62 protein-coding genes (2 of these 62 cut by a window edge) are annotated in these 56,626 nt (G+C 38.8%); 37 read left to right on the forward strand and 25 right to left on the reverse strand.

Annotated features, from left to right (window positions below; all coding sequences use genetic code 11):
* The 3 genes in view from AC5WOC_RS17035 to AC5WOC_RS17045 are tightly spaced (at most 19 nt apart) and all read left to right on the forward strand, a layout consistent with a single transcriptional unit that may run on beyond the window.
* Positions 1–274, forward strand: partial view of a DUF4397 domain-containing protein gene (locus tag AC5WOC_RS17035; protein WP_496056618.1) — the 3' end only. 320 nt of this gene lie to the left of the window's left edge; 274 of the gene's 594 nt are visible here — the last part of the coding sequence; the start codon falls outside the window, past its left edge; the stop codon is at positions 272–274.
* Between the two features lie 19 nt (positions 275–293).
* Positions 294–890, forward strand: coding sequence for a DUF4397 domain-containing protein (locus AC5WOC_RS17040; RefSeq protein ID WP_496056619.1), 597 nt, complete (start codon positions 294–296; stop codon positions 888–890).
* A 12-nt stretch (positions 891–902) separates the two neighbouring features.
* Positions 903–1,664, forward strand: a complete 762-nt coding sequence (locus AC5WOC_RS17045) for a DUF4397 domain-containing protein (protein ID WP_496056620.1) — start codon at positions 903–905, stop codon at positions 1,662–1,664.
* Positions 1,665–1,716: 52 nt separating this feature from the next.
* Here the strand turns inward: AC5WOC_RS17045 and AC5WOC_RS17050 are convergent, their stop codons facing one another.
* Positions 1,717–2,523 (reverse strand): sporulation protein, encoded by an 807-nt coding sequence (locus AC5WOC_RS17050; RefSeq protein WP_496056621.1) that lies wholly within the window; start codon positions 2,521–2,523, stop codon positions 1,717–1,719.
* Between the two features lie 670 nt (positions 2,524–3,193).
* On the opposite strand from AC5WOC_RS17050, the gene AC5WOC_RS17055 reads away from it, so the two are divergent.
* From AC5WOC_RS17055 to AC5WOC_RS17070, 4 genes are all read left to right on the forward strand, one after another.
* Positions 3,194–3,328: a hypothetical protein gene (locus AC5WOC_RS17055; protein WP_496056622.1), complete on the forward strand. Its 135-nt coding sequence runs from the start codon at positions 3,194–3,196 to the stop codon at positions 3,326–3,328.
* Positions 3,329–3,522: 194 nt separating this feature from the next.
* Positions 3,523–4,488, forward strand: a complete 966-nt coding sequence (locus AC5WOC_RS17060; protein WP_496056623.1) for a 4-hydroxy-3-methylbut-2-enyl diphosphate reductase — start codon at positions 3,523–3,525, stop codon at positions 4,486–4,488.
* A gap of 191 nt (positions 4,489–4,679) precedes the next feature.
* Positions 4,680–5,537 carry an Rpn family recombination-promoting nuclease/putative transposase gene (locus AC5WOC_RS17065; RefSeq protein ID WP_496056624.1) on the forward strand — a complete coding sequence of 286 codons (858 nt, stop codon included), beginning with the start codon at positions 4,680–4,682 and terminating at the stop codon, positions 5,535–5,537.
* Positions 5,538–5,661: 124 nt separating this feature from the next.
* The gene (locus tag AC5WOC_RS17070) at positions 5,662–5,859 is read left to right on the forward strand and encodes a YwbE family protein (RefSeq protein WP_496056625.1); all 198 of its coding nucleotides are present in this window, start codon (positions 5,662–5,664) and stop codon (positions 5,857–5,859) included.
* A gap of 78 nt (positions 5,860–5,937) precedes the next feature.
* Here AC5WOC_RS17070 and AC5WOC_RS17075 read toward each other — a convergent pair whose 3' ends face one another.
* Positions 5,938–6,120, reverse strand: a complete 183-nt coding sequence (locus AC5WOC_RS17075) for a hypothetical protein (protein WP_496056626.1) — start codon at positions 6,118–6,120, stop codon at positions 5,938–5,940.
* Positions 6,121–6,291: 171 nt separating this feature from the next.
* On the opposite strand from AC5WOC_RS17075, the gene AC5WOC_RS17080 reads away from it, so the two are divergent.
* Positions 6,292–6,609, forward strand: a complete 318-nt coding sequence (locus AC5WOC_RS17080) for a hypothetical protein (protein WP_496056627.1) — start codon at positions 6,292–6,294, stop codon at positions 6,607–6,609.
* Between the two features lie 148 nt (positions 6,610–6,757).
* Here AC5WOC_RS17080 and AC5WOC_RS17085 read toward each other — a convergent pair whose 3' ends face one another.
* On the reverse strand, positions 6,758–7,066 hold the full coding sequence (locus AC5WOC_RS17085) for a DUF1811 family protein (RefSeq protein WP_496056628.1): 309 nt from the start codon (positions 7,064–7,066) through the stop codon (positions 6,758–6,760).
* Between the two features lie 59 nt (positions 7,067–7,125).
* Between AC5WOC_RS17085 and AC5WOC_RS17090 the strand changes: the two genes are divergently transcribed.
* Positions 7,126–7,512: a hypothetical protein gene (locus AC5WOC_RS17090; protein WP_496056629.1), complete on the forward strand. Its 387-nt coding sequence runs from the start codon at positions 7,126–7,128 to the stop codon at positions 7,510–7,512.
* A 3-nt stretch (positions 7,513–7,515) separates the two neighbouring features.
* Here AC5WOC_RS17090 and AC5WOC_RS17095 read toward each other — a convergent pair whose 3' ends face one another.
* The gene (locus AC5WOC_RS17095; RefSeq protein ID WP_496056630.1) at positions 7,516–7,698 is read right to left on the reverse strand and encodes a hypothetical protein; all 183 of its coding nucleotides are present in this window, start codon (positions 7,696–7,698) and stop codon (positions 7,516–7,518) included.
* 348 nt (positions 7,699–8,046) lie between these two features.
* Between AC5WOC_RS17095 and speD the strand changes: the two genes are divergently transcribed.
* The 5 genes from speD (at position 8,047) to AC5WOC_RS17120 (ending at position 12,192) form a co-directional block, all read left to right on the forward strand.
* Positions 8,047–8,460, forward strand: a complete 414-nt coding sequence (gene speD, locus AC5WOC_RS17100) for an adenosylmethionine decarboxylase (RefSeq protein WP_496056631.1) — start codon at positions 8,047–8,049, stop codon at positions 8,458–8,460.
* A 147-nt stretch (positions 8,461–8,607) separates the two neighbouring features.
* On the forward strand, positions 8,608–10,125 hold the full coding sequence (locus AC5WOC_RS17105; protein ID WP_496056632.1) for a carboxypeptidase M32: 1,518 nt from the start codon (positions 8,608–8,610) through the stop codon (positions 10,123–10,125).
* 99 nt (positions 10,126–10,224) lie between these two features.
* Positions 10,225–11,025 (forward strand): hypothetical protein, encoded by an 801-nt coding sequence (locus AC5WOC_RS17110; RefSeq protein ID WP_496056633.1) that lies wholly within the window; start codon positions 10,225–10,227, stop codon positions 11,023–11,025.
* Between the two features lie 30 nt (positions 11,026–11,055).
* Positions 11,056–11,829 (forward strand): sporulation protein, encoded by a 774-nt coding sequence (locus AC5WOC_RS17115; protein ID WP_496056634.1) that lies wholly within the window; start codon positions 11,056–11,058, stop codon positions 11,827–11,829.
* 87 nt (positions 11,830–11,916) lie between these two features.
* A complete protein-coding gene (locus AC5WOC_RS17120; protein WP_496056635.1) occupies positions 11,917–12,192 on the forward strand; it encodes a hypothetical protein in 276 nt (91 codons plus the stop codon).
* Positions 12,193–12,218: 26 nt separating this feature from the next.
* Here AC5WOC_RS17120 and AC5WOC_RS17125 read toward each other — a convergent pair whose 3' ends face one another.
* Positions 12,219–13,076 carry a PIG-L family deacetylase gene (locus AC5WOC_RS17125; RefSeq protein WP_496056636.1) on the reverse strand — a complete coding sequence of 286 codons (858 nt, stop codon included), beginning with the start codon at positions 13,074–13,076 and terminating at the stop codon, positions 12,219–12,221.
* 240 nt (positions 13,077–13,316) lie between these two features.
* Here AC5WOC_RS17125 and AC5WOC_RS17130 point away from each other — a divergent pair, with 240 nt between their 5' ends.
* Genes AC5WOC_RS17130 through AC5WOC_RS17140 form a run of 3 tightly spaced genes read left to right on the forward strand, consistent with a single transcriptional unit; the run spans position 13,317 to position 18,574 of the window.
* Positions 13,317–15,644: a 3-hydroxyacyl-CoA dehydrogenase/enoyl-CoA hydratase family protein gene (locus AC5WOC_RS17130; protein ID WP_496056637.1), complete on the forward strand. Its 2,328-nt coding sequence runs from the start codon at positions 13,317–13,319 to the stop codon at positions 15,642–15,644.
* A gap of 12 nt (positions 15,645–15,656) precedes the next feature.
* Positions 15,657–16,841 (forward strand): acetyl-CoA C-acyltransferase, encoded by a 1,185-nt coding sequence (locus AC5WOC_RS17135; protein WP_496056638.1) that lies wholly within the window; start codon positions 15,657–15,659, stop codon positions 16,839–16,841.
* Positions 16,842–16,852: 11 nt separating this feature from the next.
* Complete coding sequence (locus AC5WOC_RS17140; protein ID WP_496056639.1) at positions 16,853–18,574, forward strand: acyl-CoA dehydrogenase FadE; 1,722 nt, start codon at positions 16,853–16,855, stop codon at positions 18,572–18,574.
* Positions 18,575–18,609: 35 nt separating this feature from the next.
* On the opposite strand, the gene AC5WOC_RS17145 is transcribed toward AC5WOC_RS17140, so the two are convergent.
* A complete protein-coding gene (locus AC5WOC_RS17145) occupies positions 18,610–19,740 on the reverse strand; it encodes an SMP-30/gluconolactonase/LRE family protein (RefSeq protein WP_496056640.1) in 1,131 nt (376 codons plus the stop codon).
* A gap of 477 nt (positions 19,741–20,217) precedes the next feature.
* Here AC5WOC_RS17145 and AC5WOC_RS17150 point away from each other — a divergent pair, with 477 nt between their 5' ends.
* Both AC5WOC_RS17150 and AC5WOC_RS17155 read left to right on the forward strand, forming a co-directional pair.
* Entirely contained in the window at positions 20,218–20,505 is a 288-nt protein-coding gene (locus AC5WOC_RS17150; RefSeq protein ID WP_496056641.1) for a hypothetical protein, read from the forward strand.
* Between the two features lie 100 nt (positions 20,506–20,605).
* A complete protein-coding gene (locus tag AC5WOC_RS17155; protein WP_496056642.1) occupies positions 20,606–21,619 on the forward strand; it encodes a P1 family peptidase in 1,014 nt (337 codons plus the stop codon).
* A gap of 443 nt (positions 21,620–22,062) precedes the next feature.
* Here AC5WOC_RS17155 and AC5WOC_RS17160 read toward each other — a convergent pair whose 3' ends face one another.
* A complete protein-coding gene (locus AC5WOC_RS17160; protein ID WP_496056643.1) occupies positions 22,063–23,403 on the reverse strand; it encodes a helix-turn-helix domain-containing protein in 1,341 nt (446 codons plus the stop codon).
* 174 nt (positions 23,404–23,577) lie between these two features.
* On the opposite strand from AC5WOC_RS17160, the gene AC5WOC_RS17165 reads away from it, so the two are divergent.
* From AC5WOC_RS17165 to AC5WOC_RS17205, 9 genes are all read left to right on the forward strand, one after another.
* A complete protein-coding gene (locus AC5WOC_RS17165) occupies positions 23,578–23,877 on the forward strand; it encodes a hypothetical protein (protein ID WP_496056644.1) in 300 nt (99 codons plus the stop codon).
* A 64-nt stretch (positions 23,878–23,941) separates the two neighbouring features.
* Entirely contained in the window at positions 23,942–24,493 is a 552-nt protein-coding gene (locus AC5WOC_RS17170; RefSeq protein WP_496056645.1) for a hypothetical protein, read from the forward strand.
* Between the two features lie 396 nt (positions 24,494–24,889).
* Positions 24,890–26,188 carry a phytoene desaturase family protein gene (locus tag AC5WOC_RS17175; protein WP_496056646.1) on the forward strand — a complete coding sequence of 433 codons (1,299 nt, stop codon included), beginning with the start codon at positions 24,890–24,892 and terminating at the stop codon, positions 26,186–26,188.
* A gap of 30 nt (positions 26,189–26,218) precedes the next feature.
* On the forward strand, positions 26,219–27,103 hold the full coding sequence (locus tag AC5WOC_RS17180) for an RNA polymerase sigma-70 factor (RefSeq protein WP_496056647.1): 885 nt from the start codon (positions 26,219–26,221) through the stop codon (positions 27,101–27,103).
* Positions 27,104–27,458: 355 nt separating this feature from the next.
* Complete coding sequence (locus AC5WOC_RS17185) at positions 27,459–27,584, forward strand: hypothetical protein (protein ID WP_496056648.1); 126 nt, start codon at positions 27,459–27,461, stop codon at positions 27,582–27,584.
* Positions 27,553–27,900, forward strand: coding sequence for a hypothetical protein (locus AC5WOC_RS17190; protein ID WP_496056649.1), 348 nt, complete (start codon positions 27,553–27,555; stop codon positions 27,898–27,900). The genes AC5WOC_RS17185 and AC5WOC_RS17190 overlap by 32 nt, the downstream gene beginning before the upstream one ends.
* Positions 27,901–27,982: 82 nt before the next feature.
* Positions 27,983–28,609 (forward strand): FMN-dependent NADH-azoreductase, encoded by a 627-nt coding sequence (locus AC5WOC_RS17195; protein WP_496056650.1) that lies wholly within the window; start codon positions 27,983–27,985, stop codon positions 28,607–28,609.
* A 206-nt stretch (positions 28,610–28,815) separates the two neighbouring features.
* Entirely contained in the window at positions 28,816–29,751 is a 936-nt protein-coding gene (locus tag AC5WOC_RS17200; protein WP_496056651.1) for a tyrosine-type recombinase/integrase, read from the forward strand.
* Between the two features lie 70 nt (positions 29,752–29,821).
* Positions 29,822–30,691, forward strand: a complete 870-nt coding sequence (locus tag AC5WOC_RS17205; protein WP_496056784.1) for a YitT family protein — start codon at positions 29,822–29,824, stop codon at positions 30,689–30,691.
* Positions 30,692–30,843: 152 nt separating this feature from the next.
* Here the strand turns inward: AC5WOC_RS17205 and AC5WOC_RS17210 are convergent, their stop codons facing one another.
* The gene (locus AC5WOC_RS17210) at positions 30,844–31,056 is read right to left on the reverse strand and encodes a hypothetical protein (protein ID WP_496056652.1); all 213 of its coding nucleotides are present in this window, start codon (positions 31,054–31,056) and stop codon (positions 30,844–30,846) included.
* A 177-nt stretch (positions 31,057–31,233) separates the two neighbouring features.
* On the opposite strand from AC5WOC_RS17210, the gene AC5WOC_RS17215 reads away from it, so the two are divergent.
* Positions 31,234–32,241: an asparaginase gene (locus AC5WOC_RS17215; protein ID WP_496056653.1), complete on the forward strand. Its 1,008-nt coding sequence runs from the start codon at positions 31,234–31,236 to the stop codon at positions 32,239–32,241.
* Positions 32,242–32,298: 57 nt separating this feature from the next.
* Here the strand turns inward: AC5WOC_RS17215 and AC5WOC_RS17220 are convergent, their stop codons facing one another.
* Positions 32,299–33,894, reverse strand: a complete 1,596-nt coding sequence (locus tag AC5WOC_RS17220; RefSeq protein WP_496056654.1) for an FAD-dependent monooxygenase — start codon at positions 33,892–33,894, stop codon at positions 32,299–32,301.
* Between the two features lie 90 nt (positions 33,895–33,984).
* A complete protein-coding gene (locus AC5WOC_RS17225; protein WP_496056655.1) occupies positions 33,985–34,605 on the reverse strand; it encodes a TetR/AcrR family transcriptional regulator in 621 nt (206 codons plus the stop codon).
* Between the two features lie 400 nt (positions 34,606–35,005).
* Here AC5WOC_RS17225 and AC5WOC_RS17230 point away from each other — a divergent pair, with 400 nt between their 5' ends.
* Entirely contained in the window at positions 35,006–35,269 is a 264-nt protein-coding gene (locus AC5WOC_RS17230) for a hypothetical protein (protein WP_496056656.1), read from the forward strand.
* 44 nt (positions 35,270–35,313) lie between these two features.
* Here AC5WOC_RS17230 and AC5WOC_RS17235 read toward each other — a convergent pair whose 3' ends face one another.
* Positions 35,314–36,048 (reverse strand): YheC/YheD family protein, encoded by a 735-nt coding sequence (locus AC5WOC_RS17235; RefSeq protein ID WP_496056657.1) that lies wholly within the window; start codon positions 36,046–36,048, stop codon positions 35,314–35,316.
* 126 nt (positions 36,049–36,174) lie between these two features.
* On the reverse strand, positions 36,175–36,966 hold the full coding sequence (locus AC5WOC_RS17240; RefSeq protein ID WP_496056658.1) for a hypothetical protein: 792 nt from the start codon (positions 36,964–36,966) through the stop codon (positions 36,175–36,177).
* Between the two features lie 268 nt (positions 36,967–37,234).
* On the opposite strand from AC5WOC_RS17240, the gene AC5WOC_RS17245 reads away from it, so the two are divergent.
* Positions 37,235–38,368 carry a transglutaminase domain-containing protein gene (locus AC5WOC_RS17245; RefSeq protein WP_496056659.1) on the forward strand — a complete coding sequence of 378 codons (1,134 nt, stop codon included), beginning with the start codon at positions 37,235–37,237 and terminating at the stop codon, positions 38,366–38,368.
* A gap of 374 nt (positions 38,369–38,742) precedes the next feature.
* Positions 38,743–43,065, forward strand: coding sequence for a PDDEXK-like endonuclease domain-containing protein (locus tag AC5WOC_RS17250; RefSeq protein WP_496056660.1), 4,323 nt, complete (start codon positions 38,743–38,745; stop codon positions 43,063–43,065).
* 48 nt (positions 43,066–43,113) lie between these two features.
* Here the strand turns inward: AC5WOC_RS17250 and AC5WOC_RS17255 are convergent, their stop codons facing one another.
* Positions 43,114–43,440 carry a hypothetical protein gene (locus AC5WOC_RS17255; RefSeq protein ID WP_496056661.1) on the reverse strand — a complete coding sequence of 109 codons (327 nt, stop codon included), beginning with the start codon at positions 43,438–43,440 and terminating at the stop codon, positions 43,114–43,116.
* A gap of 137 nt (positions 43,441–43,577) precedes the next feature.
* Here AC5WOC_RS17255 and AC5WOC_RS17260 point away from each other — a divergent pair, with 137 nt between their 5' ends.
* Positions 43,578–43,916 (forward strand): hypothetical protein, encoded by a 339-nt coding sequence (locus tag AC5WOC_RS17260; RefSeq protein ID WP_496056662.1) that lies wholly within the window; start codon positions 43,578–43,580, stop codon positions 43,914–43,916.
* 411 nt (positions 43,917–44,327) lie between these two features.
* Here AC5WOC_RS17260 and AC5WOC_RS17265 read toward each other — a convergent pair whose 3' ends face one another.
* From AC5WOC_RS17265 to AC5WOC_RS17285, 5 genes are all read right to left on the reverse strand, one after another.
* Complete coding sequence (locus tag AC5WOC_RS17265; RefSeq protein WP_496056663.1) at positions 44,328–44,690, reverse strand: hypothetical protein; 363 nt, start codon at positions 44,688–44,690, stop codon at positions 44,328–44,330.
* A gap of 105 nt (positions 44,691–44,795) precedes the next feature.
* The gene (locus AC5WOC_RS17270) at positions 44,796–45,152 is read right to left on the reverse strand and encodes a hypothetical protein (protein ID WP_496056664.1); all 357 of its coding nucleotides are present in this window, start codon (positions 45,150–45,152) and stop codon (positions 44,796–44,798) included.
* 72 nt (positions 45,153–45,224) lie between these two features.
* Positions 45,225–46,427 carry an aminotransferase class I/II-fold pyridoxal phosphate-dependent enzyme gene (locus AC5WOC_RS17275; RefSeq protein WP_496056665.1) on the reverse strand — a complete coding sequence of 401 codons (1,203 nt, stop codon included), beginning with the start codon at positions 46,425–46,427 and terminating at the stop codon, positions 45,225–45,227.
* A gap of 23 nt (positions 46,428–46,450) precedes the next feature.
* Entirely contained in the window at positions 46,451–46,939 is a 489-nt protein-coding gene (locus AC5WOC_RS17280; RefSeq protein ID WP_496056666.1) for an Lrp/AsnC family transcriptional regulator, read from the reverse strand.
* A gap of 465 nt (positions 46,940–47,404) precedes the next feature.
* Positions 47,405–48,328: a proline dehydrogenase family protein gene (locus tag AC5WOC_RS17285; RefSeq protein ID WP_496056667.1), complete on the reverse strand. Its 924-nt coding sequence runs from the start codon at positions 48,326–48,328 to the stop codon at positions 47,405–47,407.
* 156 nt (positions 48,329–48,484) lie between these two features.
* On the opposite strand from AC5WOC_RS17285, the gene pruA reads away from it, so the two are divergent.
* A complete protein-coding gene (gene pruA / locus AC5WOC_RS17290; protein ID WP_496056668.1) occupies positions 48,485–50,029 on the forward strand; it encodes an L-glutamate gamma-semialdehyde dehydrogenase in 1,545 nt (514 codons plus the stop codon).
* A gap of 48 nt (positions 50,030–50,077) precedes the next feature.
* Here the strand turns inward: pruA and AC5WOC_RS17295 are convergent, their stop codons facing one another.
* Positions 50,078–50,395, reverse strand: coding sequence for a hypothetical protein (locus AC5WOC_RS17295; protein ID WP_496056669.1), 318 nt, complete (start codon positions 50,393–50,395; stop codon positions 50,078–50,080).
* A 190-nt stretch (positions 50,396–50,585) separates the two neighbouring features.
* Between AC5WOC_RS17295 and AC5WOC_RS17300 the strand changes: the two genes are divergently transcribed.
* Positions 50,586–51,080 (forward strand): hypothetical protein, encoded by a 495-nt coding sequence (locus tag AC5WOC_RS17300; RefSeq protein ID WP_496056670.1) that lies wholly within the window; start codon positions 50,586–50,588, stop codon positions 51,078–51,080.
* Positions 51,081–51,407: 327 nt separating this feature from the next.
* Here AC5WOC_RS17300 and AC5WOC_RS17305 read toward each other — a convergent pair whose 3' ends face one another.
* From AC5WOC_RS17305 to AC5WOC_RS17320, 4 genes are all read right to left on the reverse strand, one after another.
* Positions 51,408–51,701, reverse strand: a complete 294-nt coding sequence (locus tag AC5WOC_RS17305; RefSeq protein ID WP_496056671.1) for a hypothetical protein — start codon at positions 51,699–51,701, stop codon at positions 51,408–51,410.
* 11 nt (positions 51,702–51,712) lie between these two features.
* Entirely contained in the window at positions 51,713–52,492 is a 780-nt protein-coding gene (locus AC5WOC_RS17310) for a hypothetical protein (protein ID WP_496056672.1), read from the reverse strand.
* A gap of 90 nt (positions 52,493–52,582) precedes the next feature.
* Positions 52,583–53,638, reverse strand: coding sequence for a sensor histidine kinase (locus tag AC5WOC_RS17315; protein ID WP_496056673.1), 1,056 nt, complete (start codon positions 53,636–53,638; stop codon positions 52,583–52,585).
* Positions 53,625–54,311 (reverse strand): response regulator transcription factor, encoded by a 687-nt coding sequence (locus AC5WOC_RS17320; protein WP_496056674.1) that lies wholly within the window; start codon positions 54,309–54,311, stop codon positions 53,625–53,627. Before AC5WOC_RS17320 ends, AC5WOC_RS17315 begins: the two co-directional genes overlap by 14 nt.
* A 193-nt stretch (positions 54,312–54,504) precedes the next feature.
* Here AC5WOC_RS17320 and uptA point away from each other — a divergent pair, with 193 nt between their 5' ends.
* Positions 54,505–55,116, forward strand: a complete 612-nt coding sequence (uptA, locus tag AC5WOC_RS17325; protein ID WP_496056675.1) for an undecaprenyl phosphate transporter UptA — start codon at positions 54,505–54,507, stop codon at positions 55,114–55,116.
* 84 nt (positions 55,117–55,200) lie between these two features.
* The gene (locus tag AC5WOC_RS17330; RefSeq protein ID WP_496056676.1) at positions 55,201–55,389 is read left to right on the forward strand and encodes a twin-arginine translocase TatA/TatE family subunit; all 189 of its coding nucleotides are present in this window, start codon (positions 55,201–55,203) and stop codon (positions 55,387–55,389) included.
* 26 nt (positions 55,390–55,415) lie between these two features.
* On the opposite strand, the gene AC5WOC_RS17335 is transcribed toward AC5WOC_RS17330, so the two are convergent.
* Together AC5WOC_RS17335 and AC5WOC_RS17340 are read right to left on the reverse strand one after the other, a co-directional pair.
* Entirely contained in the window at positions 55,416–56,036 is a 621-nt protein-coding gene (locus AC5WOC_RS17335; protein ID WP_496056677.1) for a YitT family protein, read from the reverse strand.
* A protein-coding gene (locus tag AC5WOC_RS17340; protein ID WP_496056678.1) for an aminotransferase class V-fold PLP-dependent enzyme crosses the window boundary here: on the reverse strand, positions 56,033–56,626 show its 3' portion. It continues 537 nt past the right edge of the window; only the last 594 of its 1,131 coding nucleotides appear in the window; its start codon lies beyond the right edge, outside the window — the gene reads right to left on this strand; its stop codon occupies positions 56,033–56,035. Before AC5WOC_RS17340 ends, AC5WOC_RS17335 begins: the two co-directional genes overlap by 4 nt.

Below are 56,626 nucleotides of genomic sequence, written 5' to 3' on the forward strand. Positions count from 1 at the left end.
CGGACCAAATATGGATTTGGTTAATGTTAGTGGTACATGCTTGTTTTCTAATAATGGATTTATGGGCGTGAGTAGATATCGTGCGATACCTCCACAAATAACAAATCTTTCTTTACGGGTCTCAGGTACAAAAAATATACTACTTCATACACCTTTATATCGTTTGGAATCTAGTCGTGTTTTTTCGGTCTATGTACTAGGGGAGTCAGCCTCATCTGATGTGCGTGTATTAATCGTACCTGATCGAGAAAATCCAAATTATAAAAAAGAGTAGATGGTGGTGATGAAAGGAAATGTCAGAGGAAATAAGCCAAACATTCTATTCGCCGATATCTTTGCGTGTTTTGCATGCTTCCCTTCAACTGCCAGTTGAGGTTGATATTTATATTAATAACAAAAAATGGTTTACTCGATTAAGATTTGGACAGATCACTGTTCCTTTCTCTCCAAGTAATAACGAATTACTTCTAACAATAGTTGATTCTGCTTCCCGAAAAGAAATATTGGAAACTGCGGTAAGCCCCAAGTCAAAAGGAGGGTACACACTCGCTCTGTTTGATAAAAAGAAAAAAACTGGTATTTCGCTGTTCCGTGATGATTCCACTCCTGTTAAAAATAGAGTGAAACTTCGTTTCATTCAATTAGCCTCGCCCATCCAACCTTTAAATGTTTCTAGTGTTGATTATGTATTATTTTCGAATGTAAAAGTCGGAGAGAGTCGGTTTCTAACACTACCTGAATACAAATCAGCAATTTCTCTACATATGAAAAATACAAATCCAGTGACATATCAAGTACCAAGTGTTCATTTACATGAGGGAGAAGCATATACATTTTTTGTAATTGGATCTAATTCCCGTTTTCATTTGTTAATTTTTAAAGAAAGTTAACTGGAGGTTTATATGTGGAGAGATGAGTTAGAAAAGGTTACACAATACTACTTTTTGGCACACTACTATAAAGATATTGATTCTAATCGATATCAAAAGTACATATCAGCATACCAGCATCATCTCAAAAAATACGTGAATAAATATGAAAAAAACAGTGTTGGGCATCAAACCATTCCTATTCAGGCGAGTATGTCAAAGGTTCGCTTCTTACACGCTGCAGAAGTAGCTGCTAGACAACCAATCGATGTACATATTGATGGGAAATTAATCACCACCATTACCTATGTTACTGTTAATCCACATGTTCCATTAACAACCGGAAAGCATTCAATTGCTCTTTATCCTGCAAGACAAACATCTAACCCTATTTGGAAACAAGAAATAATAGTAGACAGCGGGAAAAGGTACTTGCTGGCAGTGGCAAATAAAAGTAAGAATCCAGAAGACGGTGTCCAACTTATTTCATATGAGGAAGCAGAAACGATACCAGCAAATAAAATAAAACTCCGCTTTATCCACCTGTCATCTGCTGCTTCATCCCTGGATTTGAGAGATGAGAACCGCCATGTATCTTTTACCGATGCCAGTTATAAAGAAAATACTCCCTATACGACCACTACCTCAGGAAGAACAAATATCATGGTGCGCACAACAGGAACGCAAGATCAAATAGCTTCCATTGCGTTTGACACCACAGCACAACGTGCTTATACGCTGATTGTTGCTGGGGATGCTGGCAATCCGTATTGGTTGCTGCTTTTGGATAAATAAAAATGAGTTGTCGTTTGAATAGAAATAAAAATAAGCTACGGGAATTTGTAGCTTATTTTTTACGGCGGTCGAACTCGCGAACAAGATCATTAACAAATTTACCCATGGCACCGACAAAGGATGATCTTGGAGCTGCATCTTGTTCCTTGCCTTCCACTAGGTCGGAAAGTGTATGTTGTAAGTATGATTTTAAATCTCCCAAGTCTTCTACTAAGTCCAAAGGCAGAACAATTTCATGCTGCTTGTCTCTGCTTCCAAAAAAGGAATGAATGGTTAAATCGACCAATAATCGAATTTGATGTGGATCTAGTGCTACAATGAATGATAAACGCTCTAATTTTCCTAATAAAAATGTAGTAGGAGAAAAAATAAATTCTTGTGTAACGCCGTTGAAAAGCCGAGAATCAGAGTGTTCTTGGAATCCTAATTGTTCCAAAGCTAACAAAGTTTGTTTTAAATCAAAGGATGGTGTAACAATAATCTCGTCGCGATCAGTTGAATCAATCCCGCCTTGTATGTCTAAATGGGTAGATAAGTAATACGAAGCAGATGGACTAGAAACTAAGAGATCTTCTGGTATTGGAAGTTCAAATGGTACGACACGCTGTTGTCCAGGTTGAATGTGAAAGGATGCTTGATAGGGAATGACTGCGATAAGATGGGAGATACTTTTATCGTCTTTTGTTTTTAATTCAAAATATAATTCCACTTCGATTTTGTTAATTATTTGCTCCACTGAGCCTCCCTTGAGTACAAGTTCCCCTTTTACCTGACTGCCAAGAGGGATTTCTGCTTGGTATAAAACTAAGTCTATTTGTGCTGATCCTTTTCCTAGTATAGCCATCATTTTTTTAAACATGGTGAATCCACATCCTTGTTCGTACACTATGTATTTATTTTACCATAGAAATCAGGGGATTACCCTTGTATCAAGGGACGGGAAGCGATTTTATACTTAATTTTTTATAAGGCATTGGTTATTAATGGGTTGAAAAGGGATTTTTGTGTATAATAAGGTGAGAATTGTGCAACAGAAGTATCAAGATTTTATGACGATTTTGCAATAGATCACCATTCTTCATTAAAAAAATATTATAGTATGGAGTGAGAATAATCACCTAAGGATAAGGAGGCTATGGTCAAAAATGAATGAATCTTTTCTGGACTCATCTGCTCTACTTATATTTTCTATGGGGATTTCATTTGTGCTTGCAACATTGTATATCCGTGAGCGAATTAAAAATTCATCTAAATCATAAATAAAAACCTTGCCTGTAGGGCAAGGTTTTTAATCATTTCATGAATAAAAAAAAGGCGGGGTTCCCGCCATTTATACTAACATCCACAGCCTGGATCACGATGGTGATGAGTTGAGGAAGACTCTCGACGATAAGAAGAGGATTCACAAGGATCATAACGATGATGACGATGTCTCCATTGCTCTTTGCACCATTTCATATACATTCTGAGCATTTGTGTTTCATAACGATGACACATTTTCATGTGACGGTACATGTGATGTAACATTTTTGGATCGCATGGTACTGCACAATGATGATGATGTTTATGTGGTGGATGGTAAGGTGGTTGATATGGTGGATATGGTTGTGGTTGTGGTCTTGGAACTGGTTTCAAAGGTGGCATTGGTGGCAAAACAGGTTTAACAGGTGGTCTTTGTTCCATTTATAATCACAATCCCTTCTGTTTTGATGACACGATATCGTATGTATGACCCAAAGCAAATGTACCTGTTCAATTCGCCCAACTTTGGGTTATTGTAGGGATATCGGTATTGACGTTTATTTGCAAGCATGGTTGAATGCGATATAATGGTTTTGACATATGGGAGGTTTTACAGATGGAAGTCAAAAGAATTACTCCACGCGGTTACTGTTATGGAGTAGTTGATGCAATGGTACTCGCGCGACAAGCAGCTAGTAATCTGGATTTACCACGACCTATCTATATTTTAGGTATGATCGTTCATAATAAACATGTAGTAGATGCTTTTACAGAAGAAGAAATTATTACATTGGATGGACCGAATCGTTTAGAAATACTAGAGAAAATTGATAAAGGAACAGTTATTTTTACTGCGCATGGTGTTTCTCCGGAAGTTCGCAGGAGGGCGAGAGAACGCGGTCTAACGATAGTGGATGCAACGTGCCCAGATGTAACAAAAACGCATGATCTAATCCGAGAAAAAGTAAGTGAAGGATACCAAATTATTTATATTGGTAAACAAGGTCATCCGGAACCAGAAGGTGCACAAGGAGTAGCTCCTGACCATGTCTTTTTGGTAGAAAACAAAGAGGACATAGATAATTTATCATTTGATGAAAATGATAAACTACTAGTGACCAATCAAACCACAATGAGTCAATGGGATACCAAACATTTGATGAATATGGTTTTGGCAAAGTATCCAAAAGTAGAAATTCACAATGAAATTTGCCTTGCTACACAAGAACGCCAAGAAGCAGTTGCAGAGCAAGCAGTAGGTACAGATTTGGTAATTGTAGTAGGAGATCCAATGAGTAATAACTCAAATCGACTTGCCCAAGTGTCACAAGATATTGCAGGTGTACCAGCATATCGAATTGGAGATGTAAGTGAGATTCAATTGGAATGGTTGAAAGGAGCAAAACTTGTTGGCGTTACTGCCGGTGCTTCTACGCCAACCCCAATCACAAGAGAAGTAATACAGTATTTAGAGCAGTATGACCCTGAAGATGAGTTGACATGGGAAAGAAAACGTACTGTTAATACAAAAAAAATCTTGCCGCCTGTGCGGAAAAAGAAGACAGAAACAGCAAAAAAATAAGCCTTTATGGGCTTTTTTTCGTTTCTATTATAAGAATTTTCCTAATTTATGTATTTACAAACGTACATTCGTCGTGCTAAAATTACTGAAATTTATCCGCCTAAAAATTCCCATTCATTTCAATCGTGAAATAATAATAGGTTTGGGTTTTTTAGGTGATATAATGATCATAATAAAAGGACGATGAAAGAATGGATGTATTAGATCCGAAGGTTGATTTTGTATTTAAAAAAATTTTTGGCAGCGAAGAAAACAAGGATGTGCTTCTGTCTTTTCTAAATCATACCTTAAAAGAAACAGAACAATATCCTCTTACCCACATCACTTTGATGAACCCTCATCTTGATAAAACTTTGTTGAAGGATAAGTTGTCCATTTTAGATGTGAGAGCAGAGACAGCAGATGGGAAGCAAATCAACTTAGAAATACAACTTTTCAATAAGTACGACATACAAAAACGCACTTTATTTTATTGGTCTAAAATGTATAGTGGGCAATTGGAAAAAGGACAACAGTATGGTGATTTAAAAAAGACGATAACGATTAACATCTTAAATTTTTCGGTAATACCAAATAATCGCTACCATAGTATTTTTCATCTGCGCGAAGATCATACTCAGCATATATTAACGGAGGATATAGAGATTCATTTTTTAGAACTCCCAAAATTGGTAAAACCTTATCGTTTGACAGATCACCTTGTTCGATGGCTGACCTTTTTAAAGGGAGTAGATCATAGCAAATGGAAGGAGTTGTCAGAAGATATGCCTGAATTAAAAAAAGCAATGACTACATTGGAGTTTTTAAGTCAGGATAAAGAAGCACGCATGTTGTATGAAATGAGGATGAAAGCATTAATGGATGAACGTTCAGCCCTGGGCACAGCAGAAAAACGCGGAATGGAGAAGGGTTTAAAAGAAGGAATTGAAAAAGGAATCGAAGAGACGATTAAAAACATGTTAAAGATCGGGGTTGCTGTCTCCATATTAGCTGAAGCTACAGGAATGACAGAAGAAGAAATTCTTAAAATCAAAGCTGAAATGGAATAAATTTTTAAGAGCCATCGAATTCTATTTTCTTTTGAGAAGGAAGATGGCTTTTTTTATTGATTTAGCTGTCTTAAATTCGAAAAAAGTCATACAATAAAGGAAATGTAAACTTTGGGGGTATATTATGGACGGAAAAATAAGAAGTAACTTATCACCAGGAATGTTAGTCGATATTATTTTGAAAAAAGATCAGCGGACAGGAAATCGTACAAGAGGAATTATCAAGAATTTATTAACAAATTCTCCAACCCATCCGCATGGGATAAAAGTGAGATTGGAAGATGGACAAGTTGGCAGAGTGATTGAAATTATTGAAGAATAATATATGAAGTATAATTTTGTTACATATTACAGGATTTGAATTGTACATAACAATAGCGACCGATGGTCGCTAGAAATTTCAGTATATTTTCGATAAAGTTAATTGCTTTGGGTCGCGGTGCATAAAATCATAACATTGGTTCATTGTTCCGCGAAATTCAATACGATGATCCTTTTTCATTGGATTATACCAAGCAAAATAATTATCCTCATGAATAATAGATGGTGGTAATTTTTCCGAATCTCGAATGACATAATACATAACCGAGCACCTCCTAGTTGTATTATGATCAAAAAAAGGAATAATTAACCATATGGTTCGGACTATTATTTTTCGATTTAATAACTAAATAAATTGCAGAATAATTTGCAATAGTGTTAAGCTATGTATAGTCAAGCCGGAGACAGAATTCTTCTCATTCAGGAGATTGAAATGATACAGGATCTGGTGGTGCGCAGGAAGCAAGACCATGTGACGATCATCGGAGTCAAGGGTACGGATATCTGGTTCTGCTTCGACAACAGGTTCTACAATGTCACCATTGCCCGTGATGGGAAGCGGATGTTCGTCGAAAAGATGATGTCCGCGAAGGCTGCTGCAGAGGAGATGGATCTCCACTACGAGCTTCAGAGCAGTCAAGGATCTTATCAGGTTCGCGAGACCGGATGGCTGTGCATGGACGACGGCGATCTGTCGATCTGCTCTGAGGATGGTAAGTTGGAGAAGAAAACCAACTACACCAACCTCTAATTCCAACAAGAATACCTCATTTCTTCTATTAGAATGAGGTATAAACTCTATCTAGATGATGCTTTGTCTGGATAGAGTGAGGAAATAAGTGCTTTTAAAATAGATGATAATAAAGCCAAAGCTCTTTATAGAAGAGATTTGGCTTTATTTAGTTTGTATGTATTAACAATGAAATCGGGAAAGCTTCTTTTTTCGATTTTCCTTCAAATGTTCCCCATGCATAGATTCCATTGAGATAGTCTACTTGAAATGTATTTTTAAATCCTTGCACTTTGTACATTGCACCAATAGAAATAGTATCTGGGTCTATTTGATAAGATTTCGCAATATCTATTTTTTGTCTGATGATTGCGGCATTGCTTTCGAGTTTATTTTTTTCAGCCTCTATAAGTTGCACTTCTAGTTCTTTGATGGTTTTTTTTAGTTCCTCTGGTGACATTTGGCTGTATCGTTTCACTTGTATCTCCTCCTTCTGTATAATAGTCATCATACATTACAATAAGAAAAGGTGATAGGATGAAAGAACGATATGTTCCAAAGATACATGAAGCCGCTATTCCAGAGGATGGGGGCTGGGTGGATAGTGAAGAGAGTCCTATACTCTTACTGTCTATCCCTACATGGGAAAAATTAGAGACAAATCCAGAACATGTAAAAGCGTATACGTGGATGTATGATCGTGAACAAGATGCTTATTTATTTTGTTTTCAGCTCAAGGATGGTTCTGAAAAAGCGATTGCCTTTATATCTGATCATGCCGGATTATTATTGCGGGATGAACAAGCAAAAGGTAAGTTTTCCATGATGATAATGAATCGACCTTTGCAGGAAGTAAGTTCTTCTCAATCTGTTTTGCTCATTGAAAATATTACATTAATCCGTCATCCAGTCGCGGGATGGTAAAAATTAAAATTCGTCATGCTCGTGAAGAAGATGGACTGGTTGGGCATAATCATAATTTTTTTCGGTTTTTAAGCGGTCCAGTACCTTTTTGTATTCATCTACTCTTATGTAAGTTTGTTCTTCTTCAATTACTTTTGTCAGGGCGAGGATTACAATTGCTACTTCTTGTTCATTAAGATAGATCATAATAACCTCCTAAATGATTTGTTTCATTTATTATCTCCAAAAAGCAATAAGAATTGACATAATGAGCCGATTTTTGTAAGGTAACAAAGGAGTGTTTTTTTGGAGTGTATAATATTCTTTTCAAGAAGATTATTTTTCTAAAAGCAATTGAATTTCTCCACATAATATGATAAGGTACAGAATGTTGCAACCAAACAAAATCAAAAAAACCAACTTGAGCTATTAGGATCAGTGATTCACTCAAAGGGTTGGGACCTCATTGGACTAACCTTCCCCCATAAGTGATCCAATACGATCCTAGCGGAATTTGGCTCACACCAATTTTTTGCTAGGAAGGGGGGCCGAAAGATGGAAGAATATTCTACTTTCGGAAGGCATGTGGCTATGGATGCCTGGGGTGTGCCGTTTGACCTATTAAACAATGCAGAAGAACTAAAGAAGTATATGCTACAGGCTGCTGAGTCTTGTGGTGCATCTGTTCTGTCGGTACAGGCCCAAAAATTTGACCCTCAAGGTGTTACAGTTCTTGTTATGTTATCGGAGAGTCATCTCTCGATCCATACTTATCCTGAAAAAGGATTCGCTGCGCTGGACTGTTATACTTGTGGTCATACGGTTGACCCACAGATCGCCATTGACTATATGGTTGGATATCTTCAACCATCGCAGGCTTTTGCAAAAGTCTTAAAACGTGGCGATGGACCAATTGTTGATCTAGAACAGCCTACAATAGAGCGTACAAAAAAAGTCATTTCTTTTTAAGGGATGTATTTTTAAAGCGGTGGTTTTTCTACTATTACAGTAGAAATCGCCGCTTTTTTTTGCGATGATAGGAGAGTAAGTTTTCCAAGTAAGCAGGAAAAATAAATACGTTCATTGTATGCTATGGGTAGGAAAGGGGTCTTAGTAGTGGAAGTCTATCAATCATTTCGGAGTTATTTACAAGATTATACCAATTTACAATCGTTTATTCATCTACTCGTATGGGATCAGTCTACAGGTATGCCTTCAGCCAATGCAGATTACCGAGGTGAACAACTAGGATTTATAAGTAAACTGGTTCATGAGAAATTGATCGATCCCAAAATGGGTGAGATGCTTGACAAACTAGTGCCATGGACAGATACATTGCCTGTGGATTCTTTAGAGGCTCGTCTGATAAAAGAAGTGGCGAGGCAGTATGAAAAATCGGTTAAAGTACCTTCCTCTTTTATGGAGAAATTTTTTGCACACACTGCTCGTGTCTACCAGACTTGGGTCAAAGCAAGAGAACAGAATGATTTTGCTCTTGTTTCTCCATTACTTAGGGAATCCGTAGAGTACAGCAAAGAATATGCATCTTATTTTCCGGAATATGATCATGTTGCAGATGCACTAATTGATCGCACAGATGAAGGCATGCATGTATCAGTTTTGCAACCGCTCTTCCAAAATCTTCGTCAACAATTGGTGCCAATCATCGAGCAGATCAAAGATTCCGAACAAGTGGATCAAAAATGTTTATTTCAACATTTTCCCAAACAAAAACAGCTTCAATTCATTGAGGTTGTTTTGGATCATATTGGTATTGATCGTGCAAGAACGATCCAAAATTTCTCCCCTCATCCTTTCATGATTCGATTAGCTGGAGATGATGTCCGTTTCACTACGCGAATTAGAGAATGGGAAATGACAGATGGATTATTCAGCAGTATGCACGAATCCGGTCATGCTTTGTACGAGTTAGGAATGTCTAGAGATTTATTTGGAACCACATTGATGGAAGGTGTGTCTTCAGGTCTTCATGAAAGTCAGTCACGCCTTTGGGAAAACCTTGTTGGCAGAAGTCGCGCATTTTGGGAATATTTTTATCCGAAACTACAATCTGTATTTCCAAGTCAACTAGGGTCTGTACCAATGGAAACGTTTTATCGTGCGATGCATCATGTGTCCACTTCTGAAATAAGAACAGAAGCTGATGAAATTACTTATAATTTGCATGTGATTATTCGTTTCGATTTGGAATTGGAGTTACTTACAGGAAAATTGGATGTCAATGATCTTCCTGATGTCTGGAGACAAAGATACAAAGAAGATCTAGGGGTAGAAGTTAAAGAAGAAAAGAATGGCGTATTACAAGACGTTCATTGGTTTACTGATTTTGTTGGCGGGCAGTTCCAAGGATACAGCATTGGTAATATATTAAGTTGTCAATTTTTTGATGCGGCAAAATCTGCACATCCGTCTATTGTACACGAGATGACACAAGGTCAATTTGACACTTTACGTAACTGGCTGACAACAAATATATACCAGCATGGAAAGAAATTCACTACGAATGAAATAATCGAAAGTGCTACTGGAAAAGAACTAACCATTGATCCATACTTGAATTATCTTGTTACAAAATATCAAACCATTTATCCCAATCTACAAGCAATCAAGTAAAACTCCTATTTATAGGAGTTTTTTTGTTCCAAAAAACAGGATTATTTGCATCAATTAGAAGGACTTTCCCATCTAAAAAGAGAAGCAAGTTGATAAACGATGAAAAGAAAGAAAGGTGCAGATGTGAATCAAGAACATGAGTACGGAGTATCATCTTTTCTATCAGCTCCCTCCTCTTTTCAAGAGACTGAAATTTGTCAAAAGGTAGCTTTTCGATTGGTACATACAGTGAAACAAAAAAGGCCGTTTGCCACATCTATATTAGAAATATATGTAACAGAGCCAATGTTTTCGGATTTGCTAAAAGATATGTATCCTGATTCTGATCTTTTTCTATTAAAGATGGAAGCAGACATTTTTGTGTCATGGAATAAACAAGCAATTGTGCAAATCGTATCAAAGCATCGGTATGGTATACCTGATCAGTTTGATATAATTATCATTTCTCCGAGCTGTCAATTTCAAAAAGAAATAAAATCTCTTTTTACTTTAAGTAAGCGTTTGCTGCAAAATACAGGGTTGGCAGCATCAACTTTTTTTGGGCCAGACACTTTTTTGGAATTACATACTTGTTTAAATTGGATTGATAGCCCAAGTAATGAACATCTTGATTCTTACTTTACAGAAAAAAATTACTGGGAGATGAATCTTCAACAAGCTGGATATCATATAGAAGCTTGCCAAGAAGTACAATTTCGAAAAACATATCATAATTCCCACGCTGTTTTTCAGATGGCAGCAACACTTGGATATTTTCGATCGATGGAAAAAGCATTATCTAGTGATGGGAATCATATGTTGCATAATTGGATGAAAGCATATAATCAAGGATTTCGCACCAAAGATGGAAATGTTTATACAACCTATCATTTTATCGAACTCATTGGATCTTTTCTTTGATACAATAGTATCAAAGAGGAGGATGCCTACATGTTGAAAAAGTTTTTAGCATCGATTGGATTTGGTTCAGCGAAGGTAAATTTACAACTTGATCAAGATGTTGTGACAATGGGACAACCGATCACAGGTAAGATTTTTATCGTTGGGGGAGAAACAGAACAAGTTACCGAAGGGCTAAAAGTAACGTTTAATTTGTCCTCTCGCTATACATCAGGAGATCACCAGCATCATGTTTCCGAAAAAATCGTTACCATTCCAATTACAAATGAAAAGTTAATTGTCGGACCTGGTTCCCGCTTTGAATATCCTTTTTCTTTTGTATGTCCAGAAGGTTTGCCGATTAGTTCCGTATGGACTCATTATTATTTTGAAACTGACCTCGATATCGATCAAGGAGTAGATGCAAAAGACCGTGATTTGGTGCAGGTATTACCCTCAGGAATGCTTCGGAACTTTTTTGATGCTTTTGCTGCTCTCGGATTTCGGCAGTATGCAGAAGGATATACAGGCAAGTATAATCAGGCAATGCAGATTATTCAGTTTCATCCGACCACATGGTTACGTGGACAATATGATGAAATTGTCTTTTCCTATGCGACACAACTTGCTGAAACACAGGTAACAGGTTGGTTTGAATTAGATAAAAAGACACATGGGCTGATGGGAGCCATTGCAGATGAGTTAGATTTGGATGAGAGAAAAGGGCATTATACCTTTTATGCTACTGATCTGGCATCTGTTGAGAAAGCGATGGAAACCATTCGTACTTTTATCGTAAAACATTCTGAGGGATTAATGGGATAATAAAATAGATTTTATTTCTTATTGAATAGATCGCTTGCATCGAATAAACTTTTTTTAGCTGACTATGGTGCGAAGCGAGGGATGAAAATGGCAAAACCGATCAAAAAGGGAAAAAGTAGATTTACAAGCGGAGTTAGTGGAAAGCAAATAGCAGGATTTATTATTGGGATTCTCTTTTTTGCAGCAATTATATTTGCTGTCTACTGGCTATACCAAAGTGGTTCACTGCAATCAGATATTTCAAAAAGTAATGGTGTTTCATCCATTAAATCATTTATTGCGGAAAATGGCTTGAAGTCTACAGGAATACTAGTATTAGCTGTTGGCGGATTATTATTTGCATTTGTGTTTAATAAAAAATAACCAGAGAATTTGTTCTCTGGTTATTTTTATTTGGGCGTCAATACGGAATACTTATTTGCATCCAAAGATTGAAATTGTTCGCTTACACTGTTGTAGCCGCAAGCATACCATCCATTGTTAGGATCCCATCGATTATAAGTCATAATCGATGATTCGATGTATTTTGCATCATTTGGATTTATTAATTTGATATGTTTTCCTTTTACCTGTTTTTTGGCAAATCGAGACATATAAATAGAAGCATACGTGTTTTTCTTTTTAATCTTGCCTTCTTTGTACAGTTCATTGATGACTTTACCTGTCATGGAATGTTCCTGTAATACATCCATTTGACTCATTCCATTATGGGTTACATCATTGGATAAGCTCTCAAAATACAGGGCAATTTGTCTTATTAAGCTTTCTTTAAAGTTCTTTTTACCAGGATCATATATGTCGCGATGTTCGCTGTCGATTCCTAGTGCATCTGCTGAATATAAAAATTCTCTGACGCGGGAAACTCCAATTTCTCGCGGAGTCATCTTTTTTGGCGAAATCATTTTATTTAATTTGGTTATTATCGCTGAACCTTCACCATGGGTAAATAAGATCAGGTAAACCACTTTTCCAGCATCTAGATCGTTACGAATAGGTACTCCAAAAGTTAATACTTCATCGTCTGGGTGTGGTACATAATAAACGGAAATAGGTTTGTTTTTTAGCGATTCTTCAGAAATCCGAAGTTTGGTAAGTCCAAATGCTCGAGGATCTTTGACTTTGTGAAGTTTTCCATCTGAGACACTTGTAGCGTTTACGCTGTAACCCATTTCAAAAAAACTGTAAATAACGTAACAAGCCAGAAAAAACGACGCAAGCAGAAAAAAACGTAATGTCCACTTTCCCATCTTACATTCCCCTTAAGCATAATGATTCCATGTGTACAATATTGAATAAGAATAGGAAAAACGATTTGGAGGTGAGTGTGTGAAGCCTCCATTAAAGATTAACATTCAATAGCCGAATGTTAATAGATAACATTTAAAAAAATATTGACTATTTGCAAATGTAAAGAAATAATAAAGTGATGTAGCTATTTTTTCCTATGCCGACAAGTTCATTTCGGATAAACGGAAGGAGCTATGAAAATGCTAGAGATCAAGCAAGTCGCAGTACTTGGTGCAGGTGTGATGGGTCGTGCAATTGCTGCTCATTTTGCAAATGCAGGTTTTGTCACATATTTGCTCGATCGAGTGCCACCAAACGAGGCAAATCGAAATATTTTGGCAGAAAATGCCAAGGAATTACTTCTTCGAGACAAGCCGCTTCCCCTTTTTTCTTCTTCTTTAGCTTCGTCTATTCGCACCGGAAATTTTGAAGATGATTTTCACAGACTTACAGAAGTAGATTGGATTATTGAAGCAGTAGTTGAGGACGAATTGATTAAAACACAGCTCTTAGCAGAAGTTGAGAAAGTTTGGAATGGAGATTCTATTATAAGTTCAAATACTTCTGGTATATCCGTCCATAAAATCATATACGATCGGACTGTTTCTTTTCAACAACATTTTCTCGGAACTCACTTTTTTAATCCACCCCGATATATGAAATTACTTGAGTTAATTCCAACCAAGCATACTCTCCCTGAAATCACTGCAGAAGTACAGCAATTTGCAGAAGAAAGACTAGGAAAAGGTGTTGTCATTGGACGTGATACACCCAATTTTATTGCAAATCGAATTGGAACTTATGGTATACAGGTTATTTTTCAAGCAATGGAAAAATGGCCATTGTCAGTTGAAACAATTGATGAATTGACTGGACCATTATTAGGAAGACCAAAAAGTGCCACGTTTCGCACCCTTGATCTAGTAGGTTTAGATACGTACAGACATGTAGTGAAAAATGTCAGTGAGCATTCCCAGGATGAAGAAGAAATCAAATATTTTCACACACCAGATGTTATTCAAAGACTAATTGCTGAAGGTTCATTGGGAGAAAAAACGAAAAAGGGTTTTTATCGCAAAAATAAGAACGTTATCCAATCACTCGATCTGCAGACATGGGAGTATAAAGATAAACAAAAATCCTCTTTTCCTCAATTGGTCCAAATAAAAAGGGAGAAAAATCTAACCAAGCGTCTGCACGCCTTATTTGATTTGGATCATGATATAGGAAGATTTCTATGGTTCATTACCAAGAAAACATTATTGTACAGTGCTTCTCATGCTTTTAAAATTGCTCATAATATTGTCGATATCGATCAAGCGATGAAATGGGGTTTTAACTGGGAAGTTGGTCCGTTTGAGTTATGGGATCAATTGGGGTTAACAAAAACCGTTTCGCGCATGAAAAAAGAAGGAGAGATCATCCCAGATTGGATTGAACACCATTTGGCAGCAGGTCATACATCTTTTTACCAAGGAAACGAAGTTCTGTCGTTTCATGGAGATTTTCAGCCTCTTCACACACATCCAAAAATCGTAGCCCTTCATCTAGGGTCTAATGGAAAAATTCATGGCAATCAAGGAGCTAGCCTCGTTGATATCGGGGATGAGGTCGCTTGTTTCTTATTTCATTCTCCAAAACAGGCAATCGGCAATGATGCTTTAGAGATGCTTGATTATGCGGTTTCAAAAGTTGCAAAAGATTACAGAGGACTGGTCATCACTGGATTGGGGACTAACTTTTCCGTTGGAGCCAATCTTATGATGATGCTAATGCTCCTTGAAGAAGAAGATTATGATGCAATTGATTTAATGATTCAGCGTTTTCAAACGACGCTTGGATCATTGCGTTCCTGCCCTCGCCCAGTTGCTGCTGCTCCATTTGGTCTAACGTTAGGCGGCGGAGTGGAAATGTGTTTACCTGCTGATCATATCCAGGCTTCTGCAGAAACATATATGGGATTGGTAGAGGTTGGTGTGGGGCTCATTCCAGCTGGCGGCGGCTGCAAGGAAATTTTACTTCGTATTCATGAGCAAACAAATGGAGCGAGCGCAAGGGTTATTGAGCCTTTTGTTCATCATGCTTTTCAAATAATCGGTCAAGCAAAAGTTTCGACAAGTGGGTTGGATGCAAAAAATTATTCGTATTTGCGTCAACAAGATAAAATTACGATGAATCGGGATTTTCTTCTGCATGATGCCAAGCAAGCTGTTTTATCGATGGATCAAAACAATTACCAAACTCCAAAATCTGAGAAGATTTCTGTTTTAGGCAGTAATGGGGCGAATACGATGAAATTAGGTGCTTATCAACTATATCAATCTGGGTATATTTCCGAACACGATTATAAAATTGCTTCTAAGCTTGCATATGTATTAGCAGGCGGGGAGGTTCCAGAAGATACAAAAGTGACTCCGAGTTATTTGCTTGATTTAGAGCGAGAAGCGTTTTTAAGCCTTATTGGTGAACCAAAAACACAAGCTCGTATGGCGCATATGTTACGTACTGGAAAACCGCTTCGCAATTGAGGAGGGAGTTGCATGCGTGAGGCAGTGATTGTAGCAGCAAAACGTTCTGCGGTAGCAAAAGCAAAGAAAGGAGCCCTGCGACATACCCGTCCGGATGATTTTGGGGCGGCTGTATTAGAGGGCCTGCTGAAAGCTTATCCGCAGATTGATCCAAAAGAGATTGATGATCTTATTATTGGTTGTGCATTTCCAGAAGGCGAACAAGGAATGAACTTTGCCAGAACGATCAGTTTACGTGCCGGTTTGCCTGTAGAAATTCCTGCGATGACGATAAATCGATATTGTTCATCTGGGTTACAGTCAATCGCTTTGGCAGCAGAACGAATCATGTGTGGTTCTGCAGATCTTATCATTGCTGGCGGAGTGGAGAGTATGAGTATGGTGCCTATGGGCGGATCACGTCCTTCTCCTAATCCATACTTGATGAATCATTATCCAAAATCGTATTTAGCAATGGGTCATACAGCAGAAGAAGTAGCAAAACGGTATAAAATTTCACGAGAAATGCAAGATCAATTCGCTGTTCAAAGTCATCAAAAGGCAGCGAAAGCGTTGGAACTGCAAAAGTTTAAAGATGAAATTGTCCCATTGGAAGTAACAGAATGGATAGAAACAGAATCGGAGACAGAAAAACCACAGCCCAGCAGAAGAGTATTTGACGTGGATGAAGGCGTTAGATCTGATACATCTTTGGAAGTACTTGCAAAATTACGTCCAGCCTTTCTCAAAAATGGAACAGTGACTGCTGGTAATGCTTCGCAAACAAGTGACGGAGCAGCTGCAGTAATCGTGATGAGCCGTCAGAAAGCAGAACAATTGGGTTTGAAACCGCTTGCTATATATCGCGGTTTTACCGTTGCTGGCGTAGAACCAGAGGTTATGGGCATTGGTCCACTTCGTGCGATTCCAAAACTTCTAAAGCAGACCAATGTGACTTTAGATCAAGTGGATCGGATCGAGTTAAATGAGGCTTTTGCCTCTCAGTCCGTAGCAATCATTCGCGAATTGGAGTTAGATGAATCCAGAGTAAACGTGAATGGTGGAGCAATCGCGCTGGGTCATCCGCTGGGCTGCACAGGAACAAAATTGACGGTCTCCATTCTACACGAATGTATTCGTGAAAACAAAAAATATGGGCTAGTTACCATGTGTATTGGCGGAGGAATGGGTGCTGCTGGATTATTTGAACGTGTATAGGGGGGAGAAGGATGGTAAAAGGAGGCTCTTTTCTCATTACCGAGACGTCAGCCGATGAAGTTTTTACACCTGAAGATTTGACGGAAGAGCAACATATGGTGGCAAAAATGACGGAAGAGTTTGTCAAAGAACAGGTATGGCCTGTACTCCCCGAAATTGAAGCACACCAATTTTCCCATACGATACGGCTATTAAAAGAAGCGGGGGAACTAGGTCTGCTCGGTGCAGATGTTCCAGAAGCATACGATGGATTGGGATTAGACAAAGTAAGTTCCACCTTAATTACAGAAAAGATGGCTCTGGCTCGATCTTTTGCTCTATCACACGGGGCGCATGTTGGTATAGGTACATTGCCGATTGTCTTTTTTGGGACACCAGCACAAAAGCAAATGTATTTGCCAGATTTAGCGAGTGGAAAAAAATTGGCCGCTTATGCCTTAACAGAACCGAGTTCGGGGTCTGATGCACTTGGAGCAAAGACGACAGCAGTTTTAAATAAGGCGGGAACCCACTACATCTTAAATGGTGAAAAACAGTGGATAACGAACTCTGCTTTTGCTGATCTTTTTATTGTTTATGCAAAAGTGGATGGAGATAAATTTACAGCATTTATTGTTGAACGGGATTTTTCGGGTGTATCCACAGGGGCAGAAGAAAAGAAAATGGGTATCAAAGGTTCGTCCACTCGAACACTTATTTTGCAAGATGCGGAAGTACCGATCGAAAATGTATTAGGAGAAATCGGAAAAGGACATCGGATCGCATTTAATATATTGAACTTAGGACGTTTTAAACTGGCCGCTGGTACCCTGGGTTCAGCCAAGCGCGTTATTGAAATAGCTAAGCAGTATGCCTCTGACCGCAAACAATTTGGCGTGCCGATTGCTAGTTTTGCCCTTATTCGTGAGAAGTTAGCAAATATGCTGATTCAAACGTATGCTTTGGAAAGTATGGTTTACCGGATCGCAGGTTTGTTTGAACAAGGTTTATCGTCGATTGAGCAATCGGATGGAGCAGAAGTGGCGAAGTCCATACATGAATGGGCAATTGAATGTTCCTTAGCTAAAGTATTTGGCTCGGAGACATTGGATGAAGTTGTCGATGAAGGCGTGCAAATTCATGGTGGATATGGATTTATGCAAGAATATGAAATTGAAAACATGTATCGCGACTCTCGTATCAATCGCATCTTTGAGGGTACAAATGAGATCAATCGTTTGCTTATTCTAGGGACGTTGTTAAAGAAAGCATTATCTGGACAATTGCCTTTGATGGCTGCTGTCAGCGATCTGCATAAAGAAATTATGAATTATGTTCCGAGCCTAGAACAAGAAAACACAAGACTTGCTGTGATTGAAAAGATCGTTCACAACAGCAAAAAGATCTTTTTGCTCACTGCGGGGACGGCAGTGGATAAATACAGAGACAAAATTGATAAGGAACAAGAAATTTTACGTGATTTAGCAGATATCGTCACACTTATCTTTGCCTTGGAAAGTGCGTTTTTGCGCACCAAAAAAACACCAGATGAAAACAGGGAAGAGCTCACACTAGCATTTGCATTTTATACGAAAGATAGGATCGAATATGCAGCCAAACATGCACTTGCAGCAATCTTTTCCGGTGATGAACTCACCACACATCTATCCATATTACGCAGATACAGCCGGGTGAAGCCAATTAATGAAGTAGGACTCAAACGGAGTATTGCCAAGCGGTTATTAGAAGACTAAAGCAAAGGACAGAAGTAATCTTCTGTCCTTTGCTTTTAGTTTTTGATAAATGGCAAGAATAGAGGTTTCCCGTTTTCATGTACATCTACTTTAAATACGACATGTTTATTGGGATCTCCAGCGAAGAAATCTTGATTGGTGATTAATACATTTGTCCCTAAAAATGCCACATTAGCTGGGAGTGAATAGGGAACTTCTTGTTGTTGGTTTTCTTCTTCTGTAGCTGGTGTACGAGTTATTTCTTTACCATCTGGAGACAGTACCAACAGACGACCTGGCAGTGCTAAGGCAACATATAGTTTTCCGGAGTCGCCTATAGCGAAACCATCTGGGCCTTCTCCATCAGATTTGGCTTCCCATAGTAAGGATTTTTGTCCTGGGTTTCCATTTTTGTCAATAGGGAGCTTGTAAATACGCCCTCTGCCATTGAATATTTGTGTGGGGTCTGTTACTTTGTACAACGATACAGCCAAAATAAGCGTTTTTCCATTGTCAGCAAAGCGAATGCCGTTTGCTCCAAAGACAGAATCTAGGTCGGGATCAGTATACCAAACCTTTGCTTCACCGCCGCCATTAGGTATTTTCCAGATCAAAGATTGTTGGATATCAGTAGCATAAAGGGTACCATCAGGTGCAAATACCAAATCATCTACATATGCAGCACGATCTTCGGATTCTGCCGAGCAATCACCAGCGGCACCCCCTGCAGAACATGGTTTGACTTCATGGAAGGTAGCATAGGTTGACTGCTCTCCAGTCTTTGGGTTTAGTTTAATCACTCGTGCAGGATGGCGATCCAAAATGTAAAGATTTCCACTTTTATCTAAAGCCATGCCTAGTATGCCTTGTCCATTTGGATTTTGACCTTGAATGACATAATCACGTTTGAGATTCCCTTTTTTATCATAAGCAAATACATGAGAAGGGGTATCGGCAGGATCTGAAGCTTTTTGATGTGTTCCTACATAGATTGTATCATCAGTAGACACAGTGATGCCCTCTGGAAAACCAGGGGAAGGCACTTTGGCAAAGACTTCTGTTTTTAGGGAGAGTGCAGCTTCCGCTGGTGCTCCAACAGAAGTCAACAAGAGGACAGCAGTAGCAACAGCAGTGAAACCTTTTGTGAATACAGAAAGATACTTTTTGCGGGTCGTTCTAAGTTTCATCTGTACCATCCTTACTAAGTATTTTGTGAATTGGGCATAATTGCCATTGAGTGAATAAACAGCACACTGTAAATGTTAGGAAAATTGATTGCGTTCTTTCTATTTACTGTACTATCTCCTCACTATTTTTCAGAAAGTCATTCCACCTTCCTGACTACGTTCCTCCTTCTTTTAGAGATTGCTTCTATTATAATAAATATTAAAAGAAAATCGATAGATATATATTTATATAAATAAAAAATTAATAGATTGTGTTTTCTTCTTATAATATGGCTAGTTCTAGAAAAGGAAAGACAAATGATCATAAAATTTAATATTTTTATGTCATTTTCTATTGGATTATTCAAATGATTTTCTTTTAAATAAGTAGTTTTTGTTCTTTTTGATAAGTTTGAATTGGGCTTACTATAATGATAGGATAATTTTGCAGAAAAAAGAGAATTAGTGATCTTTAGGAGATGAAATGGGGAGTTTCTTTTGGAGAAAAAATTCCCGAATGTTACCATTAATGGTCTTCCGGATTCATATGAACGAAAGATGGATGAAGAGTCTGGATGTATGTTCCTTTTTTGGGGTGAGAGAATAGCAGATAAAGACCAGTATGAACATACTCTCCAATTGATGAAGGAAAAGGTGGTCTATCGGAATAGGAATCTGATTACTGGACGAATTGACTCTGAAGAAACATTTACACCACAACCAAAATCGGATCCATCTCCGCAGAGACGAATTAAAAATACTACTGTTACTGTAAAAGAACAGTAACAAAGCGAACCTGAATATACTAAGTATATTCAGGTTCATACGTTGAGGAAGTTATTCTTTGATAATATTATGGTCCGAATCTTAAAAAGGAGCAAAAAATATGCAAAACAATACACTCACAGCATTAGCAGGAGTAAAAGTAGGGCATGCGACACATTTGGATAAACTGACTGGCTGTACCGTCGTCGCATTTGATCGAGCATATCCGGTTGCATATACTGCTTATGGAGGTGCATCAAGTACCTTTAACACGGATACGCTGCATCAAGGAAAATCGTACTATCATCGACATGGATTATTTGTAGCAGGAGGATGTCTGCCCGGTTTGATGAGTGCTGCTGCGATCATGGAACGAATGATCGCCAAAGGAATTGGAGATCGCTGTGCAAATATTATTAATCCAAGCATCAGTGGAGCGATTGTGTATGATTTAGGGACGAGAATCGCCCAATTTGATGCTAATTTTGGAGGCGAAGCTTATGATGCGATAAGCGATGCGCCAGTAGAAAATGGCAATGTTGGTGCAGGGACCGGAACGACAGCTGGCAAATTTTATTATTTGCAAAATGGGACGAAATTCCCTGCGATGAAAGCAGGTGTCGGTTCTGCCAAGGTTGATTTGGCTGATGGTGCAATGGTTTGTGCGCTCACAGTTGCCAATCCGGTAGGAAATGTTGTGCTGCCAGCTGGTAAAGTATTAGCAGGCAATCGCGGAGAGAAGGAACCGATTCTTTCTTTTGAAGAGGTAAACGAGCTGCAAACCATAGACTCGATGAATACAACGATCTCCATCGTAGGGACAAATGTCGATTTGCAATCAAAAGAAAACTACGAACGTGTCGCCCATCTCGCCTCACATGGACATGTTCGTGCAATTTATCCGATACATACACAGATCGATGGCGATGTTATCTTTGTATTTTCCAATGAAGAAATGAAAGTCGGGCAAATGAGCGGGGCTACTTGGCCGAATATCGTCGTCGATCAGATTGGCAATGCTGCAGCAAAAGCAGTACAGGAGAGTATATATAATGCTTGTTTGGAAGCGGAAACGATCGCATTTGAAGAAGGGTATGAGGGGATTATCCCAAGTTGTAGCGATTATTCGTGGTAATGGCAAAATTAAATCTGATATACATTTTTGGTTGGATGAAAGAAAACCATCATCCAACCACATTCTTAGGTAACACACCTATTAACGCCGCTTAACAGCCTTCTTGAGCAGTTCGCCCCACTCGCTTTTTGTCTTTCATGAGGTTCCGAATTTTGAAGAAGTCAATCGGATTTCATACGCATATTACCTCTAAGAATATGTTTGACCAGAGTATTTATCTGTACTATATCTTGGTATATAAACTCGTACAAACTAAGTCTATTAAAAAGAAGAAAACTGGTTAATCACAAAAGAATCAAAGCAATGAGTTTGATGGTGAAGGCTTTGATCACAACTTCTCAAATAGAAAGGTAATAAAAAAAGCCAAAACAGTTCTATTGGCTTTTTTAGTGTTTTCTTATTTTTAATCACCAGATGGTCTACTCCCATAACAGACCATATTTTTAATCCCCCCATCTGATTTTATAATTTATTTGGAGTGCTTGTTTCTGAAATTTTTCTAAATTAATAATGTCACCGATTTTAGAATAACAATAGCCTAAATTAGTAATGAGCTCTCTTTCTTTTTTTAGATTTTTACTTGTTTTTATATATAGTTCAGCTTTCTGATAATGTTGTATTTCTTCTTTATATAACTGCCGTTCTACATAACAATCACCCAATAACATAGAGCATTCCATTACATGGATAAAAGCATTATTTTGTAAACTAATATAACTAGCCTTTTTTAGCGTTTTTTCTGCTTTTACCCAATTTGTTTGTTTTAAATATAATTTTGCAAGTTCTATATAAGCGAAAACAAAGTTATATTCATCTTTGACGTTTTTCTCTAGTTCTAAAATTGAGAGAAAACAATTCTCTGCCTCTTGGTTTTTACCAAGATTACATAGAATAATACCAAGTGTTGTACGCAACATCAACAGACTATCGAAATATTTGTTCTTTTGTGCAATTATTGCCCCTTTACTGGCATAGTCTAGTGCCTTTTTATGCATTTGTAGATCATTATAAATTAATCCATACATGTTATACATATTGATGATAATATCTACGTGCACGTTGCACAGTACATCACCGATACTTGATATTTGGTTTACTTCATGATCTAAGTCCATAACAGCCTCTAAAGCTCTCTCTGTTGCATGTATCTGTAATAAATAAATTCCTTTGTTTAATAACAAATGAAATAGGTAATGGCTTCGAGCGCCCTCTCTATTTAAATAGGTCAAACCATGGATGGTATATTGAATAGCATCCTCTAACTTATCTTCATAGTAAGCGATACGTCCAAGCTCATTCATAGATGCACTAAGTAGATTAGAATTTTCTAAATCGCTTCTTTTTGCAATCTCCACTACTTCCCAAAACAAAGTCTTTGCTTGCTTCCATTTCTTCTGCTCAAAAGCACATCTGCCTGTTAAAAAGGTGTACAAAGCAGATAGATGGCTTTGTTTTGGAAGGCTATATGCTTTTTTTATCTTCGTTAGTTTTTTCGATGAATCAAATGGATCAGTAGAGATCATGCTTTCTAAAGCCAACAATTGCTCCATTACGGCTTCTTCTTGTTTTTCGCTCTGATCGATTAAGGGTTGCAGGGTGTGCTGCAGCTCTAGTTTTTTTGCTAAATATTGATACATCGCCTCTGTAACATTGGGTAAGCCTCGTTCGGCATTGCTGATAGTAGATTTGGAGATTTGTTCGTCTGCCAAATCCATAATTGTTAATCCGAGTTCCATTCGCTTTTTTCGTAAGATCGGCCCGATTTTTTCCATTGGTAACTGCAAGATTATCACATCCTAGAATATTTCCTGTATATTCCAAGATTTCGATGGAATAGGGGCTAAATCCTTTTTGAAAACAACGTTTTCCATGGAAATGATAGAAAAATATAATTATTGAAAATATTTAGTATTCCTTTTATCATTTTAGCTAGATTCGAAGAGGAAAGGAAGATCCAGATGCTGCGTATGAGTATAGAAGGAGAGAAGGAACAGGTGGATGAGTTATGGGGGAAGATACACAAAAATTTAGACTTACATATTTGGGATAAAACCGAAATGATTAACCCGAACTCTCATGAGAAAAATATTGTCTGTTATGTGCAAATGAAAGCAGAGCAAGCAAATATTTTTCGGATTGGACTGACAACCAAAACAGGCGAAGTTATTTCCTTTGATTTGTCCAACTGCCATCATCTTGAGTTGGAAGAAGGGAAACAAATGGTGATCGGTTATCATTATGATATTTTTAGCGGCTAGGTTTCAAAACAGTATATTTTTTTTGCTATAATGACGAAAAGAAACCTTATCAAGAGGAGAAAAAGTGGTATCCATTTCGGAAGCAAAACCGCCTTCCCTCGTCGCTGGTGAGATGATGGAATGTTCACTGGAATGGTGCGGGATCAGTCCAAAAGCGTTCGCCAAAGAAATGCGTTCCATTCTTGGTGCTCAGATTCGTCAAAAGAAGCTGGATGTCATCGAGCGCGGTGAATCCGAAACCGGAATGAGCGTGGACTTCTTCGTAGCACTTCATCGAATTACTGAAATGTCGATTGAGATGCTGCTAACCGGCAAATGTGGGGAGCAGGAGACTTATTTGTGGCATGCTGTGAGCTTTCCAATCTCCACGAATTTTGTTTCTTGGCTTGTCATTCAGCGCATGATTCAGCGGATGGATGAGCTGGAATGGGAAATGGAGATACTCTCTGAGAAGCTGTCGGAGAGGGGATTGAACTGGGGTGTCAGGCACATTGCTTTCTTGGCAAAACACATGAGCAAGCCAGACCGGATCAGCAAGCTGCTGCGCATTTCCGTCGATGAACTCGTCATTTTGGCAGAGGTTTTGGAAAAGCCTTTTGCTTGGTTTTTGAAGTAGGAGATCAATATAGTGCAATTTCTTCTCTGGATAAAAAAGGACCACTGGAAAAAGCGATGCTTCTTCTAGTGGTCTGTCCCATTTTAAAAATGCATTTTGTAAATCGAAGATACAAGAGATGATTTTCTCTCGTTTTCATACATAACCGCCAATGAGATTAATCTTATTGGCGGTTTAAATATTGTTCAAATAAGTTCATCTCTTTTTCTTGTGGGGGTACTCAGATGAAGTCAAATAAAGGGACGGAATATTGTATAAACACCATCCTTTCAGAAAAGTATCGTTTTTCCTTAAGTGAACAGATATTAGAAAAAAGTTATTAAATAATGTCACAAATCCACACCTTTCTTCGTCTTAGTTTATGACAGGACTGAACAAGGAAGGGGAGTAAGGATAATGAAACGATTTGAAGTGGCAGTCATTGGTGGCGGTTTTGCAGGTTTGGTGGCAGCAATTGATTTGGCCCAAGCAGGTAAATCAGTTGTCCTGCTGGAGAAGGCAAACCAATTTGGAGGCCGGGCAATATCTGTCAAGAAAAACGGAGCTATATTCGATCTTGGATCCCACGCAATAATCAAAGGTGGGGCAGTAGATGAAATCTTTCAAGACTTAGGTATAAGAGTAGAAGGGGGATCTCCCACGACAAATGTATCGTTTCTTTGGAACAATAAGGTAACACATATGTATAAATTTTTAATCTCTCGAAACCTAAGTTGGTCAGGTAAGATGGACTTTTTTAAGTTTTATAAAAAGTTGACAACAATCGATGCGGATGCCCTGCCGGCTATCAATCTGCGAACCTGGATGGAACAAGAACTTCGTGATCCGATGGCTCGTCATATCGCTTACGCAATGTTAAGAACAAACTCATACTCACAAGCTCCGGATCATCAATTGGCTGGCCCAGCATTACGATCGGTAGCGCGCACAACAAGAAAGAATAGTATTATCTACGTGCAGGATGGCTGGCAGACCTTAGTTGATCAGCTTTACGAGAAAGCAGTTCGGTCAGGAGTTTCCATGATGACGGGGAAAAACGTAACAGAAATCGAGCATGATGGGGCTGTTCGGAAATTGAAATTTGCCGACGGGCAGGAGATGAATATCACACATGTGATTTCTGCTGCTCCACCCGCAGTGACCGCCCGGCTTTTGGGTGGTAAGGAAAGCAAGTCGGTTTTACGCTGGAAAGAGCAGGCTCGTGTCATTAAGGCGGCAAGCCTGACTCTTAGTTTGAAGCGGCTTTCCGCACCCAGTCATTTTGCGGTTTTGGGCATTGATCAACCTGTTTACTTTATCAATCAATCGAAATTTACTCGATTAAGCGAAGATGGCAATTCCGTCATGAACATTACAAAATGCAATGGCACTGGCGGAACGGATCCAAAAGCTGATGAACAATTCCTTGAGCAGACATTGGATTTGATTCAACCGGGCTGGGAAAAAGAAGTGGTTGCCAGGCAGTATCTTCCCAATATTGTCGTAGCCTACGACTTTATGCATTTAGCCAGAGAAGATCGATTTCCCGGTCCAGCTGTACCCGAAATTGCAGGGCTGTATGTGGCGGGAGAGTGGGCCACTCATGGAGAAAATTTGGCAGATGCTGCAGTGGCAAGTGGAAGACGTGCGTCGCGATGTGTGTTAAAGGATATGGAGACAGGCAGTAAGGATGATCGGAAAACCATTGTAGTGTGAGTAACATGTAGAAAGCAGGTGGCTAATATCTTGGAAAACATAAAAACAGAACAATTTTATATTTCATACAAACCACTAGTGTTCTCCCTTGCTTACCGTATGTTGGGCAGTGTCGTAGATGCAGAAGATATTGTTCAGGAAGCCTTTTTAACTTTATATAAATCAGATTCCAGCCACATTCAAAATATGAAAGCATATCTATGCAAAATTGTAACGAACCGCTGTCTTGATCTGCTTCGTTCTACAAGCAAACAGCGGGAGGAATATATTGGGACATGGCTGCCTGAACCGCTCCTGACAACAGCAACTGAGGAAACAGATCCAATGCAATCTTATTTACAGAAGGAATCAATATCAACCGCGTACTTGCTGTTGTTGCAACAATTATCCCATGTGGAGCGAGCGGTTTTCTTGCTGCGTGAGGTGATGCAGTATGACTATGAAGAAATTGCTGATGTCGTTGGCAAGAGCAGTACGAACTGTCGGCAAATATTTCATCGTGCAAAACGCAGTCTTAGTGTGAACGATGATACCAATCATTTGCTTCATTTAGACCAAGAACAAACCACTAATTTGGTGGAACAATTTCTGAAAGCTCTTACTTCTGGTGACGCGGTTCAAATCATGAAATTCCTATCGGATGACGCGATACTCATCACAGACGGAGGTGGCAGAGTAAAGGCACAGACGCAACCTCTTCATGGACATATACAAATTGCCTATTTGACGGCGAATTTTTTGAAAAGATTGGCTGGGAATTTAACTTATCGTCTCACGATGGTCAATGGCCTGCCTGGAATCGTCGTGTATATGGATGGAAAAACGTTGACCGTTCTTTCATTTAATATTTTAGGTAGCCACATTGATCATTTGTATTTCGTTATAAATCCAGATAAATTGACCCATGTGTTTTAAATGAATGAACTTATTCATTCATAAGTTGTTTACACCTATTTATATCAGTTGTTTCCGAGCTATATAGATTTTTGTAAATAGTGTCACAAAACTACACCATCCCCCGTCTTAGTTTATGAAAGACAAAACAGACGTGAAATATGGATTGAGGAGGATCCGATATATTCGATCGCCTATAACGCTTTTGAAAAAAATGTCATTATTCATTTTTAGGAGAAACTATCATGCCCAATCGAGGTGATTATCAATCATAATTTTCACGCGAAATGTTATATACGATATAATTTGAGACTTTGAAATTTGACAGTGTTATTAGAAAGAGCATTTATTTTGTGCCCCAATTGGAGGACATATCATGAAAAGCATTGTTATTGTTGGCAGTGGATTTGCTGGTACTTGGAGCGCATTGAGTGCTGCTAGACAATTGAACCGTCTATATATAAGTTCAGATGAGAGTTTTTGCTGCTGGAGATGCAGTTAAAGCTAAAACGGATGATCATCATTTTTCACTCATGTCTTGTCAGCATGCCATTCCTCAAGGCAAATTTGCCGGTCATAATGCGGTTTGTAATGTATTGGGAATAGACGAAAAAATCCCATATAGACAGGAAGCATATAATACGGAATTAGATTTAGGTTCGTGGGGGGGGGCATTGATAACTCGAGGATGGGACAGAGTACCGGTTATTCAAAAGAAAGAAGAAGCGAAACGGGTAAAAAGTGGAGTTAATCAAGCAATATATCCGCCTGGTTCTGAAAATCGAGATGAGATTTTTGCAGCAGCAAAACTAGCATAAGGAAAAATCGGATCAAAAAGAAAACGAAATTAGAAAGATAAATAAGTAGCCTTGTTTTTATCATGAATAGGAGTGGAAGCAGATGTCTAATGTACTGTTCATAAAAGTAAATGATCGCCCTGCGGAACAAGCAGTAAGTGTCCAAATGTACACAGCATTTTTAGAGGCATATCAGGAAGCAAATCCCAAAGATACGCTGATAGAGATTGATTTGTTTAAAGAAAATATCCCTTATTATGGAAATGATGCTATAACGGGTCTGCATAAAGCCTCCCAACAAGTACCATTAACAGAAGCAGAAGAGCAAATCGTGAAGATTATTAATAAATATATGGATCAGTTTCTAGCCGCGGATAAAATCGTCATCGCATTTCCTACATGGAATCTTACTGTACCTGCTCCGTTAATGACGTATATTTCTTATCTTGCTCAATCTGGAAAAACGTTTAAGTTCACAGCAGAAGGCCCTGTTGGGCTAGTTACCAACAAAAAGATTATGCTGCTTAACGCCCGCGGAGGTAATTATTCTCTAGAATCCACAAAATTGATGGAGTTTGCTGTCAAACCAACAAAGTCAGTTTTCGCCGGATTAATGGGAGCATCGGTAGAAGAAGTGGTAATTGAGGGTCATAACCAAGAGCCGGATCGCGCTTTAGAAATTATTCAATCAGGGTTAGAGAAAGCGAAGAAGACAGCAGCTAGTTTCTAAGGTATCTTTTAAAATTTGCTGGGACAATCCTTTTTAAAGAGATAAAAAATATTATTTATATAAAAACGCAACGGAAATATCTTTTCCTTGCGTTTTTATGTTATAATAATGTCAAAGAAGCAGATAAAAATGCATCATATAAATATTTATGGAAATAAAATCATCCTTCAAAGAATGCAACGGAAATAATTGAGGAGGATTGTATCATGCAAGCAGTACCTTTAGGACTTTGTTTGCGCTTATTGGAGGAATATGAGCAATATTTGCTTCAATCGAACAAAAGCGAGCAAACAGTTGATGCTTATCGAAGAATTTTACGGCAGTTTATGGAATGGATGCAGGAAAATCCAGATAACGGTCAACTCTCTCGCCAGACGGTAGAATCTTTTCTTTTTGTTTTAAATAAAAAAGCGTATAGCAGCGCTCATCAAAATAAAGTGCGGGCCGCAATTAACAGTTTTGCCAAATGGCTGATCGATGAGAAGCAGGTATTGATGAGCAATCCTGTTCAGGACACACATGTCCCTCCCCAAATTCCACTTATCCCTCGCGAGTTAACCAATGAACAACGTTCCGTATTACAAAATTTGGTAGACAGACAGACCAGCTTAAGAGGAAAAGCAATTTTTGCCCTTGGGTATTGGGCGGGATGCCGAGTTTGTGAGGTATCTTCGCTCTTGGTAGAGGATTGCCATCTCAATCCAAAGGCAGGTTGGATTGCAATCGGTCATCGTGATGGGAAGAAACGGGAGATTGATCTGCTCAATCATGTACGAAAACCTTTGTTTCTTTATTTAAACAGCGAGGAACGACAGAAAAAAGAAAGTTCTTATGTGTTTCTCTCGCAAAAATCAGAACACCTGACGGAAAATGGGATTCATCGATGGTTTGCTAGTTTGAAAAAGAAAGCCACAAAAGAAGAATGGGAAAGCATTCATGACATTACTTTTCATGAGTTGCGTCAAGACTTTGCTTATCGAGCCAAGAAGGCAGGTTGGAGTTTGGAGGAAATTACGCACTACTTGGGATACAGTTCCAAACAAGGACCACCTGTCTTAGAAATCATTCGCTCTACTCACACAAGTAGAGAACAAATGAAAGAAAGGCTGAAACAATTAAATAGATGTGATTTCACGATTTAAAAGTAGAAAATTATACTCCAGAGACAAAAAAAAGGAGGGCATACAAATGGGAGAAGCAGTTGTATCCAACATGGAGAAGGTAAATCATAAAAAGCTGACGTTAACGGGTTTATTGAAGAGAGGAACGCTGATTTTTATTGGTGCATTGCTCGTTGCGATTGGTCTGGAAATATTTTTAGTACCAAATCAAGTTATCGATGGCGGGATTGTAGGTATCTCGATTATGTTGTCACACCTTACTGGTTGGAGTTTGGGTATCTTTTTGTTTTTACTAAACTTACCGTTCTTTTTCTTAGGTTATAAGCAAATCGGGAAGACCTTTGCAATCTCTACATTGTTTGGTGTCATTGTTATGTCGATTGGGACAGCATGGTTACATCCAGTTCCTCCGCTGACCCAAGATCCATTGCTTGCAGCGGTATTTGGCGGGATTATTTTGGGAGTTGGTGTTGGGCTGGTGATTCGATATGGAGGATCATTGGATGGTACAGAAATTCTCGCTATTATGTTTAACAAAAAAATCCCTTTTTCTGTAGGGCAGACAGTAATGTTTTTTAACCTATTTATTCTCGGCAGTGCAGGTTTTGTATTTGGCTGGGATCGGGCGATGTATTCATTGATTGCATACTTTATCGCTTTTAAAATGATTGATATTACAATGGAAGGATTTGAAGAAACAAAATCGGTCTGGATCATTAGTGATAAAGCAGAAGAATTGGGACAGACCATCCTTGACCGTTTGGGACGCGGCGTGACATATTTAAACGGAGAAGGTGCTTATACAGGTGAAGGGAAGAAAGTCATCTTCTGTGTGGTTACACGTTTAGAGGAAGCTAAAATGAAAGCAATTGTGGAGGATATCGATCCTGCTGCATTTTTAGCGATTGGCAACATCCATGAAGTGCGCGGGGAAAGCTTTAAGAAACGTGATATTCACTAGTTTTTACCATTTGTAAAAACGTGTTATCAAAACTATATTAGTTGTTATATGCGTCCAGTGTAGATTCATTCTGGACGCTTGTTATTTATCCAGTTTATTTTGTGCGGTTTGAAAGTAATGTTTGTGGGAATATAATCAAATTATCTATTTTTTCATTTTAGAGCTGCTGCATCTTCTAAGTGAATTACCATTTTCCTTATTTGAGTAAACAAGGAAGATCTGAATTCGTATTCAAAAATCCATGTGCTCCCAGCATCGAAACCATTTTCAAAAGTAGAACCATTACTTAAAATTTTATTGTTGTAGAAGTCCTCATATACAAATTCAATCGGTGCTTTTACCGTATTTTTTGTACTAAATTGCATTGAATTCCTCCTATATTTAAGGAAAATATAATATATTTATATATATTTTAAAAAGTTATTTGGATAAGGGCAACTAAGTGTCAAAAGTATCAGATTGAGATGAAAGATTGCAAAACATCGTATATCTATCCTACAAAAAGAAAAACTATCATTTGCAGAAAGATAAGGAGATGCACCATGGAGAAAAAGTTATTATTACTCGCAACAGGTGGGACAATCGCTTCTGTTAAGGGAGATAAAGGTTTAACCCCAGGAATGACACCAGATGATTTACTTCAATTTGTTGATAAAGTACCTCCTTTGTATCATCTCGACAGTAAAGTTTTGATGAATATCGATAGTACCAATATGCAGCCAGAATCTTGGGTGACAATTGCTGAGGCGATTCGAGATCATTATGCATCTTACGATGGATTTGTTATCACACATGGAACAGATACAATGGGATATACAGCTTCCGCTCTGTCATATATGTTACAGGGAGGAAATAAACCGATTGTGATCACTGGTTCACAAGTCCCGATGAGCTTTGAACGAACAGATGCAAAAAGAAACTTGCAAGATGCGATTAGATTTGCCTGTGAAAATATCAGCGGGGTCTATGTTGTCTTTGACGGCAAAGTAATTCAAGGGACAAGGGCAGTAAAGGTGAAAACGAAGAGTTACGATGCTTTTGAAAGTATCAATCATCCGTATATTGGATATGTAGAGGGAAAAGAAGTGATTTATCCGTTTGGAACGCCACAGCACAACAATCAGTTGCTTGTTTGTGATACATCTTTATGTACAGATGTCATTGTCGTAAAGCTATATCCCGGAATCAAACCAGAGTTATTTGATTATATAAAAGAGCAGTATCGGGGAGTAATCGTCGAAAGTTTTGGCAGTGGCGGGATTCCCATCATTGGACGGAATTTGCTTCCGAAAATTGAAGAATTGATCAATCGCGGCATTGCTGTGGTGATCACTACCCAATGTCTAGAAGAGGGGGAAGACCTTCATTTGTATGAAGTAGGGCGGAAGATAGTTGAGAAAAATATTATCCATACTCGTAATATGAACACAGAAGCGATCGTAGCGAAATTGATGTGGACTTTGGGGAGATACACAAAAGCAGAAGATGTGAAAACAAAAATGGAAACGCCAATTGCCTTTGACCGTGGGTCAGAGTCTGCAATCGAATAATTGAAGAGTACATATAGAAATGACTTGAGACGAGAAATCCCAAGTCATTTTATATTTTTATTTTTGCAGTAATTGTTTCATCACATACAAAAGTTTTTCCGTCGGTTTTTCTTCTTTTTCCGAGCACCAAGCAATAAACCCATCAGGACGAACAAGAACTGCTCCTTCTTCAGGTAAATGATAAACTTGGCGCCAATTGTTTTGTGTTTGCACCTCTCCGGCATCCCCAATGGTAACAAGGTGTATAGAAAGATGCAATGTTTTAGAAACCTGCTGAACTGCTTCTGCCCAGTTATGATTATGTTCATCACATAACAATACAAATTCTTTATTAAAAAGATCAATGGTGCTTACTTTTTTTCCATCTTTTTCGAACCAAAGGTGGGGGGCGCGTGTTCCGGGTAAACCGTTAAGTTTTTCTACATAAGGAAGCTGATTTGGCTCTGTTTTTTCATTAAAAACAGCAGGCGAATCATACCGATATTGGAAAATTACCTTATTTTTATCAACAGGTTCTTGGCTCTTTGTTTTACCTACCATGTTTAATTGACCTGTATCAGCGATTAAACCGGCTTGTTCAGTAGTAAACTGGGCAACACGTTTGCGTTCTGTTTCGTAAGTAGCAAGCAGATCCAACCCGGCCTTTTTTTTCAATACTGCTGCTAATTTCCAAGCTAAATTATGTCCGTCTTGAATGCCGGAATTTCCACCGAATCCCCCTGTGGGAGGCATCAAATGTGCTGCATCTCCGACTAAAAAAATTCGGTTCACTTGGAATCGATCAGCTACTTTTACAGCAGCTTCCCAAGGTAAAACACTTATGATCTCGATTTCTAAGTTAGGTATACCAATCGCGGTACGAATGAGTTTCTCACAAACTTCATTTGGGAAATCAAGCAGACTTTCTCCATTATTAGGATTGAAATTTACATGAAAGGTCCATAAGTCATCATTATTGATCGATACCAGAGTTCCCGCAGCATCCGGGTGATGGATATTGCAGATGGAAAACTCACGTCCTGACACCCACTTTTTTAAATCTGCGCGAAAATACATGTTCATGTTATATGCTAATGTTCCACGGCCACTCATTTGAATATCCAATGCATCACGAATTCGGCTGTTAGCACCATCCGCCGCTATCATATATTCTGTATTAACCGTTTCCTGCTCTCCTGTCTCCCGATTTTTAATGATCGCAGTTACTCCTTTCTCATCTTGGGTAAAAGAACATAATTCAGTATGAAAGCGAACTTCACCATTTTGAGTTCTCCGAATGGCTTTTAATAAAATCGGCTCCATATGATCTTGTGTAATGAATTGTCCCAAAGAAGGACTAAATTGATCAGCATAGGCTTGCTGTTTTTTTGTTAGATCATTTATTTGCGAAAAGTCAGCTTCTATTAAGGTATGGCCTTGGATTAGATTTCCTTTGCTTTTGTTTAAGGAAGATCCGACTGTTCGTATTTCATCTTCTAAATGAAAAGGCCGAAAAAGCTCCATTGTTCGAGAATTAATTCCTCGTGCTTTTGGATGAATAGAAGTTCCAGGATGACGCTCAATTAATAAATAAGGTACTTGATGATGATCAAGAAAGAGAGCTGTTGCCAATCCGACTAGTCCTCCGCCAACAATAAAAACAGGTACTTGCATGTTATTTCCTCCTCAAAATGTCTTTTTATTTATTTTTGCACAATGATTAATTGAACGTTCGTTGAGTAAAATAGGAAAAAAAATTTGCAACTATTGAGACCATATTTCCACATAATAATCAACCAATCGCTCCAGATATGCTTGATCCATTTCTATACCCAATAAAATCTTCTGAAAAGTAATATTGGCAATATGAAAAATAAACTGGGATGCAGCTATTGGGAAATCCATTTTCCGAATACGGCCTTGATCGGAATGGGTGGTTAAATAATTCGTTAATATTTCGATAGGCTTCTGAGCCATATCATTAAGCATGTCTAGTTGCTCTTTTTCCAACAAGTTTTTTTCCCTGAGTAAAATTTGGAAATACTCTTCGTCTTGCAACAGACGTCTGTTTATTCTTCGAGCAGCTTCGAAAAGAAACTCTCTAAGCGGTATTTTTTCATGAAATATCTCTGAGGTTGCATCGATTTCCTTCATTCTTTTCTCTTGTGATTCTTGAAGAACAGCCCATAAAATCTCACGTTTACCGCCAGGAAAATAATGATAGGTTAGAGCCTCTGCCATCCCTATCTCTTTATTCAACTGTCTCATGGAAGTAGCATGATACCCATTCGCTGCAAACAGCCTTTTTGCGATATCAAGTATTTGCTGTTTCCTTTTTTCGGCTAGCAGATCTCGATTTGTTTTCTTATCTGTTCTAGGAGACATACAGCATATTCCCTCCTTCAGTACATTTTCATTTACTTAACGTTCGTTGAGTTAATATTAACAACGATTATTTGTATTGTCAATACTTATCCAAAAAAAATTTTTTATTGAACAGTATGATTATCAGTGGCCCATGTAAAAATTTACAACTGACAACCAAAGTAGAAAATTATGAGTGAACGAGATGGGCATGGATATTGGTGGAATATATAAATGCAAAAGGCGTGAATGCAAAAATGGAAGGGCAATTGACGTTGTCGTGTGGAATTATAATGGTATATATTCCTTCTTGGATGTACAATAGAGCTACGAAACTCATTTGCTGGTGGATTACCAAACACTAGCAGCATGGGGTAACCCATGGATTAATCGGATCAATGAGTTTACCAAGGGAGTTGTTATGGCAAAGAAAGAGCGAACTGCAAAGGAACATCTCGATTACTCCATTCGAGAAACACTCCGTACTTGTCGTGAACCCTACCTTGCACTCCACACTTTTTTAGCATATGCAAGGGATCACGAAGGAACTGCTGTACTCCTCGAGCGAGGAGAGGCAAAGAAAATGCTGGATGCAGGCGGACCGAATGTTTACAAAAATGGAAAGTATAGGACAGAAGAACAGTTCAAGCGGTTCCTCGAAAGTCTGAAATCTGAGCTGAAGTAATAACTCCCAGCGGCGGTACCAAATGGTACCGCCGCTGCACTTTGCTAGGCCTTTAACTTTTTCATTCGCATGATCCGCTCATAAGAAGGGCGGTCTTTGCGGAATACCAGCATACCAGGTTTGATATTGATCTCATATATCCAAAGTTTGCCCCGTTCATCGATACCGATATCCAGTCCAAATTCCTTCCACTTTGGAAATGCTTGAGAAAACGTTTCTGTCGCATGGGTGGATAGAACGGTCAATTGATTAATATAGTCTTGTTGTTGTGCTTCATTTAACCATAAATGGTCAGATAATAATTGCCTAATCGGTACAGGAGTTCCTCCGCTGTATGCGTTGGTGGCAACGCCTCGTTTTGTAGCAACCCGCCCAATAATGGCTCCCATTTCCCATTCGCCATCGATTCGCAACAGATGAGTACGAATATCAAATAGGCGATGACCCTTAGTAAAACTAGCGATTCCTTGTTGGATGATATATGGCCGTTTCCTTTTTTCCCGTTGAATACAGGCAAAAAGACCGTCAATCGTGCGAATCTGGTATGTTTTTTGATGATCTCTTGGTTTGACGAGAAAGAAATGATTTGCTTGGTCAATACGAATGACGCCTTTCCCTTGGCAAGAATTATTTGGTTTTACATATACCGTTTTGTATCTATCTATCATGGTACGTAGACTGTTTTTGGAGAGAAGATGATATTCGGGAATATGAGGAGCAACATATGCATTACGAGATAGCAATTTTGCGTTATCTAGTTTACTAATCTCCTTCTGCATTTCTTTCACCAGCCTGTCGGTTTTTTCATAGTTTATGAAGAATGAAAGAGATTGGGAAGAGCATCTGACTAGTGAAGACAGATGCTCTTTGGTGTGTTTGGAGAGAGTAAAACAGCATAAATGAACTTATTTTTTTATATCTACTACAAAAGGTTGCAGGGTGATGTCGGTATTATTGCTGTACCCTTCCATATATATGGTAAAGGCTTGGTTAAATTGGATAGCAGGAAACACAGCAACACCGTTTGAATACGCACTAGGGAGAATTTCTGATTGTATCCCTTTGTAATAATCCGTATCTGGAGGATCTGTTATTTCATATTGTTTTCCATTCTGGACCAAGTGCATGTTCGTTGCTTGAAAAATGAACTTATCTTTGGAATCATTTGTAATTTTCAAGTAGACTCTTGTTTGTTTCTCTGCAAATTCTACTCTCTCTACTTTGATCTTGTTTCCAAATTGATTTATCTCTTTCTGGACTTGGGTAGTATGAATGGCAGGGTAATAAGATGTTATATAATCGGATTTTTCAATTTTTGTGGCAATGATCATAGGAGAGTGCCGGGTTCGATCTTGTGTATTTTTGTACTCATAATCTCCTGCGACTACACCGCTTACTTTGACAAAATCGTCTTCTTTCCAATGATTGGTTTTTCCTTTTATAAATACATCGTTGTTTAAATCTGGGTCTGTAAATATTTGTAGTTCTCCAGATAAGATATCAGAGATTTGTCCATATATCACGATAGAACGATCCTTAAATTTATCAGAATTTGTATAAAAAGTAGGCAACTCTTCTTTTTTCACTAGGTTTTGTTTTGAGAATTTCGCATCACTAGAAGGTTGATCTGAAAATATAGAGGTAACAATAGAATAAATGATTAAAACAATAACAATCGAACCCAATATTTTTCTCATAAGTTATTGCTCCTGAAATAATGGAATGGTTGAATAACAGCATAGCATTCTTTGCGTTGTTTGATGAATGTTTTTATACTATATTTATATATAAACTTAAGAATAAACCATTATTTGGATAAAATTGCACCCGATAAGGAGAATCCTTGTGTCGTCCGTTGTCTCTTAGTTATTATGACTAATGGAAGAAGAAATGAATGAGTAGACCTTTTGTATTTTCCAGATTACACTATTATGATAGACATATGAAAAAAGCTGGAGGACTACTATGCAATGGAATTGGGTAACTATCATCGCTCTCGTTTTATTGGTTAGTCCCTTGCTGATTGGGTTGATTCGAGGACTGCCAAATGAAATAGATAAATTATCAGATACAATTTATTCGATATATACCTCTGTCATCTGGCTCATTTCCTATGGGGCTGCTTTTTGGTTCATACGTTATGTGATGATGCAGAGCAATTGGAATATTTCCTTTCTTGGATGGCTGCAACAAGAACTAAAAGCTAGTATTTTTGCTTGGGTAATAGCATTACCGGTCATTGCAATGCTATGTACTTTTTTGCTTCGCTTGTTATTCCATCCATTCATTCGCCTATTGACCGGAGGTATCGCGAATATCGCCCAATGGACGGAATATTTTCCCACTATCTTGAATCGAATATTGGCTGTTTTGTTTAATATTCCAAAAGCAGCATTACAGACATTGTTTTTTTTATTGATTGCTCATGTTGGTCTTGCCTTTTTACCGACATCGAATGTTTCAAAAATGGTAGAAAGCAGCTCAGTTTATCAATGGTCAGATAAACAGGTGATCAATCCATTGCTTACAAGCGCATGGAGTAAGCAATTACCCGTGTTAGGAAAACAGACAGGTGATTGGTTTCATCAAATAAGCCAAGATGCAGCCAAATACGGACCAAAAGACAGTAAAAGTTTTTGGACATGGCAGACACGTTTTGATTCCAATGAACAGATTGATCAAAAAGCGAGAGAAATCGTCAAAGGTGCGAAAACAGACCGCGAAAAAGCTTATCGTTTGTATAAATGGATTGGAGAGAATATCACCTATGATGATAGAAAAGCATATTCTATCCAATCGGGGAATTACCGCTCCCTTACTTATGGAGCAATTCCGACTTACCAGACAAAAAAGGGGATTTGCTCGGATTACTCTGCTTTGATGGTCGCGATGGGTAGAGCAGTAGGTCTAGATGTTAAGCAAGAGCTTGGAGAAGGGGTTTTACCAGATGGATCTGGTGGACCACATGCGTGGAATGTTGTGTATTTAAAAGATGAACAAAAAAGCATTCCTTGTGATCCAACTTGGGAACATGCTGGAAATTACTTTGATAATAAAGACTTTTACCAGTACCATTATCCGGAGAAAAAAATATTATAACATTGTGAGCGAGAAAATTGACGGTTTAAATCGTAGGATGAGAACAAGAGAATGGAATCTTCCTTCAGCCGTTCAATCTTTGGAGATAGTAAAATTACAAATTTCTCATGTCAATATATGTATAGTCACCGTGGGGAGCACAAGATTAGCTTGGGAATGATATAATCATGAGGCAGATGTCCCAAGAATCTAACGACTTTAGCCGTATGCGGTTGTCAAGAGACAGGATTGAATTCTGTCTTTTTTTGTTTATCTACTTTTATATATAAAAATATTTTGTAGTTTAGTTTTTCCCAGATATTTCTGTATAATTAGATTTATATACTTAATCATACCGTGACATTCGATTATTTCTATTTGCTTGGGGGATCAGCATGAAAGCCGTACAAACAAAAGTAAGCCAAGTGTTTCGTTATTTACGAGAATTAAAGAGGCACAATAACCATATTCACCGTGCGATTACGGATTTTGAAAAACATTGGTGGCTGAGTGATTTAGCAAATTTACCTAGTACACAATTACAAAGCGAACAATTGGAGGAGCATCAATGGATTATCGTCAATCGTATATCATACCCTACTGCCCCTCCAATACCGAATTCCTTACGAGATTGGATACATACATGGGAAAATCCTGATCTGATGCCAATACCAACAACGCAAATGATGAAAAAAGGCGCAGATGAGTCCGATATTACCATAACATTTGACGAAGATAGCAGAAGAGTAGAGGAGTATAAGCGCTGGCTTGCAGAAGACTGGAAACCGTGGTCAGAAGAAGCGAAAGAGAAGCAGAGGGCAAAAGTATTTTATGATGAGTTGTTTTCCCTGCATAATCTTCTGCAAGATGAAGGAGATACATGGGAAATAGCTTTAGGACAAGGTTTATTGACTTGGAATAAAGAAGACATCAAGATTCAACGTCATTTGTTTATTACCCCATTAGAACTCCAATTTAACGCTGAAAAAGGGCAGTTTATTCTTCAGTCGACAAGCAAAGGAACACACCTAGAAACAGATATGATGCTGGGTTTGGATGTACCAAATGTAAATACGGTGCAATCTTTTGATTTAACAGAAGTAAATCCCAAAAATAAGATACTTCTCTCCCATATGCTCATGCAGATGGCGAATTTATTTGATCCGAACAGTGAATTTTGTGCGGAAGAAACTCCAGTTACTGCGATGACTTCTAGGATGAAACTATCCACCAGTCCTGCTATTTTTTTGCGAAAGACAGGAGGGAGAGTTTGGGATCAGGAGTATCAAAAGGTTTTAAACCAATTGGAAAATGATTACCCAATCCCTGACGGGTTAAAGAAGATTGTTTCCTTGGATTCCGATCATACAATAGAAGTTACCTCAAAAGATGATGCAGATCACCATGCGAAAGAGGAAGAATTGTTATTCCCATTAGAAGCAAATGCAGAACAAAAAGAGATAGTCTTCAAATTAACAAAGAACCCTGGGGTAGTCGTTCAAGGCCCACCGGGAACAGGGAAAAGCCATTCCATTGCTAACTTGATCAGCCATTTGCTTGCGAATGGAAAAAGGGTTCTTGTTACAAGTGAGAAAGAACGGGCACTAGAAGTATTAAAAAATAAAATCCCAGCAGAAATTCGTGATTTATGTGTAAGTGTTTTAGGGGCTGACAGCAAATCTGTTCGTGAAATGGAAACCTCTATTCGGACGATTGCAGAAAATCTGGAACGGAAAAATGTTTCTACACTGCAAAAAAAAATTCAACAGTATCAACAAGATCTTGATTTTACTAGAAGACAGATTACTCAATTAAAATCAGATATCAATCGAGCGGCTCAATTGGATAACGAAGAAAAACGCATTGGTGGTGTTCTTTTTACACCACTGAATGCGGCAAAATGGCTGACAGATCACCATCGACATGCTTGGTTTCCAGATGATATTCAAACCGGGACCGGTTTTCCACTTTCTAAAAATGATTTGGTAGAGTTTTATCGACTTGTCTCTACCATTCACAAAGCAGATTTTGCTGTGTTGCATCAAAGACGACCTGATATCCAAACTCTCATTGATACAAAAACTTTTCAAGAGAAAACCGAAATGTTCAAGAAACTTGAACTTAAGTTAGCGGAAAATAAACGGTATGTGAAAGATTGGAATATACCGGATAGTATGCAGCTCCCTCTAGAGCCGATGATTCTGCTGACGAATAAAAGTGCCTCTCATTTAAGCAAAATAGCAGAAGATGCTTGGAAAACTACGATACTAGTAGAAGAAATTCATGAAAAAGAATGGAGCAGATTTTTTGCAGAGTGCAAAGAACAGTTAGCGCAAATAAAAGAGATAGAAAACGAATGGATTTCCTTTGATATTCAAATTGCCAAATATCCTGAGGCAAAAATGTTAGAGGATATTGATTTTATTTTGAAACGAATCGATCAAAATAAAAATAACGGCTGGCTGTTTCAGAAGGTACTTGGAAGAAAATATGCGTATCTTTTTCAACAATGTTCGATTGATCAAATGCCATTGGAGAAAAAAGAACACTTTCGTCTGATTCAAAAATATCTAGGATGTAACCATTTAAAACGGAAATTTTTATTAAAATGGAACCGAGTGATGGAAAAAATCAACGGTCCTACTATTCACAAAGATGATCAAAAATGGATGAGGGATATTGCCAAAATCTTATCCGAAGTGGAAAGCCTCATCCAATGGAATGCAAATGTCATTGTTCCACTCACTCCTTATGTCGAAGAATTAGGTATTCAAGAAGTGAATTGGACAGATGCAAAATGCCTTTCTCAATTGCATCAAGGTCTACTCGTATTAAAAATGTATTACCAATGGAAAGAAATGGATCTGTATTTTAAAGAATTAGCTGCCGCTTTTCAAATGGAAAAAGATCAAGAAGATACACATGAATCTTGGGGTAAGTTGTATGAAGCTTGTCGACAAAAAAATATTTCCTTGTGGATAGATACATGCAAACAGTTAGAACGACTGGAAAAAGTTTATCCGGAATTTTTACGTTTGAAAAATTACAAAAACCGTTTGGAAGAAGTATGTCCGAAATGGTGTAATCAACTCTTTACGGAAGACTACGATCCCAAACGATTATTTCCAAATGATTTGCAAAAAGCGTGGATATGGAGTCAATTGAACCATTGGTTAGAGGCTTTAAACCAGCAAAAATCAATCGAAAAGTTAGAAGAAGAACTCCAATTACTGCAACAAAAGGAAAAATCGTTAATTGAAAAGTTAGTTTCTGAACGGACATGGAAAGCACAAATAGAAAGAACGACAGAAACGCAAAAGAGAAGTTTGATTACATGGATGCAGTTGATCAAAAAAATTGGCAAAGGAACTGGCAAGTACGCTGCTAAATACCGTAAAAGTGCAGCGCAAGAGATGATGCAGTGTCGGGATGCTATTCCGGTTTGGATCATGCCCATACAACGAGTAATTGAAAATATTGAACTCTCTGCACAATTATTTGATGTAGTGATCATTGATGAGAGCAGTCAAAGTAACTTATTTTCCTTGAATGCTTTGCTGCGTGGCAAAAAAGCGGTAATTGTAGGGGATGATAACCAGATAAGCCCAGAAACAGTGGGTTTAGACAAATCTCGAAATCATGAATTGATCAGGCAGCATTTAAAAGATATCCCTCAAGCGGATCAATTGGAGTTGTCTACAAGCTTGTATGATTTAGCAAGTCGAGTTTTTACCAATAGCAAGGTTATCTTAAAAGAACATTTTCGGTGTGTCCCGGAAATCATACATTTCAGTAATGATTTGTTATATGGCGGAAAAATGGACCCATTGCGTTTGCCGCATGCAAATGAAATTTTTGATCCAGCTGTTTCTGCAATTCACGTGACAGAAGGTTACCGCAAAGAATCTGCCAAAGCACTGAATGAACCAGAAGCGGAAGAGATCGTAGATCATATTGTAAAATGCTGTAAAGATGAAAAGTACACTGGAAAAACAATGGGAGTTATATCACTGCAAGGCTATGATCAAGCACAACTGATTGAAAATTTACTCCGCGAAAAACTAGGAGAAGCAGAAATGATCAAAAGAAAGTTAGTCTGTGGTGATGCCTATCGTTTTCAAGGCGATGAAAGGGATATTATCTTTTTATCGATGGTTGCTGCCAATAATATGCGTTTTGCATCTTTGACAAAAGAATCGGATCGACGCCGTTTTAATGTTGCTGCGAGCAGAGCAAGAGATCAAATGATTTTATTCCATTCTGTTCATTTGGATGATTTGAATCCGCAATGTATACGATACCAGCTTTTACAGTACTGTCAAAATCCTAAGAGAACCCAAAGAGCAGTAAGGGAAGTAGAGCATTTATTTGATTCTGTTTTTGAAAAAGAAGTTTATCAATTGATCACAGCCCGCGGATATCGAGTAACTCCGCAAGTACAGGTTGGGAGTGTTGGCAAAAGAATTGATTTGGTAGTGGAAGGTATCCACAATCGCTTAGCGGTTGAATGCGATGGAGAGCAGTGGCATGGTTTGGATCGTTGGGAAGCCGATCAAGAACGACAACGTATCTTGGAACGAGTAGGTTGGAAGTTTTGGCGCGTTCGAGGGAGCAGTTTTTATCGTGATCCTGAAGCGGCATTGAAATCACTGTGGGAAAAATTAGAGGAAATGAAGATTTATCCGGTTATGGATCAGATGAGTGATCTAGTCAGATAGATGTTCGATCGTTTGGGTCTAGCAAATTTGCTAGACCCAATTTGTCATCTATTCTTTTTCCCAGATGACATGGTTCACATTATTTTTGATCGCTGTGACTTTTACATCGGTAGAGAAAGTAGAAATGTTTCCGCCAACGTTCGGTTTAGATTTGATATTGCTCTCATTCAAGAGCCAGTCGATCTCTCCGTTAGGACGATTCAACCAATGCAGAATGCAGTAATTGTTCTTTCCGCCGCGAGTAAGCATTGTGGTAACATACTCTGTAAGTTTACTGCGGAAAACGGTGAGTTGTGCCTTTGTAGGGTGGAGGTTTTTTATCTTTTTCACCCAAAAATCAACGGTAATTTCCACTGCATTTGTGGACTTTGCCATTTTTTCTCCTTTTTGTCTATATGGGAGGATGATTTTATTTTAACAGACATATGTGGAGAAAGGAGTAATGTTTCCAAATGATTGTTTCATTTGATAAAATAAGCATACATCATCCCTAAGGTCCGTTGGAGGGCATCATGGCCAGCACTTTCGAGCAGCATGCAGCAGAAGCAGAACAGCAGCTGAAGGAGATCGGAAAGAAGCGAACAGCCCAGCGGGCAAAGGCGCAGGAAGCTCTCAGTAAGGCAGATTCCACTTGCCATTCGTTGCGGATGCAGGCGGATGCCTTGATTGATGCAGATCGCATCGATGAGGCAGCAGTGACAGCTCGCCTGAGGAGTTCCATCGCGTTTCAGGCTCTCATGATCGAGCGTGCTTTGAATTCAGATCCGATCGGCGACCGTTACATGGAGTACTACAACAAGCTGATGCCGCTGCTCAAGCAGGCAGAAGAAGTTCTCAGCGGTTCGGAGTGATCCGCTGATCCCTTAGGGGATAGGGGCAGTACTATAGTATTGCCCCGCAAATTATAACATTGCGAGCGAGAAAACCCACGGTTTCAATCGTGGGATGAAAGCGAGCGTTGAACGAGGGTAAGGAATTTTCCTTCACTAGTTCAACCTTTGGAAAAAAGCAAGTTTGCAAACAAACATTCCCATGGTAATATATGTATAGTCGTGACAGACGAAAACCAAGTTTGCTCGCGGCAAAGAAGAAATCAACAAATATAAACCGTGGGGCGCACGGGGTTAGCTTGGTAATGAAATAGTCATGAGGCTATGGTCCCAAGAATCCAACGGCTTTAGCCGTATGGAGTTGTCAAGTATATCTCTTTGCTTATATAAATTAGGTGACCGGACTCATGGAGTCCGGTCTTCTTTATTGTGCTAAATATTTTTCGTGTCAATTTTGACAGTAGAAGCAAGAAGGTCAAGCTCTGGGATAAACTTACCTCTTTCCAGAAGTTTAAACGTCTTTTTCCCGATTTTGAAATTTTTCTCTCCTGTTGTTACCGAAAGAGTCTGATTGCTCCTAAGATTGAAAGAGACAAATTCATCTTCATAATCGATTGCTACATATCCTCCAGTACAGCTGATTTCTCTATTTGACCAACTGGGAGAATTATTTTTTGTAGGTTCGATTGAAATGCTGATTGGGCCATACGAAAAAGTATAGCGCTCGCCACTACGCCCTCGTTCTGGGAGATAGCGGCTCTTTACTGGCTCACTCAGTTTCCAACTATTAGGCATGTTTCCTCCAAAGGGAACAATAAGACTTTTCTATTATATCGAATTTGAATGGATTAAAAAAGCGTGAGACTAGGCATAATTTGCCTAGTCTTTTTGAGTTATCTCTTAGTTATCACGTACTTGAGCGATTGCAATCTGCTTCAGGCGATCCATATCAGGAATGAACTTTTTGTCATCATAGTACTCAAAGTTTTCATCTTCAACGCTGAAGGTTTCCTGTCCGTTTTCGATCGAAAAGGTCTGATCATCCGAGAGGTTGATCTCCAATGTTTTCTTTTTATAGTCGATGAAAATCGTTCCGCCCTTTACATTAACCTTTTTATCAGTCCACTGTACATTGTTACGTTTATCGATAGGAACCTCAATGGTGATATTCACTGAACCATGTGAACCCGAGAACATATAGAGGTTATCACTGGAGATAGGGCGCTCAGCTTTATTGAGGATGTTCCAATTCGACATGACTCTCCTAAGAGTAGCTCGGTTTCTGTTTACCTCCTTATTATATAAAAAAAGACCTGAGAGGGTCTTTTTTTATCCTAACTGCAAGTGAGCTTTTGGTTTTTCTTTTCTTTTGCGTTTCATAAAGCGATTCATTCGTTTCATCGCTTCGCCTAATCGATCCAATGATGTCGCATAGGAACAGCGAATATGCTCCGTTCCGCTTGGTCCAAACACTCCGCCTGGAACGACTGCCACCCCTTCTTCCAGCAGAAGTTGTTCGGCAAATGTTTCCGCATCAAGACCTGTAGAAGCGATTGAGGGGAATACATAAAATGCTCCTTCTGGATTCATACAAGTCAATCCCATTTCTGATAAGGAGTGCACGACAAAACGGCGTCTTCGATCGTATTGCTGCATCATATTTTTGCATTCTTGCAGTCCATTTTCCAAAGCTTCTAATGCGGCAATCTGGCTCATACGCGGTGCACAAAGTGCTGTGTACTGATGAATTTTCAGCATACCGCGCCAAAGCACTTCTGGAGCAGCGATAAAACCAATCCGCCATCCTGTCATCGCAAATGCTTTGGAAAAGCCATTGATCAAAATAGTATGATCTTTCATGCCCTCAAAGGATGCAATGGAGACATGTTTTTTGCCTGCATAAGTTAATTCAGCATAAATTTCATCCGTAATGACAATTAGTTCATGTTTTTTGACAAATTCGACGATTGGTGCATAATCTTCTGCTGTCATGATCGCACCTGTAGGGTTATTAGGAAAACAAATGATAAGTGCTTTGGTTTTTGAGGTTACTCTGCGTTCCAAATCTTCCACACGAAGTTTAAAGCCTTCTTTTGCATGTGTAGCAACAGGTACAGGAATACCGCCTGCCAGAACGACACATGGTTCATAGGAAACATAAGATGGCTCTACGACTAATACTTCATCGCCAGGAGATATGATTGCACGTAATGCGAGATCAATCGCTTCACTTCCGCCAAAAGTTGTTAAAAGTTCTGTTTCTGGGTTGTAGTGCAGCGAAAATTGGTTTTCCAAATAGACTGAGATAGCTTTTAATAGTTCAGGCAGCCCTTGATTGGAGGTGTAACTGGTTGGTCCATGCTCCAATGAATCAGTAACCGTTTTGCGAATGTGATAAGGAGTAACAAAATCTGGTTCCCCTACTCCTAATGAAATTGCATCAGGTATTTGGTTTACTAAATCGAAAAAACGACGTATTCCAGATGGAGCCATATCTCGGACGATCGGAGATAATTTTGACTCTAAATCCATGACAACACAACCTTCTTCCGTAATTAAGGAGCAATATGCAGACGATTATCGGGTCCTTCAGAATCGAGAAGTACATTTGCTTCTTTGTATTTTTTTAAGACAAAGTGTGTTCTAGTGTTTACAACAAAATCAAGCGGGGCAAGTTTTTCTGTCACAAAGCGACCAACTGATTCGAGTGAATCCACTTCCAATGAAATAGATAAATCATATGCTCCTGACATCAAGTATACGTTTACAACTTCTTCATACGTAGCTATTTGTTTGGCAATCACATCAAAACCATATCCGTGTTGAGGAGTTACTTGGACATCGATCAAAGCACGAACTCTTGGTTTGCCGATTTTTTTCCAATCTATCACACATTGGTAGGCAATAATAGCTTGATCTTTTTCTAAGAGTGTAATTTCATTTTCCACTATTTCTATTGGCTGATTTACTATATGCGAGATTTGCTCTAAGGTGAGTCGAGCATTTTCCGATAGAATCGAAAGGATTTCTTCTCTCAGTTTCAATATACTTCGCCCCTTTCTTTTGCAAAGACTGCAAAAGCTGCGTTCCTTCTATACTAATATAAAAAAAGAGCCAGTGGGCTCTTTTTTTGGTGTGAAGCTCGGTTTCTGTGTGTATGATCTTAATAGAAACCAGAATCTTAGTGGATTGACAACTCCGTACGGCTAAAGCCGTTGGATTCTTGGGACGATAGCCTCATGACTATTTCATTACCAAGCTAACCCCGTGTGCCCCACGGTTTATGTTTGTTGATTTCTTCTTTGCCGCGAGCAAACTTGGTTTTCGTATGTCATGACTATACATATATTACCATGGGAATGTTTGTTTGTAAAATTGCTTTTTTCTAAAGGTTGAACTAGTGAAGGAAAATTCCTTACCCTCGTTCAACGCTCGCTTTCATCCCACGATTGAAACCGTGGGTTTTCTCGCTCGCAATGTTATAAAAAAAATGACAGGAAAATATTTCTTTAATTTTTGAATAAATTTTTAATGATAAAAAGTGCATTTGCTGGTCTTTCGGCAAGCCGTCTGGTAAAATAAGGGTACCATTCTTTGCCGAATGGGGTGTAGACTCTTACTTTGTATCCTTCGGATATCAGCTTTTTTACTAAATCTGTCCGAATTCCATATAACATTTGGAATTCATAAAGATTGTCAGCAATTTTTTGTTCTTTTATCCATTGTAGTAATGGATAAATCATATTTTCATCATGTGTAGCAATTGCTGTGTAAGCACCATTTTTCAAATGCTGTTTTACCAAAGCGATAAATTGGCTGTCCACGTCTTTTTTTGCTGGAAAAGCTACCTCTTTGGGTTCTTTGTAAGCTCCTTTTACAATACGGAGATTTACCCCCTGTTTTCCTAGGTTCTCTACATCTTCTTCTGATCGATAGAGATAAGATTGGATAACCAAACCAATGGTAGCGCTTCCAAATTCGGTGAGTAATGTTTGGAAAATGTCTATGGTTGCATCTATGCGCGGTGTATCTTCCATATCTACACGTAAAAAATTGTCTGTGGATTTTGCTTTTGCAACAATTTTTCTCATATTTTCGAGGCAAAAAGAAGAATCTATATCTAGACCGAGTTGTGTTAATTTGATCGAGACATTGGTTTTGGTCAATTTTGCTTTGAAAATTGCTTCATACGTATCGATAACCATGTTTGTTGCTGCCAGAGCCTCGTCACGTGATGTGATACTCTCTCCTAGATGATCGAGTGTCACCCAAATATTTTGATCGTTCAATTCTTTGGCGCGGTTTATTGCCTCCTCAAGCATTACACCAGCAATGAAACGGCCTGCGCCAAGTTTTAAACCGTATTTGCTTGCAAGAGAGCGAACAGCTCTATTGGCAGCCAGAGACAAAACTATTTTTCTTGCAAGTGACATTTTCGTTCCCCCACTGTAGTGAATAAATTTTAAGTTACAGTTATTATTATACAAATTCTAGAGAAAATAGACAATATATGTTGCAAATGATTGTTTTTCACGTTTTTGTGCGTTACAATTTTAATGATTTATAAAAAAATGTAGGAGGAAGTATGGATGATTCCCTTTCGTAATGAACCGTTTACCGATTTTTCCCAAAAAGAAAACCGCAAAGATTTTGAAGCTGCTCTAGATAAGGTAAGATCCCAGCTTGGTCAGCAATACGATCTTATCATTGGCGGAAAGCATATTAAAACAGAACAAACAGTGGATTCCATTAATCCTTCCAATATAAAAGAAGTGATTGGAGTTGTTCATGAAGCAGATGAAAAGCTCGCTGAAAAAGCAATGCAAACAGCGGTAGAAGCTTTTTCATGGTGGAAACATGTTGATCCAGCTGCGCGGGCAGGAGTGCTTTTTAAAGCTGCAGCAATTTTACGCCGAAAAAAACATGAGTTTTCCGCTTGGATGGTATTAGAAGCTGGAAAAAGCTGGCCAGAAGCGGATGGAGATACAGCAGAAGCGATTGATTTTATGGAGTTTTATGGCAGAGAGATGCTTCGCTTGAGCGAACGCCAGCCTGTAACTCCATTAATTGGAGAACATAATGATCTTGTTTATGTACCAATGGGTGTAGGAGCGATTATCCCACCTTGGAATTTTCCTCTAGCGATTACGGTAGGCATGACAACTGCTGCGATTGTTTCGGGGAATACTGTAGTTTTAAAACCGGCAACTCCAACGAATGTAATCGCTTACCAATTTGTCAAAATACTTGAGGAAGCTGGATTACCAGCAGGTGTTGTCAACTATGTGCCTGGTCCGGGTACTGTTGTTGGAGAATATTTGGTAAAACATCCATTGACCAGATTTATATCCTTTACTGGTTCTCGTGGTGTAGGTCTGCGTATAAATGAACTGGCTGCTAAAACAGTTCCGGGTCAAAAATGGATCAAACGAGTGGTAGCAGAGATGGGTGGAAAAGATTCTATTGTAGTTGATGAAGATGCAGATCTTGATTTGGCAGCGGATTCCATCGTGAAATCAGCTTTCGGATTTGCAGGTCAAAAATGTTCTGCTTGCTCACGGGCGATTGTTCATCAAAATGTGTATGATGAAGTGCTAGCAAAAGTAACGGAAAAAACAAAGAGTCTCAAACTTGGAGAAGCGGACGATATTTCGATCGACCTAGGCCCTGTTGTTGATGACAAAGCATATAACAAAATTTTAGAGTACATTGAGATCGGGAAAAAAGAAGGTCGTCTTGTAGCAGGTGGTGAAAAAGGAGATGAAAGTGGTTACTTTATTCAGCCGACTGTCATCGCAGATGTAGATCCTCAAGCCCGCATCGCCCAAGAAGAGATTTTTGGTCCAGTTCTTGCGTTTATCAAAGCAGACAGCTTTGACCATGCGCTCGAAATTGCCAACAATACAGAGTTCGGCTTGACGGGTTCTGTGATTTGTCGTGACCGACTAAAAATAGAAAAAGCACGCAAAGAGTTCCATGTCGGAAATCTATATATCAATCGCAAATGTACTGGTGCTTTGGTAGGCGTTCATCCATTTGGCGGATTTAACATGTCTGGTACAGATTCCAAAGCTGGTGGACGTGACTATCTCTTGCTCTTCTTACAAGCGCAGTCCATTTCGGAAGCACTCTAATAAATAAATACTTATTTTGTGTGGTGATCGTTATGATCACCACTTTTTTTAACCAGGAAATAGTGTTGCGGTGAGATAAGGCAAGATGATTTCAAGCATTGGCTTGGAGTAACTGCCGAAAATTTTTTTTTCTATCTTTCGGCGATGTGCATCTACCATGACAATTTGCAGCCATGGAGTAAGCAGTTTTTTATCTCTTGTTTGGACAAAATTACGAAGTGCTTGGTAATCTCTTACTCGTGACTCCAATGTAAGAATCGTATCTTCATGCAAGTCCTTGTTTTGAGAAAAAGCGGAGATATCTTTTCTGAGTTGGTTTACTATCTGATCTATTGTAGAAAGGACAAGTTGTTTGGTGATATTCATTGGATATCCTTTTGTAGATGGAAAATCAAATATATGCATTATTATACATAAAAACGATTATTAATGCAAAATGGAAAACATAATTCGTGTGTCAAGGTAAGTAAAAGATGTTCGATATCGTAATTTATTGTTGCTTCCTAGAAAATCGAATATAATTTATAGTAAGTTAGCTATGAGCTAAGGGGTAAGGATGGATCAGGCTAAGGTCGTCGATGCACTGAACGAGTTTTTTCGGTCACTGTTCGAAGACATCGTAAACGCTGCTGAACTCCGATTTGAAAAGGAGAAAGAGGATCGATTCTATGGTCGAACGCCGGATGGAATCGTCCCCTCCGATGTGTATCGATACAACGTCGAAGCACTGCTCGGGAAAGTGGAGATGCCTTCCAAGGTGAAGGAAGACTTCATGGGACAGCTGGAAAAGCTTCTGCAAACGGGAGCTGCTTCCAGCCAGCTTTTGGTGGAGGATCTTATCAAAAAGCTTCAAGCGCACCATGACGAAATCCTCTATCAGATCGAGGACAAAGTCAATAACCATGAAGGGGATATTTACGACGAATCGTATGTGAGTTACGATGTGGCCGATATTGCAAGAGATCAGTTGAGGCCGACGTTGGAATATGCAGACTCCACCAGTGCTGCTCGAGGGCTCCGTGGCATTTTGATGTCCATCGGCTGCTCTTAGTTCGACTTCGGCCACCAGAATGATAGTTTGGTGGCCGAACTGCTTTTATATAATTGATTTAGGTAAGATCATTTGAGGAAGAAGAAAATGAAGGTAAAAAAGATAATAGGACAGATTTGATAATTCCTGATTGGAGAAATTACAGACTGTTGTCGGCTGAAAGCCCACGGTTTCACAATGTAGCCCGAACAGCCAAATTCTCCATTAAAAAAGCTCGTTGACGAACATATCAACAAGCTTGCTTTTGTTTTAAATGGGGGGATGCGATTTTTCGGAAACCGAAAACACATCCCATCCTACGAAAGTAGGGTCCCCCCCCCATTTGGTTCATCTACAGTAGCCGGCGAAGAAGTAGATGAGCGCTTCTACTGTTGGATGGTACTCCAACAGCAAAGGTTTGCCTCTCTGAACGCGATCGATTTCCATTTCGATTTGCAGCTGGTAGTCGTCCATGATCAAACAACCTCCATCTGCAAATTCACGCAGGATTTTGATCTGCTGTTTCCCATCATGATCAGAGATGAGATGATCGAGTTCGTCAATGGCGTCTACAGCTTCTGTTTCCGTCTGGATGAGCATGGATGGGCCTTTCATCGCAGGAATGTTTCCACTATTATACAATATTCCGTCTATTATCGGTACACTTGAATTGAATCAATGGAAAAATCAATCGGCTGATCGCCTTGCGGGGCACGATTATCACTGCTGACGGATAAATTGGCAATCATATATGCTGACCAATCGATACCGACACCTGTGTGATCGGAAAAGACAGGATGTAAGTTATCTTTTGTTGTTCCTACATACCATGTGTTATTGTTTACCCCTAGTTTTACTCCGATATATAACCATTTCCCAACATCAACTAAGTCTTTATTTTCATAGAAATATCCTGCCGGGTTTACGTGATTCGTAAATTCCAGCGTATTAGGTTTATCGGAATGCCACTCAAAAGCATCAATTTCATTTCCGCCATTTTTCCATGTCCAAAAACCAGGCCAAGCACCGCTGTTTCCCGTTGGGAGTTTGGCATGGATGAGCATAAAGTCACCTGCTTTTACTAAAAACTGATTACCACCAGAATCACAAGAATCCCCTGTAGTGACAAGACCCGTATCCCATGTCCCATTTTGATTTTTTGTAGCTTGAATATTCAAATTCCCATCTGCTACTTTCATTGCATCTGTAGTTAATTGATCATACTTATCATTCTTAGGATTGCTTGTGCAAAATTCATATGCTGCTGTCTGCCATCCCCATTTTTTTCCTGAACCTGCTTGGAGGTCTTGAAAATCTTCGTTAAATAGAACTTTTCCATTCGTTGGATTATCTTCAACAGCACCTGCCCATTGAGGTTGAAAACACAAACACGCAAGTAAAGCCATACTAGTAACAGACAATTTCTTAAACAAAAAGATCTGCCTCCTTATCCAATACTTACTGTTATTGTAAAGGAAGTAAGGGCGGAATATTTTGTCTAATTAGCAAAAAAAGGCATGTTTCTATGATGCCTTTTTGAACAGAGCGGGAATAGATACGACAAATGTTGTCCCTTTGCCTAATTCGCTTTGAACTTCGATTGCTCCATGATGCAGATCGATGATTTTTTTGACAATCGACAGTCCCAGTCCACTGCCAGCTTTATTTCGATTACGTGATTTATCTCCTTTGTAAAAACGCTCAAAGATATGCAGCTGATCTTCGTTGGATATTCCAATACCTGTATCCGTAAATCGGACTATCATCTTATCGTCATCTTTTTCCATCGTAATGGTGATCATGCCATTATTTTCGGTGAATTTGATACTATTATGCAAAAGATTACTCCATACTTGATTGAGAAGGTCTTGGTCTGCAACAATTTCCACAGGGGTTAATATCGGTTCAATGGTGATATTTTTCTTTAACCACTGCGGTTCATTTACCAAGATAACTTGTTGCAGCTGTTTGTCTAGTCGATATTTTGTTTCGTGAAAAGGATGATGTTCGGATTCCAGTGATGTTAATTTCATTAAGTTATCGCTCAGTTTGGATAGACGAATGCTTTCGGTAATTATGATATCGATATAATGTGCTCGTTGCATTGGTGTTAGTCCATTATTTTCTAATGCTCGTGCAAATCCTTGTATGGAAGCTAGAGGGGTTTGGATTTCATGAGAGACATTGGAGATAAATGCTTGTCGCATTGCCTCCATTTCACTCAATTCTTCTGCCATGTCATTAATACTCGTCGCAAGAGTAGCAAAAGGATGTCCTATGTTTATTTTATCGAGGTTCACCTTGATATTAAAATCCCCTTTGCTGATTTTACGAAGTGCATCAATAAGGATATAAAATACATCGTCCCGACGAGAACGAAATAGTTTTCCTATTATATAAAAGGTGGAGATCATCAGCATAAACCCACCAATACCAATCACCAAGTCTTTGATATATTCGTTTGTGACAAGTCCTAATGTAGGAAAAAGCAAGTGGACAAGCCAATAAGATATGGACCAAAACAAGGTGACAATTGCTATGCCTGATAATCCCCCCAAAATTCTTTTAAATCGAGCCATTTTTGTGAACCTCCAAACGGTAGCCTAATCCCCTGACGGTGCGAATTGCAAACCCATATCTTTTTTCTGGAAACTTTTCACGCAAGCGTTTGACATGCACATCGATCGTTCGCTCATCCCCTGCAAAATCATAGCCCCATATTCGTTCGATCAAATGCTCACGTGTAAGGGTTTTATTAGGATAATTCGCGAATTCAAATAACAATTCGAATTCTTTTAATGGAATGGACGATGAAATTTGATTGTGTATGATTTCTTGAGAACTGCGATCTAATAGCAATTCACCCACTTGAACACGGTTAGAAGAAATGATTTGATAGCGTCGAAGCAGTGCTTTTACACGCATAATCAACTCTTCTACTTCAAAAGGTTTGGTTAAATAGTCATCTGTACCTAGACGAAAACCTTTCACTTTATCTGTTGTTTCCCCTTTTGCTGTCAGCATAAGGATAGGAAAATCGTAATATTTTCTCAGTTCGGCGCATAGTTCATAACCATTCATATGGGGCATCATAATATCTAATATCACCATATCCACTGAATGTATCTCCAATTGTTGTATTGCGTTTACACCATCTATTGCTTCTACTACTTCAAAGCCTTCTTGTCTCAAAAAGAGACTGACAACCTCACGAATGTGATCATCATCATCTACCACTAAAATTCGTGCCATGTTGCGCTCTCCTTTCTGGGTTATACTTAGTATAAAAAAAAAGTATGAATAGAAGATGAACAGACAACTCTTGGAGGGCAAACAAAAAAGCGAACAACTAGATCGATTGTGTGACAATCATCAAGGAGAGTGGACGAGTTTTCATCTGTCGTCTATCATCAAATAAAAGAAGCTGTAGAAAAAGGAGCAAAACATGGAGCATATCTTTTATTCCATACTAGAATGGTTAACGGAACTAGGCTATTTTGGGATTGCCCTCGGGTTGATGGTAGAGATAATCCCAAGTGAGATTGTCCTAGCATATGGTGGTTTTCTAATCGATTCTGGTAAGATCAATTTTGTAGGAGCTGTAATAGCAGGTACGATCGGTGGAGTAATTGCACAACTCTTTCTCTATTGGTTAGGGTATTATGGCGGACGACCATTCTTAGAAAAATATGGTAAATTTTTATTGATAAAAAAGAGTCACTTGGATATATCGGAAAAATGGTTTAAAAAATATGGTACAGGTGTTATTTTTGGTGCACGTTTTATCCCAGTTGTTCGACATGCAATTTCCATTCCAGCCGGAATAGCAAAAATGTCTGTGTATCGGTTTATTTTGTTGACTACACTTGCTATTATTCCTTGGTCTGTACTCTTTTTGTATTTAGGAACACAATTAGGCAGTAATTGGAAAAATATTGAGCAAGTTGCAGGTAAATACATAGACGATATTGCAATCGTAGCGATCATTTTGTTTGTATTATACTTCGGGTTTCACTGGTGGGCAAAACGCCGAAAAAACCGCTCTGCTCAGAAATAGTTAGAAGCAAGATTTTTCCGTATTGGTTTTTGCCGTTTTGGTAGTATAATATAAAATGGTGAGTAAATGTAGGGAGGAAAAAAGATGGGTATTAACGGATTTGAATGGATTCTCATCGTGATCGTTGCACTCCTCCTTTTCGGTCCAAAAAAACTACCTGAGCTCGGAAAAGCAGTCGGAAAAAGCTTTCGTGAGTTTAAAAATGGGATGAGTGGCGTTTTGGATGACGAAGAGAAGAACGTTGCAAAGAGTGAAACGCAAAAAGAAAAATAATTTTTTTAAATAAGAAAAAGAACATCTCACGGAGAATGGAGATGTTCTTTTTTTTGTGCCTGCGGAAACTTTTTAAGAACGATGTTGACAGTGAATGTTGTGACATAAAGAGAAAGGACAGTAAGGATTGCTTTTTGCCATCCAAAAAGATAGGTACCGGCGATGACGATAGCTGTATTGATCCAAAACATTGCTTTGCCTATAGACCAAGTATACTTCTGATGAATGACAACAGACAGAATATCAGTGCCTCCGGTTGTTCCACCAGCGGTTATAACGATTCCGATGCCAATCCTAGAAAAGACCCCGCCTGCAATTGCCCCAATGACAGGAGAAGAAACAGCTGGAAGAAATGCAAATGCAGAAAGGAGAAGGGACAAGCTCACCGTTCCCCATATGCTTTTGAGTAGAAATCTGCTTCCGACAGAACGCCAGCCGATCAAAAATAAAGGGATATTGAGAGAAAAATAGACTATTCCTAATGAAATCGGGAAAAAATGTACAATCAAGAGCGCAATACCGCCTGTTCCAGACACTAATAAATCATTTGGTTCAATCAACAAATGAAATGCACTTGCGAGAATACAGGTGCCAATTGTTATCCAAAGATAAGAAAAAATTTCTGGCTTCCATACTTGTGGTTTCATTGTTCTAAACTCTCTGCTACAAGGTCTAATGCTCGATCGATTTCTTTCTCTTCTGTGAAGAAATGCGGTGCTAGGCGAATGACATCGGCTCTTGCTGAGCCAATGACATCATTCTCAGCCAAATAAACTTCCACTTTGTGGGCATCTCCAACACGAATCGCAGTCGATGCTCCTTTTTTGCTGGAATCTTGTGGACTTGCCACTTCTAAGCCTCGTCTATTTGCTCCATCGATAGTATAGCGGGATAGTTCCAGAATGCGCTTTTCGATGCGTTCTATTCCTACTTCTAATAATAAATCCATTCCTCCGCGAGCAGCAAATGCAGCAATAACAGGAGGAGTGCCAGTATTAAATCGTTTTGCTCCTTCGGCAAAATCAAGGTGAGTTGCGTTAAAGTAAAATGGGTTCACTCGACCAAACCATCCTGTCATTGCTGGTTCGATTTGTTCTGCCAACTCTTTTCTTACATATAAAAATGCAACTCCAGGAATACCAAGCAAATACTTTAAATTTCCTGATGCAAGCATATCGATATCTAGTTCTTTTACATTGATATCGCATGTTCCTAGTGATTGATATGCATCTACAAA

This window comes from Shimazuella sp. NTD247 (assembly GCF_059510415.1).

What these genes read in the sequence shown, in the direction of transcription:
- AC5WOC_RS17140 (WP_496056639.1), top strand. Translation starts at nt 16,853, where the DNA reads ATGGTAAAAGGAGGCTCTTTTCTCATTACCGAGACGTCAGCCGATGAA.
- AC5WOC_RS17095 (WP_496056630.1), bottom strand. Translation starts at nt 7,698, where the DNA reads ATGATCTATCTTAATGAACAAGAAGTAGCAATTGTAATCCTCGCCCTG.
- AC5WOC_RS17145 (WP_496056640.1), bottom strand. Translation starts at nt 19,740, where the DNA reads ATGAAACTTAGAACGACCCGCAAAAAGTATCTTTCTGTATTCACAAAA.
- AC5WOC_RS17230 (WP_496056656.1), top strand. Translation starts at nt 35,006, where the DNA reads ATGGCAAAGAAAGAGCGAACTGCAAAGGAACATCTCGATTACTCCATT.
- AC5WOC_RS17175 (WP_496056646.1), top strand. Translation starts at nt 24,890, where the DNA reads ATGAAACGATTTGAAGTGGCAGTCATTGGTGGCGGTTTTGCAGGTTTG.
- AC5WOC_RS17080 (WP_496056627.1), top strand. Translation starts at nt 6,292, where the DNA reads ATGATACAGGATCTGGTGGTGCGCAGGAAGCAAGACCATGTGACGATC.
- AC5WOC_RS17075 (WP_496056626.1), bottom strand. Translation starts at nt 6,120, where the DNA reads ATGTATTATGTCATTCGAGATTCGGAAAAATTACCACCATCTATTATT.
- AC5WOC_RS17300 (WP_496056670.1), top strand. Translation starts at nt 50,586, where the DNA reads ATGGATCAGGCTAAGGTCGTCGATGCACTGAACGAGTTTTTTCGGTCA.
- speD (WP_496056631.1), top strand. Translation starts at nt 8,047, where the DNA reads ATGGAAGAATATTCTACTTTCGGAAGGCATGTGGCTATGGATGCCTGG.
- AC5WOC_RS17045 (WP_496056620.1), top strand. Translation starts at nt 903, where the DNA reads ATGTGGAGAGATGAGTTAGAAAAGGTTACACAATACTACTTTTTGGCA.
- AC5WOC_RS17130 (WP_496056637.1), top strand. Translation starts at nt 13,317, where the DNA reads ATGCTAGAGATCAAGCAAGTCGCAGTACTTGGTGCAGGTGTGATGGGT.
- AC5WOC_RS17125 (WP_496056636.1), bottom strand. Translation starts at nt 13,076, where the DNA reads ATGGGAAAGTGGACATTACGTTTTTTTCTGCTTGCGTCGTTTTTTCTG.
- AC5WOC_RS17070 (WP_496056625.1), top strand. Translation starts at nt 5,662, where the DNA reads ATGGACGGAAAAATAAGAAGTAACTTATCACCAGGAATGTTAGTCGAT.
- AC5WOC_RS17115 (WP_496056634.1), top strand. Translation starts at nt 11,056, where the DNA reads ATGTTGAAAAAGTTTTTAGCATCGATTGGATTTGGTTCAGCGAAGGTA.
- AC5WOC_RS17235 (WP_496056657.1), bottom strand. Translation starts at nt 36,048, where the DNA reads ATGCAGAAGGAGATTAGTAAACTAGATAACGCAAAATTGCTATCTCGT.
- AC5WOC_RS17270 (WP_496056664.1), bottom strand. Translation starts at nt 45,152, where the DNA reads ATGTCGAATTGGAACATCCTCAATAAAGCTGAGCGCCCTATCTCCAGT.
- AC5WOC_RS17195 (WP_496056650.1), top strand. Translation starts at nt 27,983, where the DNA reads ATGTCTAATGTACTGTTCATAAAAGTAAATGATCGCCCTGCGGAACAA.
- AC5WOC_RS17050 (WP_496056621.1), bottom strand. Translation starts at nt 2,523, where the DNA reads ATGTTTAAAAAAATGATGGCTATACTAGGAAAAGGATCAGCACAAATA.
- AC5WOC_RS17110 (WP_496056633.1), top strand. Translation starts at nt 10,225, where the DNA reads ATGAAAAGAAAGAAAGGTGCAGATGTGAATCAAGAACATGAGTACGGA.
- AC5WOC_RS17240 (WP_496056658.1), bottom strand. Translation starts at nt 36,966, where the DNA reads ATGAGAAAAATATTGGGTTCGATTGTTATTGTTTTAATCATTTATTCT.
- AC5WOC_RS17060 (WP_496056623.1), top strand. Translation starts at nt 3,523, where the DNA reads ATGGAAGTCAAAAGAATTACTCCACGCGGTTACTGTTATGGAGTAGTT.
- uptA (WP_496056675.1), top strand. Translation starts at nt 54,505, where the DNA reads ATGGAGCATATCTTTTATTCCATACTAGAATGGTTAACGGAACTAGGC.
- AC5WOC_RS17190 (WP_496056649.1), top strand. Translation starts at nt 27,553, where the DNA reads ATGAGAGTTTTTGCTGCTGGAGATGCAGTTAAAGCTAAAACGGATGAT.
- AC5WOC_RS17275 (WP_496056665.1), bottom strand. Translation starts at nt 46,427, where the DNA reads ATGGATTTAGAGTCAAAATTATCTCCGATCGTCCGAGATATGGCTCCA.
- AC5WOC_RS17315 (WP_496056673.1), bottom strand. Translation starts at nt 53,638, where the DNA reads ATGGCTCGATTTAAAAGAATTTTGGGGGGATTATCAGGCATAGCAATT.
- AC5WOC_RS17210 (WP_496056652.1), bottom strand. Translation starts at nt 31,056, where the DNA reads ATGCAATTTAGTACAAAAAATACGGTAAAAGCACCGATTGAATTTGTA.
- AC5WOC_RS17225 (WP_496056655.1), bottom strand. Translation starts at nt 34,605, where the DNA reads ATGTCTCCTAGAACAGATAAGAAAACAAATCGAGATCTGCTAGCCGAA.
- AC5WOC_RS17285 (WP_496056667.1), bottom strand. Translation starts at nt 48,328, where the DNA reads ATGTCACTTGCAAGAAAAATAGTTTTGTCTCTGGCTGCCAATAGAGCT.
- AC5WOC_RS17040 (WP_496056619.1), top strand. Translation starts at nt 294, where the DNA reads ATGTCAGAGGAAATAAGCCAAACATTCTATTCGCCGATATCTTTGCGT.
- AC5WOC_RS17220 (WP_496056654.1), bottom strand. Translation starts at nt 33,894, where the DNA reads ATGCAAGTACCTGTTTTTATTGTTGGCGGAGGACTAGTCGGATTGGCA.
- AC5WOC_RS17250 (WP_496056660.1), top strand. Translation starts at nt 38,743, where the DNA reads ATGAAAGCCGTACAAACAAAAGTAAGCCAAGTGTTTCGTTATTTACGA.
- AC5WOC_RS17320 (WP_496056674.1), bottom strand. Translation starts at nt 54,311, where the DNA reads ATGGCACGAATTTTAGTGGTAGATGATGATGATCACATTCGTGAGGTT.
- pruA (WP_496056668.1), top strand. Translation starts at nt 48,485, where the DNA reads ATGATTCCCTTTCGTAATGAACCGTTTACCGATTTTTCCCAAAAAGAA.
- AC5WOC_RS17255 (WP_496056661.1), bottom strand. Translation starts at nt 43,440, where the DNA reads ATGGCAAAGTCCACAAATGCAGTGGAAATTACCGTTGATTTTTGGGTG.
- AC5WOC_RS17185 (WP_496056648.1), top strand. Translation starts at nt 27,459, where the DNA reads ATGAAAAGCATTGTTATTGTTGGCAGTGGATTTGCTGGTACTTGGAGC.
- AC5WOC_RS17090 (WP_496056629.1), top strand. Translation starts at nt 7,126, where the DNA reads ATGAAAGAACGATATGTTCCAAAGATACATGAAGCCGCTATTCCAGAG.
- AC5WOC_RS17335 (WP_496056677.1), bottom strand. Translation starts at nt 56,036, where the DNA reads ATGAAACCACAAGTATGGAAGCCAGAAATTTTTTCTTATCTTTGGATA.
- AC5WOC_RS17265 (WP_496056663.1), bottom strand. Translation starts at nt 44,690, where the DNA reads ATGCCTAATAGTTGGAAACTGAGTGAGCCAGTAAAGAGCCGCTATCTC.
- AC5WOC_RS17295 (WP_496056669.1), bottom strand. Translation starts at nt 50,395, where the DNA reads ATGAATATCACCAAACAACTTGTCCTTTCTACAATAGATCAGATAGTA.
- AC5WOC_RS17065 (WP_496056624.1), top strand. Translation starts at nt 4,680, where the DNA reads ATGGATGTATTAGATCCGAAGGTTGATTTTGTATTTAAAAAAATTTTT.
- AC5WOC_RS17155 (WP_496056642.1), top strand. Translation starts at nt 20,606, where the DNA reads ATGCAAAACAATACACTCACAGCATTAGCAGGAGTAAAAGTAGGGCAT.
- AC5WOC_RS17200 (WP_496056651.1), top strand. Translation starts at nt 28,816, where the DNA reads ATGCAAGCAGTACCTTTAGGACTTTGTTTGCGCTTATTGGAGGAATAT.
- AC5WOC_RS17330 (WP_496056676.1), top strand. Translation starts at nt 55,201, where the DNA reads ATGGGTATTAACGGATTTGAATGGATTCTCATCGTGATCGTTGCACTC.
- AC5WOC_RS17260 (WP_496056662.1), top strand. Translation starts at nt 43,578, where the DNA reads ATGGCCAGCACTTTCGAGCAGCATGCAGCAGAAGCAGAACAGCAGCTG.
- AC5WOC_RS17135 (WP_496056638.1), top strand. Translation starts at nt 15,657, where the DNA reads ATGCGTGAGGCAGTGATTGTAGCAGCAAAACGTTCTGCGGTAGCAAAA.
- AC5WOC_RS17165 (WP_496056644.1), top strand. Translation starts at nt 23,578, where the DNA reads ATGCTGCGTATGAGTATAGAAGGAGAGAAGGAACAGGTGGATGAGTTA.
- AC5WOC_RS17215 (WP_496056653.1), top strand. Translation starts at nt 31,234, where the DNA reads ATGGAGAAAAAGTTATTATTACTCGCAACAGGTGGGACAATCGCTTCT.
- AC5WOC_RS17245 (WP_496056659.1), top strand. Translation starts at nt 37,235, where the DNA reads ATGCAATGGAATTGGGTAACTATCATCGCTCTCGTTTTATTGGTTAGT.
- AC5WOC_RS17205 (WP_496056784.1), top strand. Translation starts at nt 29,822, where the DNA reads ATGGAGAAGGTAAATCATAAAAAGCTGACGTTAACGGGTTTATTGAAG.
- AC5WOC_RS17120 (WP_496056635.1), top strand. Translation starts at nt 11,917, where the DNA reads ATGGCAAAACCGATCAAAAAGGGAAAAAGTAGATTTACAAGCGGAGTT.